Below are 57,210 nucleotides of genomic sequence, written 5' to 3' on the forward strand. Positions count from 1 at the left end.
TTTATCGACTTTTGTTCGAGTGGAGTCCGCCGTGTCACTTTCGCTTTGGCAGCAGTGTCTTGCCCGATTGCAGGATGAGTTACCAGCCACAGAATTCAGTATGTGGATACGCCCTTTGCAGGCGGAACTGAGCGATAACACGCTGGCTTTGTATGCGCCAAACCGTTTTGTGCTCGATTGGGTAAGAGACAAGTACCTTAACAATATCAATGGGCTGCTGAATAACTTCTGCGGTGCAGATGCCCCGCAACTGCGTTTTGAGGTCGGGACGAAGCCCGTCAGCCAGACGCTGAAGGCGCCCGTGAACAACAACGTCGCCGCACCGGCTCAGGTGGCGCACCAGGTTCAGCCGCAGCGCGCGTCGCCTGTCGCGGCGCGTCCTGGCTGGGACAATGTGCCTGCGCCGGCAGAACCCACCTATCGCTCTAACGTTAACGTCAAACACACGTTTGATAACTTCGTTGAAGGTAAATCCAACCAGTTGGCTCGCGCGGCGGCGCGTCAGGTGGCGGACAATCCTGGTGGCGCCTATAATCCGCTGTTCCTTTATGGCGGCACCGGTCTGGGTAAAACCCACCTGTTGCACGCGGTGGGAAACGGCATTATGGCGCGCAAACCTAATGCCAAAGTGGTGTATATGCACTCCGAACGCTTTGTCCAGGACATGGTAAAAGCCCTGCAAAACAACGCGATCGAAGAGTTTAAACGCTATTATCGTTCCGTCGACGCCCTCCTCATCGATGACATCCAGTTCTTCGCTAATAAAGAACGATCTCAGGAAGAATTTTTCCACACCTTTAACGCCCTTCTTGAAGGTAATCAGCAGATCATTTTGACTTCGGATCGTTATCCAAAAGAGATCAACGGCGTTGAGGATCGTCTGAAATCCCGCTTCGGCTGGGGGCTGACGGTGGCGATCGAACCGCCAGAACTGGAAACGCGCGTGGCGATCCTGATGAAAAAGGCCGACGAAAATGATATTCGTCTGCCGGGTGAAGTGGCCTTCTTTATTGCCAAGCGTCTACGCTCTAACGTGCGTGAGCTGGAAGGGGCACTGAACCGTGTGATTGCCAACGCCAACTTTACCGGTCGGGCGATTACCATCGACTTCGTTCGCGAAGCGCTGCGCGATCTGCTGGCGTTACAGGAAAAACTGGTCACCATCGACAATATTCAGAAGACGGTGGCGGAGTATTACAAAATTAAAATTGCGGATTTGCTGTCCAAGCGTCGTTCTCGCTCGGTAGCGCGTCCGCGTCAGATGGCCATGGCGTTGGCGAAAGAGCTCACCAACCACAGCTTGCCGGAAATTGGCGATGCGTTTGGTGGCCGCGACCACACTACGGTGCTTCATGCCTGCCGTAAGATTGAGCAGTTGCGTGAAGAAAGCCATGATATTAAAGAAGATTTCTCAAACTTAATCAGAACATTATCTTCGTGACGCTATGAAATTTACCGTTGAACGTGAACATTTATTAAAGCCGCTTCAGCAGGTCAGCGGCCCGCTGGGTGGTCGTCCTACGCTGCCTATTCTTGGCAACCTGTTGCTGCAGGTGGCTGACGGTGCGCTTTCGCTGACGGGTACCGATCTTGAAATGGAAATGGTGGCCCGCGTTGCGTTGATTCAGCCGCATGAGCCCGGCGCCACCACTGTCCCGGCGCGGAAGTTCTTTGATATCTGCCGTGGCCTACCGGAAGGGGCGGAAATCGCCGTCCAGCTGGAAGGCGATCGCATGCTGGTACGTTCGGGCCGCAGTCGTTTTTCGCTGTCCACGCTGCCTGCCGCCGACTTCCCGAATCTGGATGACTGGCAGAGCGAGGTAGAATTCACCCTGCCGCAGGCGACGATGAAGCGTCTGATTGAAGCCACGCAGTTCTCCATGGCTCATCAGGACGTGCGTTACTACTTAAACGGCATGCTGTTTGAGACCGAAGGTGAAGAGTTGCGTACCGTGGCAACTGATGGTCACCGTCTGGCGGTTTGCTCTATGCCTGTTGGTCAGTCGCTGCCCAACCATTCGGTGATCGTGCCGCGTAAAGGTGTGATTGAACTGATGCGTATGCTCGACGGCGGCGATAACCCGCTGCGCGTGCAGATTGGCAGCAACAACATCCGCGCACACGTTGGCGACTTTATCTTTACGTCTAAGCTGGTGGACGGCCGTTTCCCGGATTACCGTCGCGTACTGCCGAAGAATCCGGATAAACATCTGGAAGCCGGCTGCGATATCCTCAAGCAGGCTTTTGCCCGCGCGGCGATCCTGTCGAACGAGAAATTCCGCGGCGTGCGTCTGTATGTGAGTGAAAATCAGCTCAAAATCACGGCGAACAACCCGGAACAGGAAGAAGCCGAAGAGATTCTGGATGTCACCTACCCGGGGACTGAAATGGAGATCGGCTTTAACGTCAGCTACGTATTAGATGTCCTGAATGCGCTGAAGTGTGAAAACGTGCGCATCATGCTGACTGACTCCGTGTCGAGCGTACAAATTGAAGATGCGGCGTCGCAAAGTGCGGCTTACGTTGTTATGCCAATGAGATTGTAGAATCTGAAAGGGGCTGGTTTACTTGCCATTTCGTTTCCCGGCAGTGCTCGAAATGCTCACGTACTTCGTGTACGCTCCGCTTTCTGTGCGCTGGCGGTAAACGAACTGACTGCGACACTCACGCCCCCTGGATGATGCTCTGAAATATGTCGCTATCCCGACTCTTAATCAAAGATTTCCGCAATATTGAAAATGCGGATCTCGCGTTATCCCCCGGCTTTAATTTCCTGGTTGGCGCGAACGGCAGCGGTAAAACCAGCGTTCTGGAAGCCATCTATACGCTCGGCCACGGCCGGGCGTTTCGCAGTTTGCAGATTGGTCGCGTCATTCGTCACGAGCAGGAGTCGTTTGTTCTTCATGGGCGATTGCAGGGAAATGAGCGGGAAACCTCGATTGGGTTAACCAAAGATAAGCTGGGTGACAGTAAAGTGCGTATCGACGGCACTGACGGCCACAAGGTGGCGGAGCTGGCGCTGTTGATGCCGATGCAACTGATCACCCCTGAGGGGTTTACTTTACTCAACGGCGGCCCCAAATACAGAAGAGCGTTCCTCGATTGGGGATGCTTTCACAATGAAGCTGGATTCTTCACCGCCTGGAGCAACCTGAAGCGTCTGCTCAAGCAGCGCAATGCGGCGCTGCGCCAGGTGAGTCGTTACGAGCAACTGCGTCCGTGGGATAAAGAACTGATCCCGCTGGCGGAACAAATCAGCACCTGGCGCGCGGAGTACAGCGCCGGTATCGCACAGGATATGGCGGATACTTGCCAGCAGTTTCTTCCTGAATTTTCTCTCTCCTTCTCTTTTCAGCGCGGCTGGGAGAAAGAGACTGATTATGCCGAGGTGCTGGAACGTGGTTTTGAACGCGACCGCATGTTGACTTACACCGCGCACGGCCCGCATAAAGCGGATTTCCGCATTCGCGCCGACGGTGCGCCGGTAGAAGATACCTTGTCGCGTGGGCAGTTAAAGCTGCTAATGTGCGCCTTACGTCTGGCGCAAGGGGAGTTCCTCACCCGTGAAAGCGGGCGGCGGTGTCTCTACCTGATAGATGATTTTGCCTCAGAGCTTGATGATGCGCGTCGCGGTCTGTTAGCCAGTCGATTAAAAGCGACACAATCACAGGTCTTTGTCAGCGCAATCAGCGCTGAACACGTTCTGGACATGTCGGACAAAAATTCGAAGATGTTCACCGTGGAAAAGGGTAAAATAACGGATTAACCCAAGTTTAAATGAGCGAGAAACGTTGATGTCGAATTCTTATGACTCCTCCAGTATCAAAGTCCTGAAAGGACTGGATGCGGTGCGTAAGCGCCCGGGTATGTATATCGGCGATACGGATGACGGCACCGGTCTGCACCACATGGTATTCGAGGTGGTAGATAACGCTATCGACGAAGCGCTCGCGGGTCACTGTAAAGACATTATTGTCACCATCCATGCCGACAACTCTGTCTCCGTACAGGATGATGGACGCGGCATCCCGACCGGTATTCACCCGGAAGAAGGCGTATCGGCGGCGGAAGTGATCATGACCGTTCTGCACGCAGGCGGTAAATTCGACGATAACTCCTATAAAGTCTCCGGCGGTCTGCACGGTGTGGGTGTCTCCGTGGTGAACGCCCTGTCGCAGAAACTGGAACTGGTTATCCAGCGCGATAACAAAATCCACCGTCAGATCTACGAGCACGGCGTTCCGCAGGCACCGCTGGCAGTCACTGGCGATACCGATAAAACCGGTACGATGGTGCGTTTCTGGCCGAGCCACGAAACCTTCACTAACGTCACGGAGTTCGAATACGAGATTCTGGCGAAGCGTCTGCGCGAACTGTCGTTCCTGAACTCTGGCGTCTCTATTCGCCTGAAAGACAAGCGCGATGGTAAAGAAGACCATTTCCACTATGAAGGTGGCATCAGGGCGTTCGTTGAGTATCTGAACAAGAACAAAACGCCAATCCACCCGAATATCTTCTATTTCTCCACCGAAAAAGACGGTATCGGCGTGGAAGTTGCACTGCAATGGAACGACGGCTTCCAGGAAAACATCTACTGCTTTACTAACAACATTCCGCAGCGTGACGGCGGTACGCACCTGGCAGGTTTCCGTGCGGCGATGACCCGTACCCTGAACGCCTACATGGACAAAGAAGGCTACAGCAAAAAAGCGAAAGTCAGCGCTACCGGTGATGATGCCCGTGAAGGTCTGATTGCCGTGGTGTCCGTGAAGGTGCCGGATCCGAAGTTCTCCTCGCAGACCAAAGATAAACTGGTCTCCTCTGAGGTGAAATCGGCGGTAGAACAGCAGATGAACGAACTGCTGAGCGAATACCTGCTGGAAAACCCGTCTGACGCCAAAATCGTGGTCGGTAAAATTATTGATGCGGCCCGTGCCCGTGAAGCAGCCCGCCGTGCGCGTGAAATGACGCGTCGTAAAGGGGCGCTGGATCTGGCGGGTCTGCCTGGCAAACTGGCGGATTGCCAGGAACGCGACCCGGCGCTGTCCGAACTGTACCTTGTGGAAGGGGACTCCGCGGGCGGCTCTGCAAAACAGGGGCGTAACCGCAAGAACCAGGCGATTCTGCCGCTGAAGGGTAAGATCCTCAACGTAGAGAAAGCGCGCTTCGACAAGATGCTCTCTTCGCAGGAAGTGGCGACGCTGATCACCGCGCTCGGTTGCGGTATCGGTCGTGACGAGTACAACCCGGACAAACTGCGCTATCACAGCATCATTATCATGACCGATGCGGACGTCGATGGCTCGCATATTCGTACGCTGCTGTTGACCTTCTTCTATCGTCAGATGCCAGAAATTGTTGAGCGTGGCCACGTCTACATTGCCCAGCCGCCGCTGTATAAAGTGAAGAAAGGCAAGCAGGAACAGTACATTAAAGACGATGAGGCGATGGACCAGTACCAGATCTCCATCGCGCTGGACGGTGCTACGCTGCACACCAACGCCAGCGCACCGGCGCTGTCTGGTGAAGCGTTAGAAAAACTGGTTTCTGAGTACAACGCCACGCAGAAAATGATTGGTCGTATGGAGCGTCGCTTCCCGAAAGCAATGCTGAAAGAGCTGGTGTATCAGCCGACGCTGACTGAAGACAATCTTTCAGACGAGCAGACCGTGACCCGTTGGGTGAACGCGCTAATTACCGAGCTAAATGAGAAAGAGCAGCACGGTAGCCAGTGGAAGTTCGATATCCAGCATAATACGGAACAGAATCTGTTTGAACCGATCGTGCGTGTGCGTACCCACGGTGTGGACACCGACTACGCGCTGGATCACGAGTTTGTAACGGGGGCGGAATACCGCCGTATCTGCACGCTGGGTGAAAAACTGCGCGGCCTGATGGAAGAAGATGCCTTCATCGAACGTGGTGAACGTCGTCAACCGGTTGCCAGCTTCGAACAGGCGCTGGACTGGCTGGTGAAAGAGTCACGTCGTGGTCTGGCTATTCAGCGTTATAAAGGTCTGGGCGAGATGAACCCGGATCAGCTGTGGGAAACCACCATGGATCCGGAAAGCCGTCGCATGTTACGCGTTACCGTGAAGGATGCGATTGCTGCTGACCAGTTGTTCACCACGCTGATGGGCGACGCCGTAGAACCACGTCGTGCGTTTATCGAAGAGAACGCCCTGAAAGCGGCAAATATCGATATCTAATCCCTGTCTATAGGCCGGATAAGGCGGTTTTACGCCGCCATCCGGCAAGATCCTGCGTGATGCCTGATGGCGCGTTGCTTATCAGGCCTACAATTGATCGTCAAAAGGGGAATCGTGATTCCCCTTCTTATCCCCCTTTTCGCTGCTGTTTTTTGAGCGGAATCGCGTTAGCATGAGTCAGGACTCATTGAATGCGGGGAATTCATGGCTATCAAACTCATTGCTATTGATATGGATGGCACCCTTCTGTTACCCGATCACACCATTTCACCGGCGGTTAAACGTGCGATTGCCGCAGCCCGTGAAAAAGGGGTAAACGTGGTACTGACCACCGGTCGTCCGTATGCGGGTGTACACAACTATCTGAAAGAGCTGCATATGGAACAACCCGGTGACTACTGCATTACCTATAACGGTGCGCTGGTGCAGAAAGCGGGCGATGGTAGCACTGTCGCACAAACCGCGCTGAGCTATGACGATTACCGCTATCTGGAAAAACTCTCCCGCGAGGTCGGCTCGCACTTCCACGCGCTGGACCGTACCACGCTGTATACCGCAAACCGTGATATCAGCTATTACACCGTACATGAATCCTATGTCGCGACCATTCCACTGGTGTTCTGCGAAGCGGAAAAGATGGATCCGCAAACCCAGTTCCTGAAAGTGATGATGATTGATGAGCCCGCGATCCTCGATCAGGCCATCGCCCGTATTCCGGCAGAAGTGAAAGAGAAATATACCGTGCTGAAAAGTGCGCCGTACTTCCTCGAAATCCTCGATAAACGCGTCAATAAAGGCACTGGTGTGAAATCACTGGCTGATGCGCTGGGCATCAAACCGGAAGAAATTATGGCGATTGGCGATCAGGAAAATGACATCGCGATGATCGAGTATGCCGGGCTTGGGGTAGCGATGGATAACGCCATTCCCCTGGTGAAAGAGATTGCCAACTTTGTCACCAAATCAAATCTGGAAGATGGCGTTGCGTATGCCATTGAGCAGCACGTCCTGAAGTAATCCCTCTGGATGGTTTGCCATGACCCGCGTTGATCGCGGGTTTTTTTATCCCCGCCGTTTACTCCTCATAACATTTTCATTACCGATTGTCGTTTTTGTGATCTAAATTGTAGTACAACATATCTATGTTGTACTACATTGAGCGCATCGCAACACTGTATAGCATCACGTTAGTACTACAAAAGTGAGGCGGTTTTCAGCAATAACGATAAAGTAGAGAGGACCTTCCAGAGCAAAAGGACTCTCCATGACTCTCAATAAAACCGATCGCATCGTGATCACGCTGGGTAAACAGATTGTCAGCGGTAAATACGTACCCGGGGCGGCGCTCCCCGCGGAAGCGGAGCTGTGTGAGGAGTTTGAAACCTCACGCAATATCATTCGCGAAGTGTTCCGCTCGCTAATGGCAAAGCGGCTGATTGAAATGAAGCGTTATCGTGGCGCCTTTGTCACATCGCGGAATCAGTGGAATTACCTCGATACCGACGTGTTGCAATGGGTACTGGAAAACGATTACGACCCGCGGCTCATCAGTGCGATGAGCGAGGTCCGAAATCTGGTGGAACCCGCGATTGCCCGCTGGGCAGCGGAACGCGCGACCTCGAGTGATTTGGCTGAAATTGAATCGGCGCTCAATGACATGATCGCCAACAACCAGGATCGGGAGGCCTTTAATGAAGCGGATATCCGCTATCACGAGGCGGTATTGCAGTCAGTGCATAACCCGGTTTTGCAACAGCTGAGCGTGGCAATCACTTCGCTTCAGCGGGCGGTATTTGAACGGACCTGGATGGGCGATGAAGCCAACATGCCAAAAACGCTCCAGGAACATAAGGCGCTATTCGATGCGATACGGCATCAGGATAGCAATGCGGCAGAGCAGGCGGCCCTGACCATGATCGCCAGCTCGACACGAAGGTTGAAGGAAATTACATGACAGCTCGCTACATCGCAATTGACTGGGGATCGACCAATTTGCGCGCCTGGCTTTACCAGGGCGACAAATGCCTGGAAAGCAGGCAATCAGAAGCAGGCGTTACGCGTCTGAACGGTAAATCCCCCGAGGCGGTGTTAGCAGAAGTCACACAAAACTGGCGCGACAGCGTCACACCGGTGGTCATGGCCGGAATGGTCGGTAGCAACGTGGGCTGGAAGATTGCCCCGTATCTGTCGGTTCCTGCCTCTTTCGCTGCCATTGGTGAGCAGTTAACGCCCATTGGCGACAATGTCTGGATAATTCCTGGCTTGTGTGTTTCGCGCGACGATAACCACAATGTGATGCGCGGCGAAGAGACACAACTGCTCGGCGCACGCACGCTTTCTCCTTCTTCTGTCTATGTCATGCCGGGGACGCACTGCAAATGGGTGCAGGCTGACGCAGAGCAAATTCACGATTTTCGTACCGTGATGACCGGTGAACTACACCATTTGCTCCTGCAACACTCGCTGGTGGGCGCTGGTTTGCCGGAACAGCAAACCTCTTCAGACGCCTTTGCCGCCGGGCTTGCGCGCGGGATCGACTCCCCTGCCGTTTTGCCACAACTTTTTGAGGTTCGTGCCTCGCACGTGCTGGGAAATCTCCCGCGCGAGCAGGTCAGTGAGTTTCTCTCTGGCCTGTTGATTGGCGCAGAGGTCGCCAGCATGCGTGATTTCATCGCGCACGAGCAGGCCATCACGATTGTCGCAGGCGCATCGCTGACATCACGCTATCAGCAGGCGTTCCACGCCATGGGGCGTGACGTTTCCGCGGTCCCCGGCGATACGGCATTTCAGGCAGGTATAAGGAGCATCGCCCATGCAGTGGCAAACTAATCTTCCGCTTATTGCGATTTTGCGCGGCATTACCCCCGAGGAGGCGCTTGAGCACGTTGGCGCAGTGATCGACGCCGGATTTGACGCGGTGGAGATCCCGCTTAACTCCCCCGAGTGGGAAAAGAGCATTCCGGCCGTGGTGGATGCGTTTGGCGATAACGCGCTGATCGGTGCCGGAACGGTATTACAACCGGAGCAGGTGGATCGCCTGGCGAAGATGGGCTGTCGGCTCATTGTGACGCCAAATATCAATGCGGAGGTCATTCGCCGTGCGGTGGGTTACGGCATGACGGTCTGTCCGGGATGCGCCACCGCCACAGAAGCCTTTACCGCGTTGGATGCTGGCGCGCAGGCGCTGAAAATTTTCCCGTCATCGGCCTTTGGACCGGATTACATCAAAGCGCTGAAAGCGGTATTACCCGCCAGTGTACCGGTCTTTGCCGTGGGCGGCGTAACGCCAGACAACCTGGCGCAGTGGATGAAAGCCGGGTGTGTGGGTGCGGGACTGGGCAGCGATCTGTATCGCGCCGGGCAGTCCGTAGCGCGCACCGCGCAGCAGGCGGCAGCATTTGTTAAGGCATATCGAGAGGCAGTGAAATGAAAATAACCAAACTCACCACGTACCGTTTACCTCCACGTTGGATGTTCCTGAAAATTGAAACCGACGAAGGTGTTGTTGGTTGGGGCGAGCCGGTGATTGAAGGCCGCGCCCGTACCGTCGAAGCGGCGGTGCATGAACTGGGCGATTACCTGATTGGTCAGGACCCGGCGCGCATTAATGACCTGTGGCAGGTAATGTATCGCGCAGGTTTCTACCGCGGCGGCCCGATACTGATGAGCGCCATCGCTGGCATCGACCAGGCATTGTGGGATATCAAAGGTAAAGTGCTGAACGCGCCGGTCTGGCAACTGATGGGCGGCCTGGTACGCGACAAAATCAAAGCCTACAGCTGGGTTGGCGGCGATCGTCCTGCGGAAGTGATCGACGGCATTAAGCAATTGCGGAATATCGGCTTTGACACCTTCAAGCTCAACGGCTGCGAAGAGATGGGCGTGATTGATAATTCACGGGCGGTCGATCGCGCGGTCAACACCGTGGCGCAAATCCGCGAAGCCTTTGGCAATGAAATTGAGTTTGGTCTGGATTTCCACGGACGCGTCAGCGCGCCGATGGCGAAAGTGCTGATTAAAGAGCTGGAGCCTTATCGCCCGCTGTTTATTGAAGAGCCGGTGCTGGCGGAACAGGCAGAGTACTACCCGAAACTGGCGGAACAGACCCATATTCCGATCGCGGCGGGTGAACGTATGTTCTCGCGCTTCGAGTTTAAACGGGTGCTGGAAACGGGCGGGCTGGCGATTTTGCAGCCGGACCTGTCACATGCGGGCGGTATTACCGAGTGTTACAAAATTGCCGCAATGGCGGAAGCTTATGATGTGGCGCTAGCCCCGCACTGTCCGCTGGGACCGATTGCGCTGGCAGCGTGTCTGCATGTCGACTTTGTTTCACGTAATGCCGTGTTCCAGGAACAGAGCATGGGGATTCACTATAACAAGGGCGCGGAACTGCTCGACTTTGTGAAAAACAAAGACGATTTCAACATGGAAGGCGGGTTCTTTAAACCATTAATGAAGCCGGGCCTTGGCGTGGATATTGATGAAGCCAAAGTCATTGAGCTAAGCAAAAATGCGCCGGACTGGCGTAATCCGCTGTGGCGTCATGAGGATGGTTCGGTCGCCGAGTGGTAAATGCGCGTCATACTTCGCGCTGGTGGTGCGTTGGCTGCGTTTTCTTACCCCGGTCACATACTTTTGTATGCTCCCGGGGATGCGAAAACTAGCCGCCTTCCCCCAGCACGAATTATTTAGCGCATTAGCGTAATTTTTTAATTTTAAAAATAAAACAAACACCCTCTGTAAATTACCGGGCATGGTGAGCGGCTTCGCTATGCCCTAAATCTGGAGACAGATTGCGATGGATATTCCAGTTAGTGCTGCAAAAACCGGGCGTCGCCGTTACCTGACGCTGATTATGATCTTTATTACCGTGGTCATCTGTTATGTCGACCGCGCCAACCTTGCGGTGGCGTCGGCGCATATTCAGGAAGAGTTTGGTATTACGAAAGCGGAAATGGGTTACGTCTTCTCGGCTTTTGCCTGGCTGTATACGCTATGCCAGATTCCGGGGGGCTGGTTCCTTGACCGTGTTGGCTCGCGCCTGACCTACTTCATCGCCATATTTGGCTGGTCGGTGGCAACCCTCTTCCAGGGTTTCGCCACCGGGTTGATGTCGCTGATTGGTCTGCGCGCGATTACCGGGATTTTTGAAGCGCCAGCCTTCCCGACCAACAACAGGATGGTGACGAGCTGGTTCCCTGAACATGAGCGCGCTTCCGCCGTCGGTTTTTATACTTCAGGACAATTTGTCGGTCTGGCATTCCTGACTCCGCTGCTGATCTGGATTCAGGAGATGCTGAGCTGGCACTGGGTGTTCATTGTCACCGGGGGAATCGGCATTGTCTGGTCGCTTGTCTGGTTTAAGGTGTATCAGCCGCCCCGTTTAACCAAAAGTATCACTAAAGCGGAACTGGACTATATTCGTGACGGCGGCGGTCTGGTGGATGGCGATGCGCCTGTTAAGAAAGAGGCGCGTCAGCCTCTGACTAAAGCAGACTGGAAGCTCGTGTTCCACCGGAAGCTGGTGGGCGTTTATCTGGGCCAGTTTGCTGTCACCTCTACGCTGTGGTTCTTCCTGACGTGGTTCCCGAATTACCTGACGCAGGAAAAAGGCATTACCGCGCTGAAGGCGGGCTTTATGACCACCGTTCCGTTTCTGGCCGCATTCTTTGGCGTGCTGCTTTCCGGATGGCTGGCGGATAAGTTGGTGAAAAAAGGCTTCTCGCTTGGCGTGGCGCGTAAAACACCGATTATCTGCGGCCTGTTAATCTCTACCTGCATTATGGGCGCAAACTACACTAACGATCCGGTGTGGATTATGACCCTGATGGCGATAGCGTTCTTCGGCAACGGGTTTGCTTCCATCACCTGGTCTCTGGTCTCTTCGCTGGCACCAATGCGTCTTATCGGCCTGACAGGAGGCGTGTTTAACTTTGTCGGTGGACTGGGTGGGATCACCGTTCCGCTGGTGATTGGCTACCTTGCGCAAGACTATGGATTTGGCCCTGCGCTGGTCTACATCTCCGTGGTTGCCCTGATTGGCGCTCTCTCTTACATCCTGCTGGTGGGCGATGTAAAACGCGTGGGCTAATACTCCTTTACCAGCCCGCCAGACGTTGCGGTGGGCTGGTCATCCTGGCTAAGTGGGATATGCGCGATGCCGCTTCGCATAATCGCGTTTCGCAATACGGGCGCCGTCAAACAGCGACTCTTCAGGATTTTGCCATATAGCTTGCAGCGCAATTTGCGGGTGGCTTTCCGGTAAGCGCGGTTAATATCCGGCGCATCCTTCATCAGTACGGACCTGAGGATCTCCGCACTATCCAGGGCGTAGCTAATTCCTTCCAGTGAACTGGCGCTGATAAATCCGGCTGCCTCGCCAATCAGAAACGCGTTCTCTTCGCCGCAGACGAAATCCGCCCAGCGCGACGGGAAGAGTACGGTACATTTCTCGCTTTTTACCGGCGTGCCGAAGCGGAATTGAAACGCAGTCATTTTCTCTTTCAGCGCCTCGAAGCGCGCCTGGCCATCCTTCATCGGATACGCGCCGCCAAAGATGAAATAGCCGTCTTTGCTGATACTCCAGGAGTAGCAGTCCGTTGCGGCGTTATCGAAAATACAGGCGTAAAACGGGACCGGATGACTTTCCGCGAACCACTGCTGGATGGCGACATATTTGCGAATCTGATGGTCCGGATAAAGATAGCGACGCACCAACGAGTTTGCCCCGTCGGCACCCACCAGATAGCGGGCGGTAATCTGCTGTTCCCAACCGTCGGCGCGAAAAATCACGTGCCACTTCCCCTCTTCTCGCCAGATTTTTCGACACAGGCTGTCGTGGTACACCTGTACCTCATCCGGGATCAATGATTTCATCCATAAATCAAAGGCATGACGATTAATATTGATGTAGCTGCGCTGGTAATTGCGCTTCAGCGATGCGTCGGCATCCACCGTTTTGACGCTGAAAATCTGCGGGTTGGCAATGACATCCACCGGTAGCGTGATCCCGTCGCGGATGAACGAACGCTGTGCGTCCGGCGCCAGTAAACCGCCACAGGGTTTTGTAAACCCCTCGTTGCCGCACTGCCGTTTTTTATCCAGCGCAAGCACACGCATCTTGCCGCTTAGTTTACGCGCCAGCGCTGCGCCGGCCGGGCCGAGACCGATAATCGCTACGTCGAAATGTTCCATCTCTTTATCCACAAAAATGAAGTTGGCACTACGCTAAAGCCTGAAAGTGAAGTCCTTGTGAAGTATGATTGATGAAATTGTCCTTGACCCGAGCATCCCATGAAGCAAGTCACCTTTACGCCGCGTAATCATCAGCTTACCAATACCCGGACCTGGACGCCTGACAGCCACTGGCTGGTTTTTGACGTCCGTCCGTCAGGGGCTTCTTTTACCGGCGAGACCATTGAACGGGTGAATGTCCATACCGGTGAGGGGGAGGTGATTTATCGCGCAACGCAGGGAGCGCACGTCGGTGTGGTAACAGTGCATCCGCAGGCGGAGAAATATGTGTTTATTCATGGGCCTGAAAACCCGGACGCGACGTGGCAATACGACTTTCATCATCGTCGTGGCGTGATTGCCGAACAGGGACAGGTGACAAATCTGGACGCGATGGATATCACTTCTCCCTACACGCCGGGTGCACTGCGCGGCGGCAGTCATGTTCATGTTTTCAGCCCTGACGGCGAGTTTGTCAGCTTTACCTATAACGACCATGTGATGCATGAACGTGATTTGGCACTGGATTTACGCAACGTTGGCGTCGCGGTGCCTTATGGACCGGTGGCGGTATCCGCGCAGCACCCGCGTGAATACAGCGGTAGTCACTGGTGCGTACTGGTCAGCCAGACAACGCCTGACCCCACGCCGGGCAGCGATGAAATCACTCGTGCCTATGAAGAGGGCTGGGTGGGAAATCATGCGCTGGCGTTTATCGGTGATACGCTTTCCGTCAATGGTGAGAAAGTGCCTGAGCTGTTTCTGGTAGAACTGCCGCAGGATGAGGAGGGCTGGAAAACGCCAGGAGAGGCCCCTCTGGAAGGCACCGACGCAACCTTGCCCTCACCGCCGCGCGGTGTTGTCCAGCGTCGGCTGACGTTTACCCATGCACGCCGCTTTCCCGGGCTGGCGACGGTTCCGCGCCATTGGGTGCGCAGCAATCCGCAGGCAACAGAGATTGCGTTCCTGATGCGCGATGACGTGGGGATTGTGCAACTTTGGCTGATCCCGGCCCAGGGAGGCGAGCCTCGCCAGTTGACGCATCATGCCACGGGCATTCAATCCGCGTTTAACTGGCACCCGTCGGGGAAATGGCTGGGATTTGTGCTGGATAACCGTATCGCCTGCTGTGATGTCCACAGCGGCGACATTATCTTTTTAACCCAGAATCACGGCAATCCACCCTCTGCGGATGCCGTGGTATTTTCGCCAGACGGTCAGTTCGTGGCGTGGATGGAAGAGGTAGATGGTTTCCGTCAGCTGTGGATGACAGAAACCGGGCGGTAATCAGGGAGCCGGCATTTTCGCAGGAGGGATGACGGAGTTGGTTACCTGTGTTCTCTCCTCGCTTCTTTCGACACGCGATCTGACCGAATTATCTTTGCGGAACAGATCCCACGGCAACAGGAGCGTGTCCATTACCGCAGTAAAGGGCATATCCAGTATGGCCAGCGATTTAGTACCCCAGTTTGTTTCGTCATCTCCTATCATAGCGGCGCTGGCGCGGGTGCCAGGATAAGTTCCCTCTTTACCACCGGTATGTGACATTACGCTGGAGCAACCACTCAGTAAAACCATCCCACTGCACATCATCAGCGTTAACAACACATTTCTTATCATGATTTATTCATCTGTTGATCATCGGTGTTTGCACGATGAGTTATAACGATCCCTTGCCAGAAATAACATCCTCATCACGTCGCATTGTGGCGGCTATCGCACTTTAACGTTTAGTGCGCTTCCACCCAGTCTATGCAATAGACAGCAAACTGTAAAAAAAGTCAGTCAGGGATGCTTGAAAAGTTCGCAATCAGACCCATTTTGATGGTGTAGGCAAATGAAGAACACGCCTGATGGGTGTTCTGACTACCCGGCCTGTCCATGATGGAAGGTCAATGACATTCTCGCTGATTTCAGGAGCTATTGATTATGCGTAACTTTGATTTATCCCCGCTATACCGTTCTGCTATTGGTTTCGACCGTCTGTTTAATCTGCTGGAAAATAACCAGAGCCAGAGTAATGGCGGCTACCCTCCGTACAACGTTGAGCTGGTAGACGAAAATCATTACCGCATTGCTATTGCCGTTGCCGGTTTCGCGGAGAGCGAGCTGGAAATCACCGCGCAGGATAACCTGCTGGTGGTGAAAGGTGCGCATGCGGACGAGCAAAAAGAACGGACTTACCTTTACCAGGGCATCGCGGAACGCAACTTTGAGCGTAAGTTCCAGTTAGCTGAGAACATCCATGTTCGCGGCGCGAATCTGGTCAATGGTCTGCTGTACATCGATCTCGAGCGTGTGATTCCGGAAGCGAACAAACCGCGCCGTATCGAAATCAATTAATTCTGTCGGGCCGCGCTACGCGGCCTGTTATCCCAGGCTTGCCGACAGGGAGCCGATGCGAATCTACGGATTTGCAGATATCACTCGCTTCTTAGAAGGAGATTATGATTATGCGTAACTACGATTTATCCCCACTGCTGCGTCAATGGATCGGTTTTGACAAACTGGCCACCGCGTTACAAAACACCGGCGAAAGCCAGAGCTTCCCACCCTATAACATTGAAAAAAGCGACGATAATCACTATCGCATTACGCTTGCGCTGGCTGGTTTCCGTCAGGAAGATCTGGATATTCAACTGGAAGGCACCCGCCTGACCGTTAAGGGCGCGCCGCAGCAGCCTGAAAAAGAAACCAAGTGGTTGCATCAGGGACTGGTCACCCAGTCGTTCAGCCTGAGCTTTACGCTGGCTGAAAATATGGAGGTTTCCGGAGCGACGTTTACTAACGGGTTGTTGCATATCGATTTAACCCGTAACGTCCCGGAAGCAGTGGCTCCACAACGCATTGCCATTAGCGAACGTCCTGCATTAAATAGCTAATTTAGCTCCTTGCCTTTGCCCCGCCAGAAATGACGGGGCTTTTTTGTGCGCGAAGACAGCCCCGGATGTAGGGAGTGATGCCATTACCTGAAGAAAGCATTCAGCAACTTCAGTTTGCGATGAGGAAAAAGAGGTGGAAACGCCCATCATAAGGGCGCTTTAGCGTCGTTTCAGCATCAGAATGTGCGCCACCCTGCATATATGCCTGAACGGTTCAGTCATAATCCACTTAAATAGAAATGTTATTCACAGGGAACAAAAAAATGAGTGATATAGCATTGACGGTCAGCGTTCTGGCGTTGGTGGCGGTTGTCGGATTATGGATCGGCAATATCAAGGTGCGGGGTGTCGGCTTTGGCATCGGCGGCGTGTTGTTCGGCGGTATCATCGTCGGTCACTTCGTCGATCAGGCTGGAGTGACGCTGAGCGGCGATATGCTGCACTTCATCCAGGAATTTGGCCTGATTCTTTTTGTCTACACCATTGGGATTCAGGTGGGACCGGGGTTCTTCGCCTCGTTGCGGGTTTCTGGCCTGCGTCTCAATCTGTTTGCGATTTTGATCGTCATCATGGGTGGGCTGGTCACCGCAATTCTGCATAAAATTTTTGCCATTCCGCTGCCGGTGGTGCTGGGGATATTCTCCGGTGCGGTCACCAATACCCCAGCGCTGGGTGCCGGACAACAAATCCTGCGCGATCTGGGTACACCAATGGAGCTGGTGGACCAGATGGGGATGAGCTACGCCATGGCGTATCCGTTTGGGATTTGCGGTATTTTGCTGACCATGTGGCTGATGCGCATGATATTCCGCGTCAATGTGGAAGCGGAAGCGCGGCAGCATGAATCGACGCTCACTAACGGGCATTCGTTGATTCAGACCATCAATATCCGCGTTGAGAACCCAAACCTGAATAATATGGCGATTCAGGATGTGCCGATCCTCAACAGCGATAAAATTATCTGCTCACGCCTGAAACGTGAGGAGACGCTGATGGTGCCGTCGCCAGGAACCGTGATTCAACTGGGTGATTTGCTGCACCTGGTTGGGCAGCCTGGCGATCTGCATAACGCACGACTGGTGATTGGTCAGGAGGTAGATACCTCACTGTCGACCCGGGGGACCGATTTGCGCGTTGAACGTGTCGTGGTGACCAACGAAAAAGTGCTCGGCAAACGCATCCGCGATTTGCACTTTAAAGAGCGTTATGACGTGGTGATCTCGCGCCTAAACCGTGCGGGTGTTGAACTGGTAGCCAGCAGTGATGCCAGTCTGCAATTTGGTGACATCCTCAATCTGGTGGGGCGACCGACCTCGATTGATGCCGTTGCCAATGTTGTCGGTAACGCCCAGCAAAAACTGCAACAGGTACAGATGCTGCCGGTGTTCATTGGCATCGGTCTGGGTGTGCTGTTGGGGTCAATTCCGCTCTTTGTTCCCGGCTTCCCGGTAGCATTAAAACTAGGCCTGGCGGGCGGGCCGCTGATTATGGCATTGATTCTGGGGCGTATTGGCAGCATTGGTAAGCTGTACTGGTTTATGCCGCCGAGTGCGAACCTTGCGCTACGTGAACTGGGGATTGTGCTGTTCCTTGCGGTGGTGGGGCTGAAATCGGGCGGTGACTTTATCGATACGCTGACGAAGGGCGACGGTTTGAGCTGGGTGGGCTACGGTATTTTTATTACCGCTATCCCGCTTATCACCGTCGGTTTACTGGCACGTATTTTTGCCAAAATGAACTACCTGACGCTGTGCGGGATGTTGGCTGGTTCGATGACCGATCCGCCGGCGCTGGCGTTCGCCAACAACCTGCATGCCACCAGCGGTGCGGCGGCGCTGTCATATGCGACGGTGTATCCGCTGGTAATGTTCCTGCGCATTATCACCCCGCAATTGCTGGCGGTGATTTTCTGGGGACTCGGCTAACCTCAGACGGAGTCCGGGTGGACGCGCCGTAAATGGTAGTCCACCTGATACTCGCTGGCGTTTCTGAACATGACTGAATAATTCAAAAACTCCCCGCTATCGCTGTAGGACAGTGACGTAATCCGTAGCAACGGTGTCTGCTCCGGAACATTCATTTGGGTTGAAAGCTGTTTATCCGCAAGTACAGGTGACAGACTTTCATAATTACCGCTGATCGTGATCCCGCACTCTTTTTCGATGTAATCGAATTTTGACCCCTCCAGATGGATAAGTGAGAGGTTGCGGAAGAGTTTTACCGGCATATAACTGTCTTCCAGCATTAAGGGCTTACCGTCAACATAACGTACGCGGCGCGAAAAATAGATACGTTCGTTAATCTGAATACGAAGCTGGCTGGCAATCGCCGGGGGCGCAGGCATGAGTTCGAAAATCAGTACCTGACTGGTCACCTCTTTCCCCTGTTGCTTCAGTACTTCTGCCAGTCCGGTCAGGTTGGTGGTTTCATGATGGACATCTTTGCGCGCCACGTAGGTGCCACTCCCGTGACGACGCACGACTAAACCCCAACCCACCAGCACCTCAATCGCTTTACGGATCGTCATTCGCGAGACCGCAAATTCGACGGCGAGCTTTTTTTCACCCGGTAACGGGCTTCCGATGTTGTAATCGGAAGAGTTCAGGCGAATTCGTAGTCGTTCTGCTATTGATTTGTAGATCACTACCAGACCTCTTTTTCCCTTTAAACACCGCTGATAAAACCTTCAGATGCCTAACTTTTATTAAAAAAGTAGACCTCATTGATGAAATTAAAACCATGAAAGCGATCACGAATCGTCGCGACATGTCATGTCCTGAGGATCGCAACTTTCTATTCTCGTGTCAGGCCAGCAATCACTACAAAAAAGGCCTCTCCCTACTGGTTGTTACATGAGGATGTGAAAATGCTCAGTCAAATACAACGTTTTGGTGGCGCGATGTTCACCCCGGTACTGCTCTTTCCCTTTGCCGGTATTGTGGTGGGTATTGCCATCATGCTCCGTAACCCACTTTTTGTGGGTGAAGCGCTCACCGATCCCAACAGTCTTTTTGCACAAATCGTCACCATTATTGAAGAAGGCGGGTGGGCGGTGTTCCGCAATATGCCGTTGATTTTTGCCGTCGGTTTGCCCATTGGTCTGGCAAAGCAGGCTCAGGGACGTGCCTGTCTCGCAGTACTGGTCAGCTTCCTGACATGGAATTACTTTATCAATGCGATGGGGATGACCTGGGGCCATTTTTTTGGCGTCGATTTCAGCGTAGATCCGACAGCGGGTAGCGGTTTGACCATGATGGCCGGGATTAAAACGCTTGATACCAGCATTATTGGCGCTATTGCCATTTCAGGTATTGTCACCGCGCTCCATAACCGTTATTTCGATAAGCCGTTGCCGGTTTTTCTGGGGATTTTCCAGGGATCGTCATTTGTGGTCATCATTGCCTTCCTGGTGATGATTCCCTGCGCCTGGCTCACTTTGCTGGGGTGGCCAAAAGTACAAATGGGTATTGAATCGCTGCAGGCGTTTTTGCGTTCTGCCGGAGCCCTTGGTGTGTGGGTCTATATTTTCCTCGAACGCATCCTTATCCCAACCGGTTTACACCACTTTGTCTATGGGCCGTTCATTTTTGGTCCGGCGGTGGTTGAAAGTGGTATTCAGGTTTACTGGGCACAGCACTTGCAGGAATTTAGCCAGAGTATTGAACCGCTGAAAACCCTGTTCCCGGAAGGTGGCTTTGCGCTACATGGTAATTCTAAAGTCTTTGGCTCAGTCGGCATTGCGCTGGCGCTCTACTTTACCGCCGCCCCGGAAAACCGTGTAAAAGTGGCCGGTTTACTTATCCCAGCGACGCTAACGGCCATGCTGGTGGGGATTACCGAACCACTGGAATTTACTTTCCTCTTTATCTCGCCGTTGCTTTTTGCTGTGCACGCGGTGCTGGCAGCCTCAATGGCGACAGTAATGTACCTGTGCGGTGTGGTGGGCAACTTTGGCGGTGGTCTGTTGGATCAATTCCTGCCACAGAACTGGATACCGATGTTCCATAACCATGCGTCAATGATGTTTATTCAGATTGCCGTTGGCGTCTGTTTTACGGGCCTCTATTTCGCCATCTTTCGCGCACTGATCCTGCGTTTCAACCTGAAAACGCCGGGTCGTGAAGAGAGTGAAATCAAACTCTACAGCAAAGCCGATTACCAGGCCGCGCGCGGAAAAACCAGCGCAGCAGCCGCTTCTGATAACCAATTGGGTCAGGCTGCCGGTTTACTACAGGCGCTCGGTGGCGCTGCCAACATCGAAAGTATTAACAACTGTGCCACCCGGTTACGTATCACCCTGATTGACATGGCAAAAACCCAAAGTGATGACGTCTTCAAAGCGCTCGGTGCGCACGGCGTTGTGCGTCGCGGTAACGGTATTCAGGTGATTGTTGGCCTGCATGTTCCTCAGGTTCGCGACCAGCTCGAAACGCTAATGAAATCTTCTTTATCAAACGAACATATCCCCATGACGGAGGCAGTATCATGAAAAAATTCTCGGTGGTAATCGCGGGCGGCGGGAGTACTTTTACGCCAGGTATCGTACTGATGTTGCTGGCAAATCAGGACCGGTTTCCCCTGCGTTCACTGAAATTCTATGACAATGACGGGGCGCGTCAGGAGGTGATTGCCGAGGCGTGCAAAATCATTCTCAAAGAGCAGGCGCCGGAGATCGCGTTTAGTTACACCACCGATCCCGAAGCAGCCTTTACCGATGTGGATTTCGTGATGGCGCACATTCGCGTAGGGAAATACCCGATGCGCGAAAAAGACGAAAAAATCCCGCTGCGTCACGGTGTATTGGGCCAGGAAACGTGTGGACCCGGAGGGATCGCCTATGGCATGCGTTCAATCGGCGGCGTGCTGGAACTGGTGGACTATATGGAAAAATACTCGCCCAATGCCTGGATGCTGAACTACTCCAACCCGGCGGCGATTGTGGCGGAAGCAACCCGTCGTCTACGGCCGAAAGCTAAAATTCTTAATATCTGCGATATGCCGATCGGGATTGAAGGACGCATGGCGCAGATCGTTGGCCTTAAAGATCGTAAACAGATGCGTGTTCGTTACTATGGCCTGAACCATTTTGGCTGGTGGACGTCGATTGAAGATCTGAACGGAAACGATCTGATGCCAAAATTACGCGAATATGTGGCGAAAAATGGCTATGTGCCGCCTTCTGACAATGTACATACCGAAGCAAGCTGGAATGACACGTTTGCCAAGGCCAAAGACGTGCAGGCGCTCGATCCCCAAACGATGCCCAACACCTACCTGAAATACTATCTCTTCCCGGACTATGTGGTGGCGCATTCCAACCCGGAACGCACCCGCGCCAACGAAGTGATGGATCACCGTGAGAAGCATGTCTTCAGCGCCTGTCGGGCGATTATCAATGCCGGTAACGCTTCTGCGGGTGAGTTGGAGATTGATGAACATGCTTCCTATATTGTCGATCTGGCGGCAGCTATCGCTTTTAATACTCAGGAGCGGATGTTACTGATTGTGCCGAACAATGGGGCAATTCATAACTTTGATGCGACGGCAATGGTAGAAATTCCATGCCTGGTGGGACATAACGGCCCGGAACCGTTAACCGTAGGCGATATTCCGCACTTCCAGAAAGGGCTTATGAGTCAGCAGGTGGCGGTTGAAAAACTGGTGGTGGATGCCTGGGAACAACGTTCTTACCAGAAGCTCTGGCAGGCGATCACCTTATCCAAAACGGTACCCAGCGCGTCTGTGGCAAAAGTCATTCTCGATGATTTAATTGAGGCGAATAAAGGCTACTGGCCGGAATTACACTAAACCTCCTGACCGGCATCGGACGATGCCGGTCTCCTCGTTCCTGTCGATTTAGGCTATTCTGGAACCTGCTTGCAGCCCGACAAGGAATATTCATGAAACTTTCTCGCCTCGGAGAATCACCGGATTACCGCTTCTCGCTGGCAAACGAGCGTACTTATCTGGCGTGGATCCGCACTGCGCTGGGTTTTCTCGCCGCAGGCGTCGGACTTGACCAACTGGCGCCAGACTTCGCCACGCCGGTGATCCGCGAGCTGTTAGCATTGCTGCTCTGTTTGTTTGCTGGCGGCCTGGCGATTTACGGTTATCTGCGTTGGTTACGCAATGAAAAGGCGATGCGGCTGAAGGAAGATTTACCTTATACCCGCGCTCTGCTGGTTATCAGTATGATTTTGACGATTGTGGCGATCGTCGTTATGGCGCTAGTGCTGTATGCCGGATAGCCGTAAGGCCCGTCGCATAACCGATCCGGGACTGCAGCCGGAGCGTACCTCGCTGGCATGGTTTCGTACTCTGCTGGGCTATGGCGCGCTGATGGCGCTGGCAGTGAAACATCACTGGCATCAGGCGGGGCTTTTGTTCTGGGTCTCAATTGTGGTGCTGGCAATCGTGGCCATCATTCTCTGGGGCTATACCCGCAAGCGTAATCTGATGGATGTTTCGCTCCTCGATTTTTCCCAATCTCGCGCGGTTCGTGACAAATTTATGATCTCCCTCGCGGTGTTATCTCTCGCAATATTGTTTGCTGTAACGCACGTTCGCCAACTTATCCTCTTGATCGGAAATTTAGCATGACAGGATGTCAGGTCATGGCCAAACCGGCCAGCTCTTGTTGTAACCTGGATTGTCGTCACTGCTTCTACAATGATACTGCTTACCTGTCTGTGGTGGTAAATCGCCAGAACAGTCAATGGCCTGAACCGTTGTATCAGCAACTTCGCCAGAGCGGCGCTTCTCTGCTGCAGTTTATTCCACTCGTGGAGCGAGATGAACGCGGCATGCTGACGGCAGAATCGGTGGAGCCGCAGGTGTGGGGAACATTTCTCACTGCGGTATTTGATATCTGGGTGCGTGAAGATATTGGACGTATACATATCCGGCTTTTTGATATCGTGCTGAATGTGTGGTGTGGGTATTCACGGTATGAGGAAAAAACGGCGGTCAGCCCTGACTGTCAGCGCTGCACAGTATTTCGTTTTTGTCATGGAGATTGTCCAAAACATCACGATGAGAGGGGGAAAAGTGTGCTGTGCGCTGGATACAGTGAGTTTATCCATTATACCGCGCCGCACATGCGCGTGATGCGCGATCTGATCAGGCAGCATCGCTCACCGACAGAGCTGATGGCGATGCTGCGCGCAGAATGTTAGCGTCCTTTCGCTAGGTATTGCGCCATTTCTGCTTCTGGCACCATGCCGCCACCCGTCGCCCAGACCAGGTGCGTGGCATTATTAAGTTGCTCAGCGCTAATGCCCTGCATCTGCTGATAGTCAGTGGATGCGCAGACGCGCTGAGGCCCGGCCATTCCCGCCAGTGCTGACGGTTCCAGACGAATGTCCTCCTCCTGTGCCAGCCAGCCCAGCATGTCGTACATAGACCGATCGCTGAGGGTATACAACCCGTCCAGCAGACGTTCCATCGCTCTGCCGACAAAGCCGGATGCACGTCCTACTGCCAGACCATCTGCCGCTGTCTGGTTATCGATACCGATTTCCTGCACGGCGATCTTGTCGTGCAGCCCGGTATACACGCCCAGCAGCATGCATGGGGAATGGGTGGGTTCAGCGAAAAAGCAGTGCACGTTATCGCCAAATGCCAGTTTCAGACCAAACGCCACCCCGCCAGGGCCACCCCCCACGCCACACGGCAGATAAACAAACAGCGGGTGATCGGCATCCACCACGCGGCCTTGCTGTTCGAATTGCGCTTTCAGACGCTGCCCGGCAACCGCATAACCTAAAAACAGCGTGCGGGAGTTTTCATCGTCAATAAAGAAGCAGTTTGGATCGGACTCCGCTGCTTTGCGACCCTGCTCAACCGCCACGCCGTAATCTTCTTCGTATTCGACAACGGTGACGCCGTGGCTACGCAGTTTGGCTTTCTTCCATGCACGGGCATCCGCAGACATATGCACCGTAACGTTAAAGCCAATGCGGGCGCTCATAATGCCGATAGACAGCCCCAGGTTGCCGGTTGAACCCACGGCGATGCTGTACTGGCTAAAGAAGGCTGTGAACTTTGGCGAAAGCAGAACGCTGTAGTCCTCTTCGGGGGTCAGCATACCGGCTTCCCGCGCCAGTTTTTCGGCGTGCGTCAGGACTTCATAAATGCCGCCGCGCGCTTTAATTGAGCCAGATATTGGCAGATGACTGTCTTTTTTCAGCAGGATTTCCCCGCTGATTTTCTGTCCGTACTGCTTTTCCAGACGTTGTTGCATAGCCGGAATGGCGACGACCTCAGATTCAATGATCCCTCCGGTCGCAGCGGTTTCCGGGAAGGCTTTTGCCAGATACGGGGCGAAGCGCGCCAGACGGGCGTGGGCACCTTTAACGTCTTCTTCCGTCAGCCCCACATAAGGTAAACCTTCCGCCAGAGAGGTGGTTCCCGGGTTGAACCAGGTCGTTTCTCGTAGAGCCACCAGCTCCTCCACCAAAGGATACTGGGCGATGAGTTTTTGTATGTTTTCCATAGGACGTCTCTTTGCGCTTAGATGATAAAGGAAAGCAGGAATGTGCAAGCCAGTGCAATGACCGAGGCGATAAATGTCGCGGTCGTATAGTATTTGAACGTCTCATTCAGGGTGGCGCCGCAGTATTGCTTAACCAGCCAGAAGAGGGAGTCGGTGACGATCGTGCAGCCAATGGCGCCGGAACCAATGGCAATGGCGATGATCTCCGGACTGACGTTGGGATACATCGGCAGCATCGGCGCGACAATCGCCGTGGCGCCCATCATCGCCACTGTGGCAGAACCGACCGCCGCATGCAGAATCAATGCGACCAGCCAGGCCAGCAGAATCGGGTGCATATCCATGTTGGAGAGGATCACCGCTAACGTATCTGCCAGACCGCTGCTCTTGAGGATGGCGTTGAACGCGCCGCCCGCCCCGATGATCAGCAGGATATTGGCGATAGAACCAAAACCGTTTTCGGTATGGGTGAGCAGTGTGCTCATGCCGATATGCTGGCGCAGGCCGAGAATGTAATACGCCACAAAGACGGCAATAAACATGGCAGTAATCGGGTTGCCGATAAATTCCAGCAGGGTGTACAGCGTGCTGCCTTTGGTCATGTTCAGCTCAGCCACGGTTTTCACCAGCATCAAACCAATCGGCAGGAGGACGGTAAACAGTGTTGCACTTAACGACGGCAGCGTGTTTTCCTCGCGGACTTTGAGGTCTGCAAACTCAGCGGGAACCGGTTTGAACGGTAGGCGATTGCCAAGAAACTTCAGGAACAGCGGGCCACCGATCAACGACGCCATCAGGCCAACCAGCAGGCCGTAGACGATCACCGAACCAATATCCGCCCCCAGTTTATTGGCAACAAACAGCGCTGCCGGATGCGGCGGCACGACGCAGTGAACGGCCATCAGTGCGGTACACAGTGGGATAGCCAGTTTCAGCAGAGAAGTGTTGGTTTTTTTCGCGATGGAGAATGCGAGAGGAATTAACAATACCACGCCCACTTCAACGAACAGCGTGATCCCGCAAATCAACCCCACCAGCACCATAATGACGTCAGCGGAGAGCCAGCGGCAGCGCTGTAGCGTTAAGCCGATGCGTTCCGCCGCGCCGGAAACCTCCATCATTTTACCGAGAATGGTACCAAGACCGATGACGGCGGCGAGGAAGCCGAGCGTACCGCCGATCCCGTTTTCGATAGCATTGACCATGTCCAGCGGTCCCATGCCCATCATGGCCCCCACAAAGAAACTGGCGAGCAGCAGTGCCAGGAATGGGTGGAATTTGAATTTCACGATGGTCAGTACAATTAACACAATGCTAATTAGCAGCGTGCTCACAACCCAGATTTGAGAGTGCATATCTCACCTTGCCCTGTGATTTACCTGCCCCTATTGGACAAAAATTCGGCGTGCGGTGACAAACGATATAAATCCTCTTACACATGAATCAGATTGAATCAAAGAGGTGATTTGTATCGAATATTCGCTCAATTTTGCGATATGGTTCACTCTCATTCATCTTTAAGCTGATTTTTTCTGCGATCTTTTTTACACTTCGCCGGACTGAAGCTGAAGTCACCGAGGTACTCATGGAACCCCTTCGCGAAGTCAGAAACCATCTTCTGAACGGTTGGCAATTATCCAAACTGTACACATTTGAAGTGGCGGCGCGGCATCAGTCTTTTGCGATGGCCGCAGACGAGTTATCGCTGAGTCCCAGCGCCATCAGCCACCGCATTAACCAACTGGAAGAGGAGTTGGGGATCCAGCTTTTCGTGCGATCGCACCGCAAAGTGGAACTCACCCATGAAGGTAAGCGGGTATTCTGGGCGCTGAAATCGTCGCTGGATACGCTGAACCAGGAGATCCTCGATATCAAAAACCAGGAACTCTCCGGGACGTTGACCGTCTATTCTCGTCCGTCTATTGCGCAATGCTGGCTGGTGCCAGCGCTCGGTGATTTCACCCGCCGCTATCCGTCGATTTCGCTCACCATATTAACGGGCAACGACAACGTGAACCTGCAGCGCGCTGGTGTCGATCTGGCGCTCTACTTTGACGATGCGCCTTCGGCCCAACTGGAGCATCACTTCCTAATGGACGAAGCGATTCTCCCCGTCTGTAGCCCGGATTATGCCCAACGCTTTGATTTAATGGGATCTCTGGTGAATCTTTCGCATTGTACGCTGCTGCACGATCGCCAGGCCTGGAGCAATGATTCAGGGACCGACGAGTGGCATAGCTGGGCGCAACATTTTGCCGTGAATTTGCCGACATCGTCGGGAATTGGCTTTGATCGGTCGGATTTAGCGGTGATTGCTGCCATGAACCATATCGGCGTGGCGATGGGACGCAGACGTCTGGTACAAAAGCGACTGGAGAGCGGTGAGCTGGTCGCTCCTTTCGGTGAGATGGCGTTGACCTGTCACCAGCATTACTACATGACGACGCTACCCGGCAGGCAATGGCCGAAAATTGAGGCCTTTATCAACTGGCTGCATGAGCAGGCGAAGTCGTTTTCCGCAAGCGAAACTGCTACACGGTAAATAAAAAAGCGTGCTAAATACGTGATATCGCGCCTGCAACATTGCTGAGGATCATCGTGATTAAACCTCTTGTCTCGCTGTTTGTGTTTGCCAGTTTTGCCGTGGGGGCAGCGCAACCGCCGCTGACGGCGGCGCATTATGCGCAGCAACTCGGTGTGGGAATGGACGTCGACTGGGCGCGTACCGAGCAAGGTATTCGGGAGTTCGACCCGCTGGTGGTGCGGGACTTCAAGGCAAAAGGGATTGCTCATGTGCGTATTCGGGTCATCGGAGAACCCACAGAGGCGCGACTTATTCATCTGCGTAAACTGGTGGAGGCCTGCGAGCAGTTCGGCGTGATCCCAATTATCGCTTTTCAGGCGGACGAGTATAAAAATGACCCCAGTGCGAGCAACGAAAAAGAGGTGATCAACTGGTGGGTCGCGGTGGCGCACTATTTTGCCCACAGTGCACCGCTGCTGGGGTTTGATCTGATTTACGAACCGGCCGGTAAGCTGAATCATAATCTGACGTCCCTGAACCGGGTGTATGACAAAACTATTCGTACTATCCACGCCATCGATCCGCAACGGATGATTTTTGTCGCACCGCGTCTGCGTGCTGCACCGGAAGATTTGCTCAATCTCAGGCTACCGTCGCAGAGTCAGAACTATGTCCTGGCTGAATGGCATATCTTCCCGTGGGGGCCGGTGAAAAATAACGGTAAATACCCCTGGACGTCCGGGACGGCAGCAGAGAAAGCGGCGATTCGCGCGCGCATCAATACCGCTGTGCACTGGCAGCAAAAAAGTGGGCATGTCAGTTGGGTTGGTGGTTGGGCCCCGGGAGAAACCAGCAAGAATCCACCGTCCTCTTCTCAACTTTCCTTTGCCACGTTCATGGCATGTGAGCTGAAGAAGGCGAAAATTCCCTACGCGATCAACGCCGATACGCAGTTTTACGATGGGGAAGAAGGGGCCTGGCGGCCCGCGCACGAGCCGCTGTTAAGGGCGATGATAGCGCCGGACTGCGAAACGCCCGGCCAGACGGTTGTTAAATCGCTTGCCCCTGGTGTGAAAAACGCGCCGCCAACGGTAGCCAGCAAAGCAAAATCAACAGCCCCATAAGCGTCATCAGCAGCCCGAGGCTACCCTGCCCGGTTTGCGGCAGCATGGCGGAAAGCCATGCCAGTACGCCGGAGCCGATGTTTTGCAGACCGCCCACCAGCGCGCCCGCAGTACCAGCGAGGAACGGGAATGGCTCCATCGCGCCGCTGGTCGCCAGCGGGAATAGCATCCCGGCACCGAAGAAGAACAGTGCGGCGGGGATCAACAGTGTCCAGACGTTCATCACGCCAAACCAGCCGGGGATCCACATCATCAGCCCGGCCAACAGACAACTCACCACCGATTGCCACATTAGCGTTGAGAAGCGCTTATTCGGGCGACCGGCAAACCATGCGCCGAAAAACGCCGCCGGGATCGGCAGGATAAACAGGATACTCACCACCATACTGCTCAGCCCGAGCACCGCGCCCATCAGCACGCCTGAACAGGCTTCGAATACCGCGATACCGGCCAGTCCACCAATCAGCATTAGCAGATAGCAGTTAAACGCGCTGTGACCAAACAAGGTTTTATAGCTGGTCATCAGCCGCGTGCGCGGCGCGCCAGTGGGACGTGTTTCCGGCATCCAGCGCGCCATGCTGAAGGTGACGCCCGCACAGAGTACAAGCAAGAAAACGTAACAGGCGCGCCAGTTCCACATCGTATCCAGTAGTCCGCCAATGAGCGGCGCCAGCAGCGGACTGACCAGAATACCCATATTCAGCATGCTGTTGGCGTGGCGCAGCTGCGTGCCTTCATACAGATCGCGCGGCAAGGTCCGTGCCATCACCCCGCCGACGCCGGTTCCCATTCCCTGCAACGCGCTGGCGGCGATCAGCACCGTCAGACTGTGAGTCGTAATGGCGACCAGCGTGGCGAGCATAAAAATCGACATTCCGACGAGGATCACCGGGCGGCGTCCTACGCGGTCAGAAAGCGGGCCATAAAACAGTTGCGATACGCCATAGGTCAGCAGATAGGCTGCCATAACGCTTTGTACGGCCCCTTCGCGAACGTTTAGCTCGCGAGCCATGTCGGCAATGGCAGGAATATAAATGGTTTGCGCCATCTGACCCACCGCCACAAGTAATACCAACATCAACAACAAATTGACGTTTCTCTGCCTTTTCATTTCGCTGAATACTTTTCAAAAAGAGAAAAAATAAGAATAAGGTGCTGCGCATTCCCATAAATGCGAGTGAAATCTACCACACTAAAAAAAGAAGGCCAGATGGCAGGCGGGAATGAAAAGAGGCTGAACGGCAGGATATGTAAACAAAAAACGGCAACAAATGTTGCCGAGTGTGTGTTCTAGGACAGGCGTAACAGAATGGCTCCGGCGGCAATCCCACCGGCAGCCACGAGGCGTAATCCCGCGACCCGCTCTTTCAGCAGTAGCCAGGCGATAAGCGCGCCGAACAGGATTGAGGTTTCACGCAGTGCAGCGACCACTGCCAGCGGCGCGAGGGTCATCGCCCAGAGCGCCAGTCCGTAAGAACCCATGGTGGCAATGCCGCCAAAAATCCCTTTCTTCCAGTGCTGCGTCAGATAGCGCAATGCCTCACGACGACGGGCCATCATCGCCCATCCCAGCAGGCAGGAGCCGTTCAAAAAGAAGGTCCAGAGCGTATATCCCAGCGCCGTTTCCGAGAGCCTGACACCGGTGCCGTCGACCAGCGTATATCCGGCGATGAAACAGGCGTTAATCAGCGCCAGCACAATGCCCTGCTGCGAACGAGCGCGACCATTAAATGCCATGCCGAGGATGGCGGCGCAGATCACCGCAATACCCGTCCAGGCCAGCGCGGACAGGCTGTCACCAAGAAACAGTACGCTGATGATAGCCACCAGCAGCGGTGCCGTCCCGCGCATTAGCGGATAAGTCTGGCTCATATCGGAGACAGTATAGGTTCTGGCGACCAGCACGGTGTAGACCACCTGTAATACGGTTGAGGCGGCTAAAAACGGGATACTGGCGGTTGAAGGCTGTGGCGCAAAGGGCAGACACACAAGCGCCATGATGGCGGCGGAACCACTGACGCTGATGGCAGCGTAGAGCTTGTCGTTTCCGGCTTTCACAATGGCGTTCCAGCTGGCGTGCAGCAGCGCGGCGAACAACAAAATGCAGAAAACAGAAAGGGTCATAGCACAGGCGTCATCAGGGAGTGTCATAAAAACGTAACATATCATCGCTACACAAGCATCTGCGATGTAAAAGGGGAGCGGTTGCCCGCTCCCCTTTGGTGCGACTTGAATCTGAATTACTTCAGGTATTTCAGAACAGCATCAAGCAGTTGCATGGCTGCAACGATGAGTTTCAGGATAAGAATAGCGATATCCACGAGGCTCATACGCGTCTCCTTTTGGCAAAGGAGCACGGTGCTGACGTACCTTTCCGCCGCCTGTTACCAGCACCTTTGTTGACATAACACAGTGTGCTCACCGGGGGGTTAAGGCGCTGACGGCACCACCCGTTTCAGCCAGGACTTTGTTGCGCCGGTTTACGATGCGGCCCCACCTAACACATTGCGTACTGAGATATTATAGATAAACACTGTATAAATGAACAGTTATTTATGGACAGTACCGAGCTTCTGATCCATACTCAAAAGCGTCAAAATTCGTGTCGAAATTGCGTGTTCTTCGCAGAACGCGTATACTTTTGCTGTTGACATAACACAGTGTGCTTTGCGGCAACCAACCGCATAACGCTGAAAAAACCTCGCTCCGGCGGGGTTTTTTGTTTTGGCCGCTTTTTCCTGGCGAAACGTGATCGTCGACGCATTTTTACGCAGATGATAATTTTTCCGTTGTCAGCTTATGAAAGCTGTGCTTGTATAAATCCTGTTAATCATTAAACAGACAAGGTCCCTAATGAACTCTTCCATGCTGACGTCGACCCTACTAAAAACTGCGCCATCTAGCGCAGCGGTCGTCGTGCGTGTGGTGGTGGTCGTCGGCAATGCGCCGTAGGGTCCGGAACAACACACGATTCCAAAACCCCGCCGGCGCAAACCGGGCGGGGTTTTTCGTTTAAGAGACCTGCCCGGAGCGTCGGCCCAGAACAAAAGGACTGGAGTATGGCAAGTTCGGGCACAACATCAACATCCCAGCGTACGCGTTTTACGGGCGCTGAATTTATCGTTCATTTTCTGGAACGTCAGGGCATCAAGATTGTCACTGGCATTCCGGGCGGATCGATTCTTCCCGTCTATGATGCCTTAAGTCAGAGCACGCAAATCCGCCATATTCTGGCACGCCACGAACAAGGGGCGGGGTTCATTGCGCAGGGTATGGCGCGAACCGACGGTAAACCGGCGGTGTGTATGGCCTGTAGCGGACCAGGTGCTACCAATCTGGTGACCGCTATCGCCGATGCGCGTCTGGATTCTATCCCCATGGTGTGTATCACCGGACAGGTCCCTGCCTCAATGATTGGCACCGACGCCTTCCAGGAAGTGGACACCTACGGCATCTCTATCCCCATCACAAAACATAACTATCTGGTCAGACATATCGATGAACTCCCGCAGGTGATGAGCGACGCATTTCGTCTCGCTCAGTCCGGACGTCCTGGCCCAGTGTGGATAGACATACCTAAGGATATCCAGATGGCGATTCTCGAGATTGACGAGATGCCAGAACCGGCAGAGAAAATGGCGCCGCCGGAATTCAGTGCAGACAGCATTCGTGACGCTGCCGCGATGATTAACGCCGCACAGCGCCCGGTGCTGTACCTCGGCGGCGGGGTGATTAATGCGCCGCAGCGGGTGCGTGAGCTGGCAGAAAAGGCGCAACTGCCAACCACCATGACGTTGATGGCGCTGGGGATGTTACCGAAGGCGCACCCGCTGTCGTTAGGCATGCTGGGAATGCACGGTGCGCGCAGCACCAACTACATCCTGCAGGAGGCGGATCTGCTGGTAGTGCTGGGCGCGCGTTTTGATGACCGGGCGATTGGCAAAACCGAGCAGTTCTGCCCAAATGCCAAAATTATCCACGTCGATATTGACCGCGCGGAACTGGGAAAAATTAAGCAGCCACACATCGCTATTCAGGCTGATGTGGATGAGGTTCTGGCCCAGTTGATTCCGCATATTGACGCGAACCCGCGCGCGGAGTGGCTGCAGTTGGTCAGCGATCTGCAACGCGAATTCCCGTGCTCTATCCCACAGGAGAGCGATCCGCTGTGCCACTACGGCCTGATCAATGCGGTAGCGGCCTGCGTGGATGATAACGCGATTATCACTACCGATGTGGGCCAGCATCAGATGTGGGCCGCGCAGGCCTATCCGCTGAACCGTCCTCGCCAGTGGCTGACTTCTGGCGGCCTGGGCACCATGGGATTTGGTCTGCCAGCCGCGATTGGCGCGGCACTGGCGAACCCGGATAAGAAAGTGCTGTGCTTCTCTGGAGACGGCAGTCTGATGATGAACATTCAGGAGATGGCGACCGCCAGCGAAAACCAGTTGGATGTGAAAATCATCCTGATGAACAACGAAGCGCTGGGGCTGGTGCATCAGCAGCAGAGCCTGTTCTACAAGCAGGGTGTTTTTGCTGCGACGTATCCGGGGACAATCAACTTTATGCAGATTGCCGCCGGGTTTGGTTTACAGACCTGCGATCTGAATAACGAAGCTGACCCGCAGGCCGCATTGCAGGAGATTATCAGCCAACCGGGGCCGGCGCTGATCCATGTCCGCATTGATGCGGAAGAAAAAGTGTATCCAATGGTACCGCCAGGCGCGGCAAATACTGAGATGGTGGGGGAATAAGCCATGCAGAAACAATCACATGAGAACGTCATTCTGGAACTCACCGTCCGCAACCACCCAGGCGTGATGACCCACGTCTGTGGGCTGTTCGCCCGCCGTGCATTTAACGTTGAGGGGATCCTCTGTCTACCGATTCAGAGCAGCGACAAGAGCCGTATCTGGTTGCTGGTCAACGACGATCAGCGTCTGGAGCAGATGATCAGCCAAATCGATAAGCTGGAAGATGTGGTGAAAGTGGTGCGTAATCAGTCAGACCCCACAATGTTCAACAAAATTGCTGTGTTCTTTGAGTAACTTAATCGCCGTCTGAATCAGGGGTAATCACCTTGACGGAACCGTTCCGGCAGTGGGCGACATAATCTGCCGGTAGCGGACGATCGCATATCAGGACATCAAAGGTGGAAAGCGGACCAATGCTGGCGGGGGCGACCTCATCGAACAGGGCGTAACGCGTCAGTAAAATTTTACGCAGTCCGCGATCCATTGCTTTGCGCTTGGTGGCGAGGTCGTCCGGGTTAAACCAACTGACGCCGAAGTGCTCGTGTACGCCGCTGGCGGAGATAAAGACTTTTCGCGGATTCAGGGAATCCAGCGCCGACGGGTTATTCGCATCGTAAAAGGCGTCGCTCTTCGCCCGATACGTTCCACCACAGAGGATCGCCGTGGCGTTGGGTTTTTCATTGAGCGCGATAAAGACCTGGTGCGAGTAGCAGATCCCGGTAAAGGCGATCTCATCCGGGATCATACTGATCACCAACGGCATCTCCGGGCCATTATCAAAAAAGATCAGATCGTTTTCGCTCACCAGACCGGCGGCCAGGATAGCGATGGGCAGATCGTCGCGATGATGGGGTTTTTTGGCCAGCAAGGGAGCACCCGCTGGCGCGGCGGGTTTACTGACCATCACTATATAGCCGCCGAGCAGCGTCAGGGGCAGCGGCTCGTCATCCTGGCTGAGATCCCGGCGAATGGTCATCACGGAGACTTCCAGCATCCGCGCGGCGTCTTTCAGATGGATGCGATCGGTCTTCTTCAACAGTTCCATCAGACGTCGAATACGTTCTTTTTGCTTGGTTTCCATTCACCTTCTCCGCGATTCATGTTGCGTATGTTCCATGAGTAACATTTTTGTGTCTCTCAGAACATCATCTTGCTGCATTACTATACGTCTGGCTGGCGGGAATTAAAAGCGCGTTTGTTCGCGTTTTTTTGATTGTAACTGGTTTAATTTCAGTTAATTGTAACAGTTTAGATGCTGTTTTTAGGTAACAGTGAGTCCTGGGGTGTGCAATAAATAAACAGAGAAATGATCTTCCAATCGCGATCGTAGTCACAAATGATACAGAAGTAACATGATAATGTTATTTTATTATCATTGTTATGTGATTGTTTCTGAGAGGGTGTAAAATGGATATCGCGGTTATTGGCTCCAACATGGTGGATCTCATCACTTATACCAACCAGATGCCCAAAGAAGGCGAAACCCTGGAAGCGCCGGCGTTTAAAATCGGCTGCGGTGGGAAAGGCGCGAATCAGGCCGTTGCGGCGGCGAAGCTCAACTCCAAAGTGCTGATGCTGACCAAAGTCGGCGATGATATCTTTGCAGATAACACCATTCGCAATCTCGAATCCTGGGGCATCAATACCACCTATGTCGAAAAGGTCCCGTGCACCAGTAGCGGCGTGGCGCCGATTTTTGTGAATGCGAACTCCAGTAACAGCATTCTTATTATTAAAGGCGCGAACAAGTTTCTCTCCCCGGAAGATATCGATCGCGCTGCGGAAGACTTAAAAAAATGTCAGCTTATTGTCCTGCAACTGGAAGTTCAACTGGAGACGGTTTACCACGCCATTGAGTTCGGCAAAAAGCATGGCATCGAAGTATTATTAAATCCCGCGCCGGCATTACGGGAATTAGATATGTCTTATGCCTGTAAATGTGATTTTTTTGTACCAAATGAAACTGAACTGGAAATATTAACCGGTATGCCGGTGGAGTCGTATGACCATATTCGTGCCGCCGCCCGTTCCCTGGTGGATAAAGGGTTAAACAATATTATTGTGACCATGGGTGAGAAAGGTGCGCTATGGATGACGCGCGATCAGGAGGTGCATGTCCCGGCGTTTCGCGTTAATGCTGTTGATACCAGTGGCGCAGGCGACGCTTTTATCGGTTGCTTTGCCCATTACTACGTTCAGAGCGGAGATGTCGAAGCCGCAATGAAGAAAGCCGTCCTTTTCGCTGCCTTTAGCGTCACCGGGAAAGGCACACAATCCTCTTATCCGAGTATCGAACAATTTAATGAATTTCTTACCCTAAACGAATAATACTCCTGCACTGTAAAAGGTAGCACTATGAACGATAAAAACATCATTCAGATGCCCGATGGGTATCTGAATAAGACCCCTCTGTTCCAGTTTATTTTGTTATCCTGTTTATTCCCATTATGGGGATGCGCAGCCGCATTAAATGATATTCTGATTACGCAATTTAAAAGCGTATTTTCACTCAGCAACTTTGCCTCGGCATTAGTTCAGAGCGCCTTTTATGGCGGTTATTTTTTAATTGCGATCCCGGCATCCCTGGTGATTAAAAAGACCAGTTATAAAGTGGCGATATTAATCGGTCTGACACTTTATATCGTTGGCTGTACGCTCTTTTTCCCGGCCTCGCACATGGCAACCTACACCATGTTCCTTGCTGCGATCTTCGCCATTGCGATTGGTCTGAGCTTCCTGGAAACCGCAGCAAACACCTACAGCTCAATGATCGGTCCAAAAGCCTATGCCACCTTACGCCTGAATATCAGCCAGACGTTTTATCCGATTGGCGCGGCATCCGGTATTTTGCTGGGTAAATATCTGGTCTTTTCCGAAGGCGATAGCCTGGAAAAACAGATGGCAGGAATGAATGCCGAGCAGATCCATAACTTTAAAGTACTGATGCTGGAAAACACCCTTGAGCCGTATAAGTACATGATTATGGTTCTGGTGGTGGTGATGGTGCTGTTCCTGCTGACCCGTTTCCCGACCTGCAAAGTGGCGCAAACCGCCAACCATAAACGTCCGTCGGCGATGGATACGTTGCGCTATCTGGCGAGCAATGCCCGCTTCCGTCGCGGCATTGTGGCACAGTTTCTGTATGTGGGGATGCAGGTGGCCGTGTGGTCATTCACCATTCGTCTGGCGCTGGAGTTGGGCGATATCAACGAGCGCGATGCATCTAACTTTATGGTCTACAGCTTTGCCTGCTTCTTTATCGGTAAGTTTATCGCCAACATCCTGATGACCCGTTTTAACCCGGAAAAAGTGCTGATTCTTTACTCCGTCATCGGCGCGCTTTTCCTCGCCTATGTTTCGCTGGCGCCGAGCTTCAGCGCCGTGTACGTCGCGGTGTTGGTGAGCGTCCTGTTTGGCCCCTGCTGGGCGACCATCTATGCCGGCACGCTGGATACGGTGGATAACGAACATACCGAAATGGCGGGCGCGGTGATCGTGATGGCCATCGTTGGCGCCGCCGTGGTCCCGGCGATTCAGGGTTATGTGGCGGATATGTTCCACTCGCTGCAACTCTCGTTCCTCGTCTCCATGCTGTGCTTTGTTTACGTGGGGATCTATTTCTGGCGCGAAAGCAAAGTGCGCAGCCTGGCTGAAGCGACCGCTTCCTGAGGAGAACGATGATGACAACACGTATCACGCTGTGGCGGACGCTCTTTGGTGAACATCCGCAAACCCTACTGGAGAACAGCGATTTCACGGTTACCGCCTTTCGTTACGCCAGCGGTGTGGAAGGGCTGAAGGTGCAGAACAGTCGTGGTCATCTGGTGATTCTGCCCTGGATGGGGCAGATGATCTGGGACGCACAGTTTGACGGCCATGACCTGACCATGCGCAACATGTTCCGCCAGCCAAAACCCGCTGCGGAAGTGGTGGCGACCTATGGCTGTTTTGCCTTCCATTCCGGACTGCTGGCCAATGGCTGCCCGTCGCCGGAAGATACTCACCCGTTGCACGGTGAAATGGCCTGTGCTGCGATGGACGAGGCCTGGCTGGAACTGGACGGCGACAGTCTGCGCGTGACCGGACGCTACGAGTATGTGATGGGATTCGGTCATCATTATCAGGCGCAGCCTGCGGTGGTAATGCGCAAAGCGAGCGCGCTGTTTGACATTCAGATGGCGGTGACGAACCTGGCGTCTGTCGCGATGCCGCTGCAGTACATGTGCCACATGAACTATGCGTATGTGCCGGAGGCGACGTTCAGCCAGAATATCCCGGATGAGGCGCTGCGACTTCGTGAATCGGTCCCGGCCCATGTGAAACCCACCGAACAATGGCTGGCGTTTAATCAACGGATATTACAAGGCGAAGCGTCACTGGCGACGCTTAATGAACCCAACTTCTACGATCCGGAAATCGTCTTCTTTGCCGACAAACTGGACAGGTATACGGATAAACCCGAATTCCGCATGATCGCCCCGGATGGCACCACGTTTGTTACGCGTTTCGCCAGTTCGGAGCTCAACTATGTGACACGCTGGATCCTGTACAATGGCGATCAGCAGGTGGCGGCATTCGCCCTGCCTGCCACCTGCCGCCCGGAAGGATTTCTCGCCGCCCAGCGAAACGGCACGCTGCTTGAGGTTCAACCGCAGCAAACCCGGACATTTACGGTCACCACCGGCATCGCCTGAACGCTCAAGGCTTGAACAGCAACGCGCTTATCGTTAAGGTAAGCGCGTTTTTTTCACCCTGCCAGGATGAACCCCATGATTACCGTTGCCCTTATAGACGACCACCTTATCGTTCGCTCCGGCTTTGCCCAACTGCTGGGACTGGAGGCGGATTTGCAGGTTGTTGCCGAGTTTGGCTCGGGGCGTGAAGCGCTGGCAGGATTACCGGGACGCGGCGTTCAGGTATGCATTTGTGACATTTCGATGCCGGATATCTCCGGTCTGGAACTGTTGAGCCAGTTGCCGAAAGGGATGGCGACTATCATGCTCTCTGTTCATGATAGCCCGGCACTGGTGGAACAGGCATTGAACGCCGGGGCGCGCGGTTTTCTCTCTAAACGCTGTAGCCCGGATGAACTGATTGCGGCGGTGCATACGGTGGCCACCGGCGGCTGTTATCTGACGCCAGAAATTGCCGTCAAACTGGCGGCCGGACGCCAGGATCCGCTGACCCGTCGCGAGCGTCAGGTGGCGGAAAAGCTGGCGCAGGGGATGGCGGTGAAAGAGATTGCCGTCGAGCTGGGACTGTCGCCGAAAACGGTGCACGTCCATCGTGCTAACCTGATGGAAAAACTGGGCGTCAGCAATGACGTTGAGCTGGCGCGGCGCATGTTTGACGGCTGGTAATGAAAACTCTGTTCTCGCGGTTAATCACCGTCCTCGCCTGTTTTTTTATCTTCTCTGCCGCCTGGTTTTGTCTGTGGAGTATCAGCCTGCATCTGGTTGAGCGCCCGGAACTGGCGGTACTGCTGTTCCCGTTTGGTTTACGTCTGGGGCTGATGCTGCAATGTCCGCGCGGCTACTGGCCGGTTTTGTTGGGCGCAGAATGGCTATTGACCTTCTGGCTGGCACAGGAAGTGGCGTTGGCGCACTTTCCCCTTTTGATGATCGGTAGCTTGCTGACGCTGCTGCCCGTGGCGCTGATTTCCCGCTATCGCCATCAGCGCGACTGGCGGACATTATTGCTTCAGGGAGCGGCGTTAACGGCGGCGGCGCTGTTGCAGTCGCTACCCTGGCTGGGGCAGGGGGAAGAGGCGTGGAATGCGCTGCTGCTGACCCTGACCGGCGGATTAACGCTGGCGCCGATTTGCCTGGTGTTCTGGCACTATCTGACCAGTACCACCTGGCTGCCGCTGGGGCCGGCGCTGGTGTCGCAACCGGTGAACTGGCGCGGTCGGCACCTGATCTGGTATCTGCTGCTGTTCAGCGTCAGCCTGTGGCTTCAGTTGGGATTGCCCGCGGAGCTTTCGCGATTTACCCCCTTCTGTCTGGCGCTGCCAATTATCGCGCTCGCCTGGCACTATGGCTGGCAGGGGGCGCTGATTGCGACGCTGATGAACGCTATCGCGCTGATTGCCAGCCAGACCTGGCACGATCACCCCGTGGATTTACTGCTCTCCCTGCTGGCGCAAAGCCTGACCGGGCTATTGCTTGGCGCTGGTATTCAGCGCCTGCGTGAACTGAATCAGTCGCTGCAAAACGAACTGGCGCGTAATCACCGGCTGGCGGAGCGTCTGCTGGAAACGGAGGAGAGCGTGCGCCGCGACGTGGCGCGTGAGTTGCACGACGATATCGGACAGACCATCACCGCTATCCGCACCCAGGCGGGAATTGTGCAGCGGCTGGCGGTGGAAAACGGCGGCGTCAAGCAGAGCGGGCAGCTTATCGAACAGCTGTCGCTGGGCGTCTATGATTCCGTGCGCCGCCTGTTGGGACGCCTGCGTCCGCGGCAACTGGACGATTTGACGCTGGAGCAGGCCATCCGTTCGTTGATGCGGGAAATGGAGCTGGAAAGCCGCGGCATCGTCAGCCATCTCGACTGGCGGATTGATGAGGCGGCGCTCAGTGAGAGTCAACGGGTGACGCTGTTTCGCGTATGCCAGGAAGGACTGAACAATATTGTGAAACATGCTAACGCCAGCGCGGTGACGCTGCAGGGCTGGCAGCAGGACGAGCGGCTGATGCTGGTGATGGAAGACGACGGCAGCGGGCTGCCGCCGGGCTCCGGGCAACACGGTTTTGGTCTGACCGGGATGCGCGAGCGCGTGACGGCGCTCGGCGGTTCGCTGACGATTTCCTGCACGCACGGTACGCGAGTCAATGTCTCGTTGCCCCTGCGCTACGTTTAAGGAGCGACGATGCTGACCTTTTTCAAGGCGCCGGTGAATGCGCCGCAGTTAACGGACAAGCGCGAGATCGACGAACGCTACCACTACTGGCGTCGCCATATCCTGCTGACTATCTGGCTGGGCTACGCCCTGTTCTACTTCACCCGTAAAAGTTTTAACGCTGCCGTGCCGGAAATTCTCGTCAGCGGCGTGTTAACCCGGAGTGATATTGGCCTGCTGGCGACACTGTTTTACATCACCTATGGCGTGTCGAAATTCGTTTCCGGCATCGTCAGCGATCGTTCCAACGCTCGCTATTTCATGGGGATCGGGTTGATTGCCACCGGTATCGTGAACATTCTGTTTGGTTTTTCCTCTTCGCTTTGGGCATTTGCCCTGCTGTGGGCGCTGAATGCTTTTTTCCAGGGCTGGGGCGCACCGGTGTGCGCGCGTCTGCTGACGGCGTGGTATTCACGCAATGAGCGCGGCGGCTGGTGGGCTATCTGGAATACCGCGCACAACGTTGGCGGTGCGCTGATCCCCATTGTTATGGCCGCTGCAGCGCTGCACTATGGCTGGCGTGCCGGGATGATGTTGGCCGGAACGCTGGCGATTGTCGTCGGTCTTTTTCTCTGCTGGCGACTGCGTGACCGTCCACAGGCCGTGGGATTACCCCCGGTGGGCGACTGGCAGCACGACGCGCTGGAAATCGCCCAGCAACAGGAAGGCGCAGGGCTGACCCGCAAAGAGATCCTCACCAAATACGTACTGCTCAACCCTTACATCTGGCTGCTGTCGTTGTGTTATGTGCTGGTGTACGTGGTGCGTGCGGCGATCAACGACTGGGGCAATCTGTATATGTCCGAGACGCTGGGGGTCGATCTGGTGACCGCCAACATGGCGGTAACGATGTTTGAACTGGGAGGCTTCATTGGTGCGCTGGTGGCGGGATGGGGATCGGACAAACTGTTCAACGGCAACCGTGGCCCGATGAACCTGATTTTTGCCGCCGGGATTTTGCTTTCGGTGGGCTCACTGTGGCTGATGCCGTTTGCCAGCTATGTGATGCAGGCGGCTTGTTTCTTCACGACCGGATTCTTTGTCTTTGGCCCACAGATGCTGATCGGGATGGCGGCGGCGGAGTGCTCGCACAAAGAAGCGGCAGGCGCAGCAACCGGGTTTGTGGGACTTTTCGCCTATCTCGGCGCATCGCTTTCTGGCTGGCCGTTGGCACAGGTGCTGGAAATCTGGCACTGGACGGGGTTCTTCGTCGTTATTGCTATCGCCGCCGGTATCTCCGCTCTGTTATTACTCCCGTTCCTCAACGCCCAGGCTCCTCGCGAAGCCAGGGAAGCGTGATGCAGCTCACTTTTTTACCGCGAGTGGGGCAAAACTAAGAAATTTTCCCGGTTTCGCCTGGACGCTGTCTCAGGCGGGTCTCCCGACGGATTTTTACAATGCCTGCCATTCGCAGGTATAAAAAATGAGCTCGGGAGTGTCCTATGCTGGCCTTTCTAAACCAGGTGCGTAAACCGACCCTGGATCTGCCGCTCGATGTGCGGCGCAAGATGTGGTTCAAACCGTTTATGCAGTCTTATCTGGTGGTCTTCATTGGCTACCTGACCATGTATTTGATCCGCAAGAACTTTAACATCGCCCAGAACGATATGATTACTACCTACGGGTTGAGCATGACGCAACTGGGGATGATTGGTCTGGGATTCTCCATCACCTACGGCGTGGGTAAAACGCTGGTTTCCTATTACGCTGACGGCAAAAACACCAAGCAGTTTTTGCCGTTTATGCTGATCCTTTCCGCGATTTGTATGCTCGGCTTCAGCGCCAGCATGGGAACCGGCTCCGTAAGCCTGTTCCTGATGATCGCCTTCTATGCCCTGAGCGGTTTCTTTCAGAGCACCGGCGGTTCGTGCAGCTATTCCACTATTACCAAATGGACGCCTCGCCGTAAGCGCGGTACGTTTCTCGGCTTCTGGAATATCTCTCATAACCTCGGCGGCGCAGGCGCGGCAGGGGTAGCGCTGTTCGGTGCGAACGTGCTGTTCGACGGTCATGTGATCGGGATGTTTATCTTCCCGTCGATTATCGCCCTGATTGTCGGCTTTATCGGTCTGCGATTCGGTAGCGACTCGCCGGAATCTTACGGTCTCGGCAAAGCTGAAGAGCTGTTTGGCGAAGAGATCAGCGAAGAGGATAAAGAGACTGAAGAAAATGACATGACCAAATGGCAAATCTTTGTTGAATATGTACTGAAAAACAAAGTCATTTGGCTGCTGTGTTTCTCCAACATTTTCCTGTACGTAGTGCGTATCGGTATCGACCAGTGGTCCACCGTTTATGCTTTCCAGGAGCTGAAACTGTCCAAAGAGGTGGCGATTCAGGGCTTTACCTTGTTTGAGGTGGGCGCGCTGGTCGGTACGCTGCTGTGGGGCTGGCTCTCGGATCTGGCGAATGGTCGTCGTGCGCTGGTGGCCTGTGTAGCGCTGGCACTGATCATCGCGACGCTTGGCGTCTATCAACATGCCAGCAACCAGTATGTCTATCTCGCGTCACTGTTTGCGCTCGGTTTTCTGGTGTTTGGCCCACAATTGCTGATTGGCGTGGCGGCGGTGGGCTTTGTCCCGAAAAAAGCCATCGGCGCAGCGGACGGTATCAAAGGCACCTTTGCGTATTTGATTGGCGATAGCTTTGCCAAGTTAGGTCTGGGAATGATTGCCGACGGTACGCCCGTGTTTGGTCTGACCGGCTGGGCGGGTACCTTCGCCGCGCTGGATGCCGCTGCGATTGGCTGTATTTGCCTGATGGCGATGGTCGCCGTCATGGAAGAGCGCAAAATCCGTCGGGAAAGAAAAATTCAGCAGTTAAGAACCGCTTAAGTGTGTAGTTGGTAACAGGTTGCCCAGCCTGTGCGCTGGGCTTTTTTATGCCTGTTTCTGGCGATAGTTGACTGAAATCAGTCAGCGATCTCATGAGAGGTGAAAGTAAACGTTTCGCCATCAAAAAGTCCCATACTGGTGAGTTTTAGGGCGGGGATCACCGGTAAGGAGAGAAACGCCATCTGGATAAAAGGCTCATCGGGCAGTGTGCCACATTCACGACCTGCCGCTTTTAGCGCATCGATTTGTCCAGCCAGCGAATCAGCGGTGTCGGTACTCATTAATCCGGCAATCGGCAGCGGTAAATGGCATTGCACCTGACCGTTACGGACGACGCAGAGCCCGCCGCCATCTTCAATCACCTGATTAACCGCCAGCGCCATCTCTTCAGCGCTGCAACCGATCACCACAATATTATGGCTGTCATGGCTGACCGTCGCCGCCAGCGCGCCTTCACGCAGACCGAATCCGCCTAATAAACCGTAGGCCGGGGGCGACTGTTGCCCGTAGCGCTCAAGCACGGCGATATAGCAAATATCATGGCGATCGAAACCCTCAGCGGTGCACATGCAGGCACTGGCGCTCGTTACCAGTTCGTTAGGGATAACATCAATCACCCGATAGCGTTTGCCGGGGGTGAAATGCAGCGCAAAGTCATCTGCGCAGACGGGGCGTCGTGCAATGGTGTTGCCATAGGGGGGGACAGTTTGCGCCAGCCTTGCCGGTTCTTCAGCTTTCAGGCGTTCGGCATCAATAGGTTCCCCTTTGATAAACACTTGCTGTATCACTACGTTGCGGGCATCGCTGAGCAGGATAATATCCGCCTGTTTTCCTGGAGCCAGTAAGCCAAGATGGTGCAATCCAAAGTGACGTGCCGCCGACCAACTGGCGACGCGGTAAGCGACGTGAAGCGGGACGCTATGCTGCAAAATGAGTCGGCGAATCAGTGCATCAATATGCCCTTCATGCGCGATCTCCCAGGGGTTACGGTCGTCGGTGCAAAGTAAGCACTGTGGGCTGTTGAAGTCATTGATGAGCGGAGCCAGCGCGTCTAGGTTGCGGGCGGCGGAACCTTCGCGGATCATCAGCGCCATCCCGAGTTGCAGTTTGCGGCGCCCCTCCTCCAGAGTGTAGCTCTCGTGGCAATTCTCGATCCCGGCGGCGACGTAGGCGTTGAGCGCCTTACCGTTCAGTCCAGGACAATGGCCATCCAGCGTCAGATGACGGAAAGCATCCATTTTGTCGAGCAACGCATTTTGTCCGGCGATGACGCCCGGATAATCCATCACTTCCGCCAGCCCGGCGACCAGCGGGTGATCGCGCCAGATCAGCATCTGGTCGAGGGTGAAACGCGCGCCATTCACATCACATCCCTCCAGGGCCGGAACGCAGGAACTCACCTGAAGATACTGATTCTGCTTCGCCAGTTCGGCGCAGCGGACAAACCAGGAAAACCCCTTTTCGCCCATCACATTGACGATTTCATGCGGATCGCAAACGACGGTGGTGAGCCCACGCGGCAGCGTTGCGGTTTCAAATGTGACCGGCGTCATCATGCTGGATTCAATGTGCAGATGTGAGTCGATAAAGCCGGGAACTGCCGTTGCGCCGTGGGCATCAACACGCCGCCGTGCCGGGGCGTCACGATACTCTGCCCCAATGCCCGCGATATGTCGCCCTTTGGTCACAATGGGACCTGTCATTTCCCCGCCATTAATAATATCGAGAAGGATGACATTATCAATAATATAATCGGCAACCGATTCACCGCGCGCAACGGCTAACAATTCCTGCTGTTCCTGACGGCTAATATAATGAAATTTATGATTTATGATGTTATTCATATTTTTCTCGTTTTGATTTTATCATTTTGATTATTATTTATCACACGTAAATGCTGGGTAATTATTTAAAGTTTATCGATTAACGGGCGTTGGCATTGTGATTGCAATCACTGAATTAAATATGAGAGGTGTTTTAAATGAGACCTGATTATATCTTCATTAATGGATGAAAAAGATGAATAATGATGTCAGTGATGACGTGAAAAATGATTCAAATCATCTTTCGCGATTATTTAAATTGCACCAGCATGGCACCGACGTGCGGACAGAAACGATTGCCGGAATGACGACTTTTTTAACGATGGTGTACATTGTATTCGTGAATCCGCAAATACTTGGGGCCGCACAGATGGATCCCAAAGTGGTGTTTGTCACCACGTGCCTCATCGCTGGCATTGGCAGTATCGCGATGGGGCTCGTCGCTAACCTTCCCGTTGCATTGGCTCCGGCGATGGGATTGAACGCGTTTTTTGCCTTTGTGGTGGTGGGAGCGATGGGCGTGAGTTGGCAAACGGGAATGGGGGCCATATTCTGGGGGGCAGTCGGATTATTTTTACTCACACTTTTTCGCATTCGTTACTGGATGATTTCCAATATCCCGATTAATTTACGTATCGGTATCACCAGCGGTATCGGCTTATTTATTGCGTTGATGGGGTTAAAAAATGCGGGCGTTATTGTTGCGAATAAAGAGACTCTGGTGACCATTGGTAACTTAAGTTCCCACAGCGTATTACTGGGTATTTTAGGTTTCTTTATTATTACCGTACTGTCATCGCGTCAATTTCATGCTGCGGTGCTGATCTCCATTGTCGTCACCTCCTGTTGCGGGTTGTTTTTTGGTGATGTTCATTTCAGCGGTATCTATTCTATGCCTCCCAGTATTAGCGGGGTGACAGGAGAGGTAGATTTAAGCGGTGCGTTGTCGCTTAATCTGGCCGGGATTATCTTTTCATTCATGCTCATCAATTTGTTTGATTCATCAGGAACATTAATTGGTGTGACGGATAAAGCCGGGTTGATCGACAGCGAGGGTAAGTTTCCTGGCATGAGGCGGGCGCTGTATGTTGACAGTGTGAGTTCGGTAGCCGGGGCGTTTATCGGCACCTCTTCCGTGACGGCCTACATTGAGAGTACCTCGGGCGTGGCGGTTGGTGGACGCACCGGTCTGACGGCCGTCGTGGTTGGCATACTCTTCCTGCTGGTGATGTTTTTTTCTCCCCTGGTGGGTATGGTCCCCACTTATGCGACAGCAGGGGCGCTGATTTTTGTCGGCGTGCTAATGACCTCAAGTCTCTCTCGCGTTAACTGGGATGATTTTACCGAGTCGGTGCCCGCGTTCATCACTACGGTGATGATGCCTTTTAGTTTCTCCATTACCGAGGGGATTGCGCTTGGCTTTATGTCGTACTGCATTATGAAAGTGTTTACCGGACGCTGGCGGGAGCTAAACCTCTGTGTCATTACGGTTGCGGTGCTTTTCGCGCTGAAAATCATTCTGGTGGATTAGTATTCGCGGGCCGTTTCCAGATATCATGAGCGCTGATAAAGCAGGAGAACTCATGGTCTGGATAATGCTGGCCACACTGGCGGTGGTGTTTGTAGTCGGGTTTCGGATCCTCACTTCCGGATCCCGGCGGGCGATTCGCCGCTTGAGCGAGCGTCTGAATATTGATGTGGTGGCAGTAGAATCGATGATCGATCAGATGGGAAAAGCGCAGGGAGAGGCATTTATGCAGTATCTCCACCGCCCCGACGAGTCCCATCTGCAAAACGCCGCTCAGGTCCTGTTGATTTGGCAAAGTGTCATTGTCGACGGCAGCGAGCAGAATCTGTTGCAGTGGCATCGTCTGCTGCAAAAGGCCCGACTGGCCGCGCCGATCACCGACGCGCAGGTGCGTCTGGCGCTCGGTTTCTTACGCGAGGTCGATCCAGACAGGCAGGACATCAATGCGTTCCAGATGCGTTACAACGCCTTTTTTCAGCCCGAGGACGGTGTGCACTGGCTGCACTAAGATCAATAGAGATGATGACTGTCATTGACTGAGCCGAGGATATTGATCATGAATCATGCCCTTCACTGTTACACCAGAACTTTTAATCCATGCTTCTGGACAACGCTCAGCAGTTTGAGGGACATCCCGCTGGGGCGTTTCGCGCCGCTCTCCCATTTTTGCACAGTTGACACGCTGGTGTTCAGGTAATGAGCAAACACGGGTTGGCTAACGTTGAATTTTTCGCGTAGTGCTTTAATTTCAAGTGGCAGGAGATCGTCGACCTGGCTCAGACAGGCTTTGTCGAAATTGCGCATCGTTTCCTGAGGGATTGCCTCAACGTTATATAACCCTGATGCTGCGCTGTGGATAGCTTCGAAGGCTGGGCTTTTAAAGTTATTTTTTACCGTCATCGCAAACCTCTACCAGTTCTTTACTCTTAATCAACGCCGTAATGTTGTCATCAGTCAAACGAGCGTAATGTTTTGCTAACTCACGAAAGCCCGCCAGTTCGTTGGCAGTAATATTTGTCATGTCCTGTTTGGCATACAAAAACGTGTAAAACCAGTGGTTGCCACCCTTCGCGAGGATAATCGCGCGGTCACGGTTCTGGTTTAGGCGCTTTTTAAAAACGCCGCCTCCCAGATCGTCTGCCTGTCCCTGCAAAGTGGCTTCAATTGCCTGGCATAACGCCTCATCTTTGATGGCATGGGCTTTTGCTTCCCTGGAAAACCATTTGGTTTTGAATACACGCATCGGAGACATCCTGTAACCGTAAGTATAGCACCTGGTGGTATATTATGTGTTTCAAAACGATGTTAACTAACCTTTTCGGTAGAAATTTCACCTTTGCGAAGCTTCTCGAAAGCGACAGTGCAAACAAAGAAAGTTGACAAAACGTTAAATCCGTCACAATAAAAATGTTAAACTGCGTAACTTTCCCACCAGAAATCGACGCAGATTGCAAAATGAGTGAATGTATCGAAGAGAAAACCCGCGCTGATGTTGTCGCACGTCCAAACTGGTCGGCGGTGTTTGCCGTGGCGTTCTGTGTAGCCAGCCTGATTACCGTTGAGTTTTTACCCGTCAGTCTGTTAACGCCGATGGCGCAGGATCTGGGTATCTCGGAAGGCGTTGCCGGACAGTCGGTGACCGTCACCGCGTTTGTCGCCATGTTTGCCAGCCTGTTTATCACTCAGATCATTCAGGCCACTGACCGTCGCTACGTCGTGATTCTGTTCTCCTTGTTGCTGACCCTCTCCTGTCTGCTGGTCTCCTTTGCCGATTCCTTCGCGCTACTGCTGGTGGGACGCGCCTGTCTGGGACTGGCGTTGGGTGGATTCTGGGCGATGTCGGCCTCGCTGACCATGCGACTGGTTCCGCCGCGTACGGTGCCGAAAGCGTTGTCGGTGATTTTCGGTGCCGTCTCCATCGCGCTGGTCATTGCCGCTCCGCTGGGCAGTTTCCTGGGGGGAATCATCGGCTGGCGTAACGTCTTTAATGTGGCGGCGGTGATGGGCGTGCTGTGTATTGTCTGGTTGGTGAAATCGTTACCGTCGCTGCCCGGCGAGCCTTCTCATCAGAAGCAAAACATAGTCAGCCTGCTGAATCGTCCGGGAGTGATGGCGGGAATGATTGCCATCTTTATGTCCTTTGCCGGACAGTTTGCGTTCTTCACTTATATCCGCCCGGTGTATATGAACCTGGCGGGTTTTGATGTCGATGGCCTGACGCTGGTGCTGTTAAGCTTTGGGATCGCCAGTTTTGTCGGCACCTCGTTGTCGTCGGTGATTCTCAAACACTCAGTTAAACTGGCGCTGGCCGGTGCGCCGCTGGTGCTGGCGCTGAGTGCGCTGGTGCTGACTCTGTGGGGCAGCGACAAGATCGTCGCGGCAAGCATTGCGATTATCTGGGGGCTGGCGTTTGCGCTGGTGCCGGTGGGATGGTCAACGTGGATCACCCGATCGCTCGCCGATCAGGCAGAAAAGGCTGGATCCGTCCAGGTCGCCGTGATCCAGCTTGCCAATACCTGTGGGGCCGCGGTGGGAGGCTATGCACTCGATAACCTTGGCCTGCTGTCGCCCCTGATACTCTCCGGCAGCCTGATGCTGCTGACGGCGCTTCTGGTGGCAGCGAAAGTTCGCATAAAGGGTATGCAATGACCTCAACCCTCTTTGAGGGTTCCTTCACGTAGGCCGGTTAAGGCGTTAACGCCGCCATCCGGCATTATGCCCGGTAGCGCGTTGCTTACCGGGCCTACGTGACTGTAGGCCGGATAAGGCAGTTATGCCGCCATCCGGCATAACGCAATAATGCCAATCAGAACCACGCTTCCCACATCGCGCCGACGTTGAAATCGTCCAGCGTTTCGTCATCTGTGCCGTTCACACGGGCGGTGCGGTCGTTATCCACTTTGCCGCCGGTGACATAGAAGCGCAGCATTGGACGGAATTCCGGTCCCATCGCAATCGACATGTTCTGCGACAGCGTCAGCTTCCAGCCTTTGTTATCGCCGCCGTTGTCATAATCGACACGCTGATAGCCTGCTTCCAGCCAGGTGGAATGCACGTCGTTCCAGAAGTACATTGGACGCACAATGGCACCGTAGTTCTTACGATTTTCACTCTGATCGGCACTGTTATCGTAGTCATGGAATGCCAACAGGTATTCAACCTGCGCCTGCTGCGTAAACTTATGGCTTCCTTCGAAGCTGGCGTAAATCGCGGTCAGGTCGTCGGTTTTGTTGTAAACGCTGTTGTCGGAGTTATCAGAGTAACGGGCGATCACTTTGTTGACGCCGCTGTCATTGGTATGGCTCACCACAAACGCGCCCTGCCAGGCCTTCAGGCGATCGTCGGTGTCGACGGCTTTCGAGTCAAAGCCGTAGTTGGCGTAGATTTCCAGATCCAATGGACCGAGTTTCATGCCGTGAATTTTTGAGGTAACGGCGTAGTTTCCTTTATCACCGGTGCCGGAACCGCCGGTACAGGTGATACGTGACGGGTTGGCTTCATCTTCCATCACTTCGGGGCTGCACGATTCAACGGCGGCCACGGTGGCCACGTCAAACTGTACGCCGCCAATATCGAAGTTCTTCACCCCGGCACCCTGGCCGTCGTGGTTCATCCAGAAGTAGTCGTTGATCCCCTGTTGCGGACGCTGGTGGAAGTCGCGACCGGCCCAGATATAGGCGTTCGGGTTGGATTCCAGGACGTTGGTGACTCCCGCGTAAGCTTTCTTGAGGTTCACCTCGTCGCCCCAGTGGTCGATCATCACGTTGATATCCCAGATCGCGCCGTTGTCGCCTTTGAACGCTTTGGAGAGCTGGAATTCGCCGCCGTTGCCTTCGTTACCCAGACGACCAATGGCGGATGCGCCGTTATAGGAACCATCAACGCCCACATATTTCTGATCGCCACTCTGGAACTGCGCGCCATAACGTGCATAGCCGCTGAATTTCACACCGAACGGGATGGCCATATCCGGTGACTGTGCGGCGCTTTGCGGCTCGTTAATGATATCGGTTTTTTTCGCCACAGCAGCGTCCATTTTCGCCTGTCGTTCCGCAAGGGCTTTATCTACGGCTTTGGCGACGATGGCGTCGATTTGTTCCTGAGTAAATTCCTGCGCGAGTACAGAAATTGGGCAAAGCGCGGCCACGACCGCCATGGCTAATGGAAGTTTTTTTATCATGTTCATGGTTATCTCATTTACGTTTTATCCTTCAGTTTGCATTAAGCATCCTGAATAGATGAGCGCATTAATTTATTTTAAGATAATAACCATCCCGCCTCGGTGTAATTCGCTATCACCAAAACAAGTTGATCTGTTATTTATATAGAGGTACAGGTAATATTTATTTAATCGTAGTGACGTCTCCGTTTATTATTTAATTCAAATTAACGTTGATAGAGGTGAATAATTTCTTCTGACAATTCGCGAGCTAACAGCGATGTCATTAAGTGATCCTGCGCATGCACCATAATTAACGTCATAGGTTGCCGGGCTTCCCCGGCATCCTGTTCGATCAATTTGGTTTGCATGTGGTGAGCCTGACGGGCGTAGCCGTCAGCCTCCCGAAGCAGGCTTTTCGCTTCGTCAATGTTGCCTGCGCGCGCGGCATGCAGCGCCTCGAAGCACAGACTACGGGACTGTCCGGCATTGACGATAATTTCCATTACTGCTTCTTCTAATGCAATCATTGTCTGTATCTCTTAATCGAATCCATTGTGTTCGGCGGTATTAGCGAACCACTCGCCGCTCTTTTTCACCGTACGTTTTTGCGTGTCTAAATCTAACTGTACAAAGCCATAGCGGTTTTTATATCCGTTGAGCCATGACCAGTTATCAATAAAGGTCCACATATGGTAGCCAAGACAATGGCAGCCCTCGCTAATGCCTTTATGCAGCCATTTAAGATGTTCAGAAACAAATTCAATACGGTAGTTGTCGTTAATTTGTCCATCCTGAATAAAGCGCTGTTCGTTTTCTACGCCCATTCCGTTTTCAGAAATAAAGCAGCGCGGGTTGCCGTAATTATCACGCAGGTTCGTAATAATATCGTAAATACCCGGCTCATAAATTTCCCACCCGCGATAAGGGTTCATTTTGCGGCCTGGCATTTCGTAGTAATCAAACAACCACTCCGGCATAAAAGGCGCATTCAGATTGACTGCGGTATCACGGCATTTCACCCGACGCGGCTGGTAGTAGTTAATCCCCAGCAGGTCGATTTTGCCATCGGCAATCAGCTGTGCGTCACCCGGTTGGCAGGCTGGCAACTGATCGTACTCTTTTAGCAATGCCACCAGATCCGCCGGATATTCCCCTTTCAGCACCGGGTCGAGGAAACTACGATTAAACAGCAGATCGGCATGGTGCGCGGCTTTCACATCCGCCGGATGTTGTGAACGCGGATAGGAAGGCGTCAGGTTGAGCACCACGCCAATTTCCCCATCGTTGTTGCCCGCGCGGTAAGCGCGAACCGCCGTCGAGTGGGCCAGCACGGTGTGATACGCCACGGTCGCCGCACGCCTGAAATCCACTACGTTCGGGTAATGGAAGTCATACAGATAGCCGCCTTCCACTGGCACAATTGGCTCATTGAAGGTGAACCAGTGCTTAACGCGGTTGCCGAACAATTTGAAACACGTCTGCGCGTAGCGGCCAAAGGCCTCCACGACGTCACGGTTTTCCCAACCGCCTTTTTCCTGCATCACCATCGGCATGTCGAAGTGAAACAGCGTGATAAACGGCGTGATGCCCTGCGCCAGCAGTTCGTCAATGACATTGTTATAGAACGCCACCGCCTCAGGATTCACCTCGCCCGTACCGTCAGGAATCAGGCGTGACCAGCTTAGCGAGGTACGGAAGCTGTTATGTTTTAACTGCTTCAACAGCGCGATGTCCTGTTTCCAGTGCTGATAAAACGTCGAGGTGTTCGCCGGGCCAACCCCCTGATGGAAACGACCTGGCTGGCGGTCGAACCACACATCCCATGTGGTCTGGCTTTTGCCGCCGTTCAGGCTATCCCCTTCGGTTTGCAGCGCTGAGCAGGCACTGCCCCACCAGAAGTTTTCAGGAAAACGGTATCTCATTGTTCTGACTCCTTGATTCATTATGAGTTGCTACGGGCAGCGTTCGCCACGGAGACGGCATCCTGGGCTTTTTGCTCTTCTGTTTTCATCAGGGAACGTTCGTAAGCACGCAGGAACGGGAGGTAAATCAACGCTGACATCACCATGCAGATCAGGCACATCACCACCGGACTAAAAGCCCAGTTTGCCGCCCACGATGCGCCAATCGGTGCGGGCGTGGTCCACGGTGTCAGTGACACCACCTGATCCAGCCAGCCCAGACGGGTCGCTGTGTAAGCCAGTACGGCGTTGATCATGGGCACGAAGACGAACGGGATAAACAGCATCGGGTTCATGATGATCGGCGCACCGAACAGAATAGGCTCATTAATGTTGAAGAAGCTAGGGACAATCCCCATTTTGCCAATAGTCCGCAGATGGGTAACGCGACTGCGCAGCAGCAGGAAGGCCAGCGGTAAAGTCGAGCCCACACCGCCGATCAGCAGGTAGTGATCCCAGAAACCTTGCAGATAAACATGCGGCAATGCGACACCCGCTGCAAGGGCAGCCTGGTTTGCCGACAGGTTTGCCATCCAGAACGGGTTCATAATGCCCGTGACGATCAGTGAGCCGTGGATACCGGCAAACCAGAAAATCTGGCACATCAGAACCGAAAGCAGGATTGCCGGCAGGGAATCAGAGGCTGAAACCAGCGGTGCCAGCAGGTGCATAATCGCCTGCGGAATAATCATTCCGGTCTGCGCTTCAATAAACAGGTTTAGCGGATGAAGTGTCGCAATGACCACCAGAACCGGAATGAGGATTTCAAACGAACGGGCGACGCCGGTCGGGACCTCTTTCGGCAGACGGATCGTGATGTTGTGCTGCTTCAACCATGCATAGACGCGGGTGGAATAGATGGCGGTGATCAGCGCGGTAAAGATCCCCTGACCGGAAAGGTACTGCGTGGAGATTTTCCCGTCGGCATACGGCGCGGCGACGAGCAAAAAGGCCATAAACGCCAGCAGGCCGGACATAATCGGATCGAGATTAAACTGACGCCCCAGACTGGCGCCAATTCCCACGGAGATGAAGAACGTCATAACGCCCATGCTGAGGTTAAACGGCAGCATCAGCTGTTCACGGTATGTGGCGGAAAAATCGAGCCAGCCACGGGCAAAACTATTGGTGGTTTCGGCAGAGAATGGCGGAAAAATAAACACCAGCATGAACGAGCCGATGATCATAAACGGCAGCGCCGCGGTAAAACCATCACGAATCGCAATCACATATTTCTGCTGGCCCAGTTTACCGGCAAGAGGCGTGATGGATTGTTCTATGACAGCAACCATTGACTGATATAACGAACTCATAATGACACCTTTCTAATGTGCCGCTTCAATCAGCGACAGAGCAAAATCCAGCACCTTGTCACCGCGTTGCATTCCGTAATCCTGCATATCAATGGCTTTTACGGGGATGTTTTGGGTGGCAGCCTTCTCTGAGAGCGTGTTAAGCATGTATTTTACCTGGGGGCCAAGTAACACCACCTGGTAGTTTGGAAACTGAATGTCAAATTCGGAAACGCCATATGCATCAATTTGTACTGGCAGCTTCCGCTCTTCTGCGGCTTCGACCATTTTACGAACCAGCAGACTGGTGGACATCCCTGCAGAGCAACACAACATAATCCTGAACATTATTAACCATCCTCAAAATGTAAAAACTTATTGCGAGTCTGATTTGATATCATACGGAAACCGGTTTCCATACGAAGCAAACGGAACTGTGACAACCGTCAAGATCTTATTCTTATAAGGCTAATTATTTGGATTTAGCTCACGGTTTTGTCGCTATTTCACGCTTTTTGAGTGGAAACGGAAAATCGGTTTCCATGAAAAAAGGAAACGGCTATACTGCAGATGGTGAATATTTGAGCCAGTGTTAAATTCAGGATTAAAGGAGCCAGGCAGGCTCTGTCAGGGGAGAATGATGTCTACTATCAACGATGTATCGCGTTTGGCTGGCGTGTCTAAAGCCACGGTGTCGCGCGTGTTGAGCGGATCGCGTGGCGTGAAGGAAGCCAGTCGCCTTGCCGTGTTAAAGGCGGTGGATGAGCTGAACTATCGTCCGAATGTGATTGCCCAGTCACTGCTCAGTCAGAGCACCGGTTGCATAGGCGTAATTTGTGCGCAGGACAACATCAACCAGACGACGGGCTACCTTTACGCGCTGGAAAAGCACTTGAGCCAGCATCAGAAACATTTGTTGCTTCGTTTTGCCAACACCAAAGCGGAAGTGATGAGCGCCCTCGATGAATTAAGCTGCGGCTTGTGCGACGACGTACTGATTATTGGTGCGCGCTTCCCGCTGAATATCAGCCAGGAAAACGTCATTCTGGTGGACTGTCTGGAAGCGGGCGATGATGTGACCAGTATTCAGTTTGACCATGCCTTTGCCACCGAAACGGCCTGTAACTACCTGATTAGCCAAAATCGTCGGCAAATTGCTCTCATCCATCCTGAAGGCATGGGGTTTTCCGAACAGGTGTTGCTCGGTTACAAACATGCGCTGGAGAAGAATTTCCTGCCCTTTAATCGCAACCTGGTCTTTATGGAAGCGACGTCTTCTTCGGTGGCGTTGCAAGAGCTGTTAAATAACGCCTCCACGCTTAACTTTAACGCGCTGCTGGTGGCGGATGAGCAGCAGGCTCAGCGGGTGATCCCGCAATTGCAGGCGTTTAATAAGTCGGTTCCTGAAGACATTATGATCTTCAGCCTTGCCGGTTCGCTACATCTTCCGGGGATCCCGACCATCCCGGCAATCGAATACTCCATGGATGCGATGGCGGCGCGGATAGTCAGTTGGTTGAATGAAAAAACGCAAAGCATGTTGGGATCGTATGTGTTGCGCGGCGACTTAATCATCCCGGATATTCGCCAGCGGTAAAGTTCATTATCGGGCGTGAAGCGCGGGCTTCACGCTTACATGTCCGGGCATTCCACTTTGCCGAGCGCTTCCCAGTAGTTACTCTGATTATTCCTTTCCATTGCTAACGCCGCCTCGCGGATGTGCTGCTGATTTCCTTCATTCGCCATGATCGTTTTTTCCCACGCCTCGTCAGAAGGTGAACCTTGCGGCGTACAGATCTTGCGTAGGTCCTTGAGTATCGTATTTTTCTCGTGCGCGGTCTGCAGTGCGCCGTAAGGCGAGTCGGCCTGTGCCAGAGCTGGCAGTAATAAAAGGGTAGCAATGATCGGTAAAACGGCTCGTTTCATGGTAATAATCCTTGTAGTCGATGCGCATCATTTCAAGAGTAAGTGTAGACGGTGTACGACTCCCTCAGCAGCCCGTACTAAAGTTGGAAAAAGCTTCAGCCGAAAGTTTTAATTTTTCAGGAGGATAGAATGCAGATACAGATTACCGATACCGTTACCGAAGACGATCAAAACGCACTGCTCACCGGGTTGCGTGCCTACAATTTCCAGTTCCTGAAAACGAGAAATTTTGGCGTTCTGGCGGTGTACTGGCGTGACGAGCAACAGAAAATCCGCGGCGGGCTGATTGGCAAAATTAAAGGGGAATGGCTGAGCATTGATTTTTTATGGATGCATGAATCCCTGCGTAAAGGCGGTTACGGCAGCCAACTGATCCAGGCCGCAGAGCACGCTGCTCGTGAGAGAGGTTGTCTGCATGCGCTGGTCGATACCCTGAGCTTTCAGGCGTTGCCGTTCTATCAGAAGAACGGTTATCAACTGCAACTGACCCTCGATGACTTCCCGGAAAAAGGGGCCGCCAGGCATTATTTATCGAAAACATTTTGATGACCGGACGGATTCACTATGACGTCTGGACGTCGATTCACTTTCTTGCATAGCAGAATAGTGTATGTTCTGAACAATCATTTAATTCTTAAGCGGTAAAGAGATGAGACGGATTGAGATCGTACTGGGAGAGCTTGAAAGGCTGACGCGTGGGCTGGATCGTGCCGATTTGGCGCAGGAGACGGCATTCACGGCGGAGGCGATTGGCTTTAACCTGGGGCTGGCGCGCAACTCGGTCAGTAAAGATCTCAATCAGCTGTGGAACGATGGTCTGGCGATAAAAAGCCGGGGACGTCCGGTGTTTTTCCTGCACAGACAGACGCTGGAGACGTTGCTGGGGCGCAAACTGGAGAGTAGCGAGCGCGAGGTGCGCTCGGTGGCCGACCTGCTTCCGCAAGCGGAAAATACGGGCGGTGACGATCCTTTCACCGGCCTGATTGGCTACGATCGCAGCCTGCGTGACGCGGTTGAAAAAGGCCGTGCCGCCGTGCTCTATCCACAGGGCCTACATGTGCTGCTGACCGGTCCGTCCGGCGTGGGGAAAACCTTTTTTGCCGAGCTGATGCACCGCTTTGCCTGCGAACAAGCCGCCGGTTCTCCGCCGCCGTTGGTCTACTTTAACTGCGCAGAGTACGCCCATAACCCGGAACTGCTTTCTTCGCACCTGTTTGGCCATCGTCAGGGGGCATTTACCGGCGCAAACGAGAATAAACCCGGTCTGGTCGAACAGGCGGACGGCGGTTATTTGCTGCTCGACGAAGTACACCGCCTGCCGTACGAAGGACAGGAAAAACTGTTCTCCATTCTTGATAAGGGGGAGTACCGTCCGCTGGGATCCAGCGCCACGGCGCGTCCAATCTCGGTTCGTCTGATTTGCGCGACCACGGAACCGGTGAGTTCATCGCTGTTGCGTACGTTCCAGCGACGAATTCAGGTGAGCATCGACTTGCCGGGAATCCGTCAGCGATCGATTGAGGAACAGGTAGAGCTGATCGTTGGTTTTTTGCAGCGTGA

General features: G+C 53.7%; 55 protein-coding genes and 1 other annotated feature (1 of these 56 only partly in view). Of the genes, 37 read left to right on the forward strand and 18 right to left on the reverse strand.

Going from position 1 to position 57,210, the window contains the following annotated elements; translation table 11 throughout:
* Positions 1–31 precede the first annotated feature (31 nt).
* The 10 genes from dnaA (at position 32) to KI228_RS00050 (ending at position 12,303) form a co-directional block, all read left to right on the forward strand.
* Positions 32–1,441: a chromosomal replication initiator protein DnaA gene (gene dnaA / locus KI228_RS00005; RefSeq protein WP_042998735.1), complete on the forward strand. Its 1,410-nt coding sequence runs from the start codon at positions 32–34 to the stop codon at positions 1,439–1,441.
* 4 nt (positions 1,442–1,445) lie between these two features.
* Positions 1,446–2,546: a DNA polymerase III subunit beta gene (dnaN, locus tag KI228_RS00010; protein WP_042998734.1), complete on the forward strand. Its 1,101-nt coding sequence runs from the start codon at positions 1,446–1,448 to the stop codon at positions 2,544–2,546.
* 146 nt (positions 2,547–2,692) lie between these two features.
* Positions 2,693–3,766 (forward strand): DNA replication/repair protein RecF, encoded by a 1,074-nt coding sequence (recF, locus tag KI228_RS00015; protein WP_042998733.1) that lies wholly within the window; start codon positions 2,693–2,695, stop codon positions 3,764–3,766.
* Positions 3,767–3,794: 28 nt separating this feature from the next.
* On the forward strand, positions 3,795–6,209 hold the full coding sequence (gyrB, locus tag KI228_RS00020; protein WP_042998732.1) for a DNA topoisomerase (ATP-hydrolyzing) subunit B: 2,415 nt from the start codon (positions 3,795–3,797) through the stop codon (positions 6,207–6,209).
* Positions 6,210–6,413: 204 nt separating this feature from the next.
* A complete protein-coding gene (gene yidA / locus KI228_RS00025) occupies positions 6,414–7,226 on the forward strand; it encodes a sugar-phosphatase (RefSeq protein WP_061069412.1) in 813 nt (270 codons plus the stop codon).
* A 247-nt stretch (positions 7,227–7,473) separates the two neighbouring features.
* Positions 7,474–8,163 carry a D-galactonate utilization transcriptional regulator DgoR gene (gene dgoR, locus KI228_RS00030; RefSeq protein ID WP_042998730.1) on the forward strand — a complete coding sequence of 230 codons (690 nt, stop codon included), beginning with the start codon at positions 7,474–7,476 and terminating at the stop codon, positions 8,161–8,163.
* The gene (locus KI228_RS00035) at positions 8,160–9,038 is read left to right on the forward strand and encodes a 2-dehydro-3-deoxygalactonokinase (RefSeq protein WP_061069410.1); all 879 of its coding nucleotides are present in this window, start codon (positions 8,160–8,162) and stop codon (positions 9,036–9,038) included. The genes dgoR and KI228_RS00035 overlap by 4 nt, the downstream gene beginning before the upstream one ends.
* On the forward strand, positions 9,022–9,639 hold the full coding sequence (locus KI228_RS00040) for a 2-dehydro-3-deoxy-6-phosphogalactonate aldolase (RefSeq protein WP_042998728.1): 618 nt from the start codon (positions 9,022–9,024) through the stop codon (positions 9,637–9,639). The genes KI228_RS00035 and KI228_RS00040 overlap by 17 nt, the downstream gene beginning before the upstream one ends.
* Positions 9,636–10,784 (forward strand): galactonate dehydratase, encoded by a 1,149-nt coding sequence (dgoD, locus tag KI228_RS00045; RefSeq protein ID WP_061069409.1) that lies wholly within the window; start codon positions 9,636–9,638, stop codon positions 10,782–10,784. Before KI228_RS00040 ends, dgoD begins: the two co-directional genes overlap by 4 nt.
* 226 nt (positions 10,785–11,010) lie before the next feature.
* Positions 11,011–12,303 (forward strand): MFS transporter, encoded by a 1,293-nt coding sequence (locus KI228_RS00050; RefSeq protein ID WP_141227364.1) that lies wholly within the window; start codon positions 11,011–11,013, stop codon positions 12,301–12,303.
* Here the strand turns inward: KI228_RS00050 and cbrA are convergent.
* Positions 12,300–13,406, reverse strand: coding sequence for a colicin M resistance lipid reductase CbrA (gene cbrA / locus KI228_RS00055; RefSeq protein WP_042323508.1), 1,107 nt, complete (start codon positions 13,404–13,406; stop codon positions 12,300–12,302). The genes KI228_RS00050 and cbrA overlap by 4 nt on opposite strands.
* 99 nt (positions 13,407–13,505) lie before the next feature.
* Here cbrA and KI228_RS00060 point away from each other — a divergent pair, with 99 nt between their 5' ends.
* Positions 13,506–14,732, forward strand: a complete 1,227-nt coding sequence (locus tag KI228_RS00060) for a YidR family protein (protein ID WP_042323505.1) — start codon at positions 13,506–13,508, stop codon at positions 14,730–14,732.
* On the opposite strand, the gene KI228_RS00065 is transcribed toward KI228_RS00060, so the two are convergent.
* Positions 14,733–15,065 (reverse strand): YceK/YidQ family lipoprotein, encoded by a 333-nt coding sequence (locus KI228_RS00065; RefSeq protein WP_042323504.1) that lies wholly within the window; start codon positions 15,063–15,065, stop codon positions 14,733–14,735.
* Between the two features lie 241 nt (positions 15,066–15,306).
* Positions 15,307–15,381, forward strand: a sequence feature (ROSE (Repression Of Heat Shock gene Expression) occurs in the 5'-region of heat shock genes and acts as an RNA thermometer to modulate expression.).
* Here KI228_RS00065 and ibpA point away from each other — a divergent pair.
* From ibpA to KI228_RS00080, 3 genes are all read left to right on the forward strand, one after another.
* Positions 15,375–15,788, forward strand: a complete 414-nt coding sequence (gene ibpA / locus KI228_RS00070) for a small heat shock chaperone IbpA (RefSeq protein WP_006687722.1) — start codon at positions 15,375–15,377, stop codon at positions 15,786–15,788. (Overlaps the previous feature by 7 nt.)
* 110 nt (positions 15,789–15,898) lie before the next feature.
* The gene (ibpB, locus tag KI228_RS00075) at positions 15,899–16,327 is read left to right on the forward strand and encodes a small heat shock chaperone IbpB (RefSeq protein ID WP_042323616.1); all 429 of its coding nucleotides are present in this window, start codon (positions 15,899–15,901) and stop codon (positions 16,325–16,327) included.
* Positions 16,328–16,590: 263 nt separating this feature from the next.
* Entirely contained in the window at positions 16,591–18,252 is a 1,662-nt protein-coding gene (locus tag KI228_RS00080; protein WP_042323501.1) for a putative transporter, read from the forward strand.
* A gap of 2 nt (positions 18,253–18,254) precedes the next feature.
* On the opposite strand, the gene KI228_RS00085 is transcribed toward KI228_RS00080, so the two are convergent.
* Complete coding sequence (locus tag KI228_RS00085) at positions 18,255–18,971, reverse strand: GntR family transcriptional regulator (RefSeq protein WP_042323499.1); 717 nt, start codon at positions 18,969–18,971, stop codon at positions 18,255–18,257.
* A gap of 222 nt (positions 18,972–19,193) precedes the next feature.
* Here KI228_RS00085 and KI228_RS00090 point away from each other — a divergent pair, with 222 nt between their 5' ends.
* The 5 genes from KI228_RS00090 to KI228_RS00110 all read left to right on the forward strand — a co-directional run bounded on the left by KI228_RS00090 (position 19,194) and on the right by KI228_RS00110 (position 23,502).
* Positions 19,194–20,816, forward strand: coding sequence for an alpha-glucoside-specific PTS transporter subunit IIBC (locus KI228_RS00090; protein ID WP_042323497.1), 1,623 nt, complete (start codon positions 19,194–19,196; stop codon positions 20,814–20,816).
* Positions 20,813–22,135, forward strand: coding sequence for a 6-phospho-alpha-glucosidase (locus KI228_RS00095; protein WP_042323495.1), 1,323 nt, complete (start codon positions 20,813–20,815; stop codon positions 22,133–22,135). Before KI228_RS00090 ends, KI228_RS00095 begins: the two co-directional genes overlap by 4 nt.
* A 92-nt stretch (positions 22,136–22,227) precedes the next feature.
* Positions 22,228–22,575: a YidH family protein gene (locus KI228_RS00100; RefSeq protein WP_042323492.1), complete on the forward strand. Its 348-nt coding sequence runs from the start codon at positions 22,228–22,230 to the stop codon at positions 22,573–22,575.
* A complete protein-coding gene (locus KI228_RS00105) occupies positions 22,565–22,927 on the forward strand; it encodes a DUF202 domain-containing protein (RefSeq protein WP_042323490.1) in 363 nt (120 codons plus the stop codon). Before KI228_RS00100 ends, KI228_RS00105 begins: the two co-directional genes overlap by 11 nt.
* 14 nt (positions 22,928–22,941) lie before the next feature.
* On the forward strand, positions 22,942–23,502 hold the full coding sequence (locus KI228_RS00110) for a radical SAM protein (RefSeq protein WP_224267563.1): 561 nt from the start codon (positions 22,942–22,944) through the stop codon (positions 23,500–23,502).
* Here the strand turns inward: KI228_RS00110 and dsdA are convergent.
* The gene (gene dsdA, locus KI228_RS00115) at positions 23,499–24,821 is read right to left on the reverse strand and encodes a D-serine ammonia-lyase (protein WP_042323488.1); all 1,323 of its coding nucleotides are present in this window, start codon (positions 24,819–24,821) and stop codon (positions 23,499–23,501) included. The genes KI228_RS00110 and dsdA overlap by 4 nt on opposite strands.
* A 17-nt stretch (positions 24,822–24,838) precedes the next feature.
* Positions 24,839–26,176, reverse strand: coding sequence for a D-serine transporter DsdX (dsdX, locus tag KI228_RS00120; RefSeq protein WP_042323486.1), 1,338 nt, complete (start codon positions 26,174–26,176; stop codon positions 24,839–24,841).
* A 230-nt stretch (positions 26,177–26,406) separates the two neighbouring features.
* Here dsdX and dsdC point away from each other — a divergent pair, with 230 nt between their 5' ends.
* Together dsdC and KI228_RS00130 are read left to right on the forward strand one after the other, a co-directional pair.
* Positions 26,407–27,363, forward strand: a complete 957-nt coding sequence (dsdC, locus tag KI228_RS00125; RefSeq protein ID WP_042323485.1) for a DNA-binding transcriptional regulator DsdC — start codon at positions 26,407–26,409, stop codon at positions 27,361–27,363.
* Between the two features lie 56 nt (positions 27,364–27,419).
* Positions 27,420–28,469: a cellulase family glycosylhydrolase gene (locus KI228_RS00130; protein ID WP_042323483.1), complete on the forward strand. Its 1,050-nt coding sequence runs from the start codon at positions 27,420–27,422 to the stop codon at positions 28,467–28,469.
* Here KI228_RS00130 and emrD read toward each other — a convergent pair.
* From emrD to tisB, 3 genes are all read right to left on the reverse strand, one after another.
* Positions 28,396–29,580, reverse strand: coding sequence for a multidrug efflux MFS transporter EmrD (emrD, locus tag KI228_RS00135; protein ID WP_042323482.1), 1,185 nt, complete (start codon positions 29,578–29,580; stop codon positions 28,396–28,398). The genes KI228_RS00130 and emrD overlap by 74 nt on opposite strands.
* A 179-nt stretch (positions 29,581–29,759) precedes the next feature.
* Positions 29,760–30,593 (reverse strand): DMT family transporter, encoded by an 834-nt coding sequence (locus tag KI228_RS00140; protein ID WP_042323481.1) that lies wholly within the window; start codon positions 30,591–30,593, stop codon positions 29,760–29,762.
* A 116-nt stretch (positions 30,594–30,709) separates the two neighbouring features.
* The gene (gene tisB / locus KI228_RS00145; protein ID WP_042323479.1) at positions 30,710–30,799 is read right to left on the reverse strand and encodes a type I toxin-antitoxin system toxin TisB; all 90 of its coding nucleotides are present in this window, start codon (positions 30,797–30,799) and stop codon (positions 30,710–30,712) included.
* Positions 30,800–31,322: 523 nt separating this feature from the next.
* Between tisB and ivbL the strand changes: the two genes are divergently transcribed.
* The 3 genes from ivbL to ilvN all read left to right on the forward strand — a co-directional run bounded on the left by ivbL (position 31,323) and on the right by ilvN (position 33,517).
* A complete protein-coding gene (gene ivbL / locus KI228_RS00150) occupies positions 31,323–31,421 on the forward strand; it encodes an ilvB operon leader peptide IvbL (protein WP_042323476.1) in 99 nt (32 codons plus the stop codon).
* 107 nt (positions 31,422–31,528) lie between these two features.
* On the forward strand, positions 31,529–33,223 hold the full coding sequence (ilvB, locus tag KI228_RS00155; protein WP_042323474.1) for an acetolactate synthase large subunit: 1,695 nt from the start codon (positions 31,529–31,531) through the stop codon (positions 33,221–33,223).
* A 3-nt stretch (positions 33,224–33,226) separates the two neighbouring features.
* A complete protein-coding gene (gene ilvN / locus KI228_RS00160; protein WP_042323472.1) occupies positions 33,227–33,517 on the forward strand; it encodes an acetolactate synthase small subunit in 291 nt (96 codons plus the stop codon).
* Between the two features lies 1 nt (position 33,518).
* On the opposite strand, the gene KI228_RS00165 is transcribed toward ilvN, so the two are convergent.
* A complete protein-coding gene (locus tag KI228_RS00165) occupies positions 33,519–34,304 on the reverse strand; it encodes a DeoR family transcriptional regulator (RefSeq protein WP_042323470.1) in 786 nt (261 codons plus the stop codon).
* 326 nt (positions 34,305–34,630) lie between these two features.
* Here KI228_RS00165 and rbsK point away from each other — a divergent pair, with 326 nt between their 5' ends.
* The 7 genes from rbsK (at position 34,631) to uhpT (ending at position 42,958) form a co-directional block, all read left to right on the forward strand.
* A complete protein-coding gene (rbsK, locus tag KI228_RS00170) occupies positions 34,631–35,551 on the forward strand; it encodes a ribokinase (protein WP_042323468.1) in 921 nt (306 codons plus the stop codon).
* A 27-nt stretch (positions 35,552–35,578) separates the two neighbouring features.
* Positions 35,579–36,892, forward strand: a complete 1,314-nt coding sequence (gene fucP / locus KI228_RS00175; RefSeq protein ID WP_042323466.1) for an L-fucose:H+ symporter permease — start codon at positions 35,579–35,581, stop codon at positions 36,890–36,892.
* Positions 36,893–36,903: 11 nt separating this feature from the next.
* Complete coding sequence (locus KI228_RS00180) at positions 36,904–37,917, forward strand: aldose 1-epimerase family protein (RefSeq protein ID WP_042323465.1); 1,014 nt, start codon at positions 36,904–36,906, stop codon at positions 37,915–37,917.
* A 75-nt stretch (positions 37,918–37,992) separates the two neighbouring features.
* Positions 37,993–38,583: a response regulator transcription factor UhpA gene (uhpA, locus tag KI228_RS00185; RefSeq protein WP_042323463.1), complete on the forward strand. Its 591-nt coding sequence runs from the start codon at positions 37,993–37,995 to the stop codon at positions 38,581–38,583.
* The gene (uhpB, locus tag KI228_RS00190; protein ID WP_042323461.1) at positions 38,583–40,085 is read left to right on the forward strand and encodes a signal transduction histidine-protein kinase/phosphatase UhpB; all 1,503 of its coding nucleotides are present in this window, start codon (positions 38,583–38,585) and stop codon (positions 40,083–40,085) included. The genes uhpA and uhpB overlap by 1 nt, the downstream gene beginning before the upstream one ends.
* A 9-nt stretch (positions 40,086–40,094) precedes the next feature.
* A complete protein-coding gene (gene uhpC, locus KI228_RS00195; protein WP_042323459.1) occupies positions 40,095–41,423 on the forward strand; it encodes an MFS transporter in 1,329 nt (442 codons plus the stop codon).
* 143 nt (positions 41,424–41,566) lie between these two features.
* Positions 41,567–42,958, forward strand: coding sequence for a hexose-6-phosphate:phosphate antiporter UhpT (uhpT, locus tag KI228_RS00200; RefSeq protein ID WP_042323457.1), 1,392 nt, complete (start codon positions 41,567–41,569; stop codon positions 42,956–42,958).
* 77 nt (positions 42,959–43,035) lie between these two features.
* Here the strand turns inward: uhpT and adeD are convergent, their stop codons facing one another.
* Positions 43,036–44,802, reverse strand: coding sequence for an adenine deaminase (gene adeD / locus KI228_RS00205; RefSeq protein WP_042323455.1), 1,767 nt, complete (start codon positions 44,800–44,802; stop codon positions 43,036–43,038).
* 175 nt (positions 44,803–44,977) lie between these two features.
* On the opposite strand from adeD, the gene KI228_RS00210 reads away from it, so the two are divergent.
* The gene (locus tag KI228_RS00210) at positions 44,978–46,312 is read left to right on the forward strand and encodes an NCS2 family permease (protein WP_042323453.1); all 1,335 of its coding nucleotides are present in this window, start codon (positions 44,978–44,980) and stop codon (positions 46,310–46,312) included.
* A gap of 52 nt (positions 46,313–46,364) precedes the next feature.
* Complete coding sequence (locus KI228_RS00215) at positions 46,365–46,817, forward strand: DUF1198 domain-containing protein (protein WP_042323451.1); 453 nt, start codon at positions 46,365–46,367, stop codon at positions 46,815–46,817.
* Positions 46,818–46,885: 68 nt separating this feature from the next.
* On the opposite strand, the gene KI228_RS00220 is transcribed toward KI228_RS00215, so the two are convergent.
* Both KI228_RS00220 and KI228_RS00225 read right to left on the reverse strand, forming a co-directional pair.
* A complete protein-coding gene (locus KI228_RS00220; protein ID WP_042323449.1) occupies positions 46,886–47,209 on the reverse strand; it encodes a helix-turn-helix domain-containing protein in 324 nt (107 codons plus the stop codon).
* On the reverse strand, positions 47,193–47,552 hold the full coding sequence (locus tag KI228_RS00225) for a type II toxin-antitoxin system RelE/ParE family toxin (protein ID WP_042323447.1): 360 nt from the start codon (positions 47,550–47,552) through the stop codon (positions 47,193–47,195). The genes KI228_RS00220 and KI228_RS00225 overlap by 17 nt, the downstream gene beginning before the upstream one ends.
* A 212-nt stretch (positions 47,553–47,764) precedes the next feature.
* Here KI228_RS00225 and nepI point away from each other — a divergent pair, with 212 nt between their 5' ends.
* Positions 47,765–48,958, forward strand: a complete 1,194-nt coding sequence (gene nepI, locus KI228_RS00230; RefSeq protein ID WP_042323445.1) for a purine ribonucleoside efflux pump NepI — start codon at positions 47,765–47,767, stop codon at positions 48,956–48,958.
* 157 nt (positions 48,959–49,115) lie between these two features.
* On the opposite strand, the gene KI228_RS00235 is transcribed toward nepI, so the two are convergent.
* From KI228_RS00235 to KI228_RS00255, 5 genes are all read right to left on the reverse strand, one after another.
* Positions 49,116–50,495, reverse strand: a complete 1,380-nt coding sequence (locus KI228_RS00235; protein ID WP_042323442.1) for a carbohydrate porin — start codon at positions 50,493–50,495, stop codon at positions 49,116–49,118.
* A gap of 200 nt (positions 50,496–50,695) precedes the next feature.
* A complete protein-coding gene (locus KI228_RS00240; RefSeq protein WP_008786514.1) occupies positions 50,696–50,998 on the reverse strand; it encodes a PTS lactose/cellobiose transporter subunit IIA in 303 nt (100 codons plus the stop codon).
* Positions 50,999–51,010: 12 nt separating this feature from the next.
* Complete coding sequence (locus KI228_RS00245; protein ID WP_042323440.1) at positions 51,011–52,393, reverse strand: glycoside hydrolase family 1 protein; 1,383 nt, start codon at positions 52,391–52,393, stop codon at positions 51,011–51,013.
* 20 nt (positions 52,394–52,413) lie between these two features.
* A complete protein-coding gene (locus KI228_RS00250; protein WP_042323438.1) occupies positions 52,414–53,745 on the reverse strand; it encodes a PTS sugar transporter subunit IIC in 1,332 nt (443 codons plus the stop codon).
* A 12-nt stretch (positions 53,746–53,757) separates the two neighbouring features.
* Complete coding sequence (locus KI228_RS00255) at positions 53,758–54,072, reverse strand: PTS sugar transporter subunit IIB (protein ID WP_042323435.1); 315 nt, start codon at positions 54,070–54,072, stop codon at positions 53,758–53,760.
* Positions 54,073–54,364: 292 nt separating this feature from the next.
* Here KI228_RS00255 and KI228_RS00260 point away from each other — a divergent pair, with 292 nt between their 5' ends.
* On the forward strand, positions 54,365–55,321 hold the full coding sequence (locus KI228_RS00260; protein ID WP_042323433.1) for a LacI family DNA-binding transcriptional regulator: 957 nt from the start codon (positions 54,365–54,367) through the stop codon (positions 55,319–55,321).
* Between the two features lie 35 nt (positions 55,322–55,356).
* On the opposite strand, the gene KI228_RS00265 is transcribed toward KI228_RS00260, so the two are convergent.
* Positions 55,357–55,650: a YicS family protein gene (locus tag KI228_RS00265; protein ID WP_042323431.1), complete on the reverse strand. Its 294-nt coding sequence runs from the start codon at positions 55,648–55,650 to the stop codon at positions 55,357–55,359.
* A gap of 129 nt (positions 55,651–55,779) precedes the next feature.
* Here KI228_RS00265 and KI228_RS00270 point away from each other — a divergent pair, with 129 nt between their 5' ends.
* Together KI228_RS00270 and dagR are read left to right on the forward strand one after the other, a co-directional pair.
* A complete protein-coding gene (locus KI228_RS00270; protein WP_042323429.1) occupies positions 55,780–56,196 on the forward strand; it encodes a GNAT family N-acetyltransferase in 417 nt (138 codons plus the stop codon).
* 103 nt (positions 56,197–56,299) lie between these two features.
* Positions 56,300–57,210 carry the 5' portion of a transcriptional regulator DagR gene (gene dagR / locus KI228_RS00275; protein ID WP_042323426.1) on the forward strand. The gene runs 1,888 nt beyond the window's last position, so the window shows 911 of its 2,799 coding nt (coding positions 1–911); its start codon is at positions 56,300–56,302; the stop codon falls past the right edge of the window.

This window comes from Citrobacter amalonaticus, assembly GCF_018323885.1.
Classification (GTDB): Bacteria; Pseudomonadota; Gammaproteobacteria; order Enterobacterales; family Enterobacteriaceae; genus Citrobacter_A; species Citrobacter_A amalonaticus.

Excerpts from the sequence above, each read along its gene's own strand:
- dnaN (WP_042998734.1), top strand. The coding sequence starts at position 1,446 with ATGAAATTTACCGTTGAACGTGAACATTTATTAAAGCCGCTTCAGCAG.
- recF (WP_042998733.1), top strand. The coding sequence starts at position 2,693 with ATGTCGCTATCCCGACTCTTAATCAAAGATTTCCGCAATATTGAAAAT.
- gyrB (WP_042998732.1), top strand. The coding sequence starts at position 3,795 with ATGTCGAATTCTTATGACTCCTCCAGTATCAAAGTCCTGAAAGGACTG.
- yidA (WP_061069412.1), top strand. The coding sequence starts at position 6,414 with ATGGCTATCAAACTCATTGCTATTGATATGGATGGCACCCTTCTGTTA.
- dgoR (WP_042998730.1), top strand. The coding sequence starts at position 7,474 with ATGACTCTCAATAAAACCGATCGCATCGTGATCACGCTGGGTAAACAG.
- KI228_RS00035 (WP_061069410.1), top strand. The coding sequence starts at position 8,160 with ATGACAGCTCGCTACATCGCAATTGACTGGGGATCGACCAATTTGCGC.
- KI228_RS00040 (WP_042998728.1), top strand. The coding sequence starts at position 9,022 with ATGCAGTGGCAAACTAATCTTCCGCTTATTGCGATTTTGCGCGGCATT.
- dgoD (WP_061069409.1), top strand. The coding sequence starts at position 9,636 with ATGAAAATAACCAAACTCACCACGTACCGTTTACCTCCACGTTGGATG.
- KI228_RS00050 (WP_141227364.1), top strand. The coding sequence starts at position 11,011 with ATGGATATTCCAGTTAGTGCTGCAAAAACCGGGCGTCGCCGTTACCTG.
- cbrA (WP_042323508.1), bottom strand. The coding sequence starts at position 13,406 with ATGGAACATTTCGACGTAGCGATTATCGGTCTCGGCCCGGCCGGCGCA.
- KI228_RS00060 (WP_042323505.1), top strand. The coding sequence starts at position 13,506 with ATGAAGCAAGTCACCTTTACGCCGCGTAATCATCAGCTTACCAATACC.
- KI228_RS00065 (WP_042323504.1), bottom strand. The coding sequence starts at position 15,065 with ATGATAAGAAATGTGTTGTTAACGCTGATGATGTGCAGTGGGATGGTT.
- ibpA (WP_006687722.1), top strand. The coding sequence starts at position 15,375 with ATGCGTAACTTTGATTTATCCCCGCTATACCGTTCTGCTATTGGTTTC.
- ibpB (WP_042323616.1), top strand. The coding sequence starts at position 15,899 with ATGCGTAACTACGATTTATCCCCACTGCTGCGTCAATGGATCGGTTTT.
- KI228_RS00080 (WP_042323501.1), top strand. The coding sequence starts at position 16,591 with ATGAGTGATATAGCATTGACGGTCAGCGTTCTGGCGTTGGTGGCGGTT.
- KI228_RS00090 (WP_042323497.1), top strand. The coding sequence starts at position 19,194 with ATGCTCAGTCAAATACAACGTTTTGGTGGCGCGATGTTCACCCCGGTA.
- KI228_RS00095 (WP_042323495.1), top strand. The coding sequence starts at position 20,813 with ATGAAAAAATTCTCGGTGGTAATCGCGGGCGGCGGGAGTACTTTTACG.
- KI228_RS00100 (WP_042323492.1), top strand. The coding sequence starts at position 22,228 with ATGAAACTTTCTCGCCTCGGAGAATCACCGGATTACCGCTTCTCGCTG.
- KI228_RS00105 (WP_042323490.1), top strand. The coding sequence starts at position 22,565 with ATGCCGGATAGCCGTAAGGCCCGTCGCATAACCGATCCGGGACTGCAG.
- KI228_RS00110 (WP_224267563.1), top strand. The coding sequence starts at position 22,942 with ATGGCCAAACCGGCCAGCTCTTGTTGTAACCTGGATTGTCGTCACTGC.
- dsdA (WP_042323488.1), bottom strand. The coding sequence starts at position 24,821 with ATGGAAAACATACAAAAACTCATCGCCCAGTATCCTTTGGTGGAGGAG.
- dsdX (WP_042323486.1), bottom strand. The coding sequence starts at position 26,176 with ATGCACTCTCAAATCTGGGTTGTGAGCACGCTGCTAATTAGCATTGTG.
- dsdC (WP_042323485.1), top strand. The coding sequence starts at position 26,407 with ATGGAACCCCTTCGCGAAGTCAGAAACCATCTTCTGAACGGTTGGCAA.
- emrD (WP_042323482.1), bottom strand. The coding sequence starts at position 29,580 with ATGAAAAGGCAGAGAAACGTCAATTTGTTGTTGATGTTGGTATTACTT.
- KI228_RS00140 (WP_042323481.1), bottom strand. The coding sequence starts at position 30,593 with ATGACCCTTTCTGTTTTCTGCATTTTGTTGTTCGCCGCGCTGCTGCAC.
- tisB (WP_042323479.1), bottom strand. The coding sequence starts at position 30,799 with ATGAGCCTCGTGGATATCGCTATTCTTATCCTGAAACTCATCGTTGCA.
- ivbL (WP_042323476.1), top strand. The coding sequence starts at position 31,323 with ATGAACTCTTCCATGCTGACGTCGACCCTACTAAAAACTGCGCCATCT.
- ilvB (WP_042323474.1), top strand. The coding sequence starts at position 31,529 with ATGGCAAGTTCGGGCACAACATCAACATCCCAGCGTACGCGTTTTACG.
- ilvN (WP_042323472.1), top strand. The coding sequence starts at position 33,227 with ATGCAGAAACAATCACATGAGAACGTCATTCTGGAACTCACCGTCCGC.
- KI228_RS00165 (WP_042323470.1), bottom strand. The coding sequence starts at position 34,304 with ATGGAAACCAAGCAAAAAGAACGTATTCGACGTCTGATGGAACTGTTG.
- rbsK (WP_042323468.1), top strand. The coding sequence starts at position 34,631 with ATGGATATCGCGGTTATTGGCTCCAACATGGTGGATCTCATCACTTAT.
- fucP (WP_042323466.1), top strand. The coding sequence starts at position 35,579 with ATGAACGATAAAAACATCATTCAGATGCCCGATGGGTATCTGAATAAG.
- KI228_RS00180 (WP_042323465.1), top strand. The coding sequence starts at position 36,904 with ATGACAACACGTATCACGCTGTGGCGGACGCTCTTTGGTGAACATCCG.
- uhpA (WP_042323463.1), top strand. The coding sequence starts at position 37,993 with ATGATTACCGTTGCCCTTATAGACGACCACCTTATCGTTCGCTCCGGC.
- uhpB (WP_042323461.1), top strand. The coding sequence starts at position 38,583 with ATGAAAACTCTGTTCTCGCGGTTAATCACCGTCCTCGCCTGTTTTTTT.
- uhpC (WP_042323459.1), top strand. The coding sequence starts at position 40,095 with ATGCTGACCTTTTTCAAGGCGCCGGTGAATGCGCCGCAGTTAACGGAC.
- uhpT (WP_042323457.1), top strand. The coding sequence starts at position 41,567 with ATGCTGGCCTTTCTAAACCAGGTGCGTAAACCGACCCTGGATCTGCCG.
- adeD (WP_042323455.1), bottom strand. The coding sequence starts at position 44,802 with ATGAATAACATCATAAATCATAAATTTCATTATATTAGCCGTCAGGAA.
- KI228_RS00210 (WP_042323453.1), top strand. The coding sequence starts at position 44,978 with ATGAATAATGATGTCAGTGATGACGTGAAAAATGATTCAAATCATCTT.
- KI228_RS00215 (WP_042323451.1), top strand. The coding sequence starts at position 46,365 with ATGGTCTGGATAATGCTGGCCACACTGGCGGTGGTGTTTGTAGTCGGG.
- KI228_RS00220 (WP_042323449.1), bottom strand. The coding sequence starts at position 47,209 with ATGACGGTAAAAAATAACTTTAAAAGCCCAGCCTTCGAAGCTATCCAC.
- KI228_RS00225 (WP_042323447.1), bottom strand. The coding sequence starts at position 47,552 with ATGCGTGTATTCAAAACCAAATGGTTTTCCAGGGAAGCAAAAGCCCAT.
- nepI (WP_042323445.1), top strand. The coding sequence starts at position 47,765 with ATGAGTGAATGTATCGAAGAGAAAACCCGCGCTGATGTTGTCGCACGT.
- KI228_RS00235 (WP_042323442.1), bottom strand. The coding sequence starts at position 50,495 with ATGAACATGATAAAAAAACTTCCATTAGCCATGGCGGTCGTGGCCGCG.
- KI228_RS00240 (WP_008786514.1), bottom strand. The coding sequence starts at position 50,998 with ATGATTGCATTAGAAGAAGCAGTAATGGAAATTATCGTCAATGCCGGA.
- KI228_RS00245 (WP_042323440.1), bottom strand. The coding sequence starts at position 52,393 with ATGAGATACCGTTTTCCTGAAAACTTCTGGTGGGGCAGTGCCTGCTCA.
- KI228_RS00250 (WP_042323438.1), bottom strand. The coding sequence starts at position 53,745 with ATGAGTTCGTTATATCAGTCAATGGTTGCTGTCATAGAACAATCCATC.
- KI228_RS00255 (WP_042323435.1), bottom strand. The coding sequence starts at position 54,072 with ATGTTCAGGATTATGTTGTGTTGCTCTGCAGGGATGTCCACCAGTCTG.
- KI228_RS00260 (WP_042323433.1), top strand. The coding sequence starts at position 54,365 with ATGTCTACTATCAACGATGTATCGCGTTTGGCTGGCGTGTCTAAAGCC.
- KI228_RS00265 (WP_042323431.1), bottom strand. The coding sequence starts at position 55,650 with ATGAAACGAGCCGTTTTACCGATCATTGCTACCCTTTTATTACTGCCA.
- KI228_RS00270 (WP_042323429.1), top strand. The coding sequence starts at position 55,780 with ATGCAGATACAGATTACCGATACCGTTACCGAAGACGATCAAAACGCA.